The sequence below is a fragment of the Streptomyces sp. NPDC006655 genome (assembly GCF_040703965.1).
GTDB lineage: Bacteria > Actinomycetota > Actinomycetes > Streptomycetales > Streptomycetaceae > Streptomyces.
Window position 1 is genome coordinate 57,672 of the sequence record NZ_JBEYJU010000005.1, and the last position, 56,519, is coordinate 114,190.

At 70.7% G+C, this 56,519-nt stretch carries 56 protein-coding genes and 1 tRNA gene (2 of these 57 cut by a window edge); 35 read left to right on the forward strand and 22 right to left on the reverse strand.

Annotated elements, in window-relative coordinates; all coding sequences use genetic code 11:
• The 5 genes from acs to AB0958_RS04200 all read left to right on the forward strand — a co-directional run.
• A protein-coding gene (gene acs / locus AB0958_RS04180) for an acetate--CoA ligase (protein WP_366888749.1) crosses the window boundary here: on the forward strand, positions 1-760 show its final stretch. Its footprint begins 1,199 nt before the window's first position; only the last 760 of its 1,959 coding nucleotides appear in the window; its start codon lies beyond the left edge, outside the window; its stop codon occupies positions 758-760.
• 185 nt (positions 761-945) lie between these two features.
• Positions 946-2,337: a Na+/H+ antiporter NhaA gene (nhaA, locus tag AB0958_RS04185; protein ID WP_366888750.1), complete on the forward strand. Its 1,392-nt coding sequence runs from the start codon at positions 946-948 to the stop codon at positions 2,335-2,337.
• 145 nt (positions 2,338-2,482) lie between these two features.
• Positions 2,483-2,968, forward strand: a complete 486-nt coding sequence (locus AB0958_RS04190; protein WP_133023386.1) for a phage holin family protein — start codon at positions 2,483-2,485, stop codon at positions 2,966-2,968.
• The gene (locus tag AB0958_RS04195) at positions 2,965-3,885 is read left to right on the forward strand and encodes an alpha/beta hydrolase (RefSeq protein ID WP_366888751.1); all 921 of its coding nucleotides are present in this window, start codon (positions 2,965-2,967) and stop codon (positions 3,883-3,885) included. The genes AB0958_RS04190 and AB0958_RS04195 overlap by 4 nt, the downstream gene beginning before the upstream one ends.
• A 127-nt stretch (positions 3,886-4,012) precedes the next feature.
• Positions 4,013-4,192, forward strand: coding sequence for a hypothetical protein (locus AB0958_RS04200; RefSeq protein ID WP_132889485.1), 180 nt, complete (start codon positions 4,013-4,015; stop codon positions 4,190-4,192).
• Between the two features lie 46 nt (positions 4,193-4,238).
• Here AB0958_RS04200 and AB0958_RS04205 read toward each other — a convergent pair whose 3' ends face one another.
• The 3 genes from AB0958_RS04205 to nth form a co-directional block, all read right to left on the reverse strand.
• A complete protein-coding gene (locus tag AB0958_RS04205) occupies positions 4,239-5,438 on the reverse strand; it encodes a MarP family serine protease (protein WP_366888752.1) in 1,200 nt (399 codons plus the stop codon).
• 13 nt (positions 5,439-5,451) lie between these two features.
• The gene (locus tag AB0958_RS04210) at positions 5,452-6,159 is read right to left on the reverse strand and encodes a CoA pyrophosphatase (protein ID WP_366888753.1); all 708 of its coding nucleotides are present in this window, start codon (positions 6,157-6,159) and stop codon (positions 5,452-5,454) included.
• 154 nt (positions 6,160-6,313) lie between these two features.
• Complete coding sequence (gene nth, locus AB0958_RS04215) at positions 6,314-7,270, reverse strand: endonuclease III (protein ID WP_366888754.1); 957 nt, start codon at positions 7,268-7,270, stop codon at positions 6,314-6,316.
• A gap of 252 nt (positions 7,271-7,522) precedes the next feature.
• Between nth and AB0958_RS04220 the strand changes: the two genes are divergently transcribed.
• The gene (locus tag AB0958_RS04220) at positions 7,523-8,197 is read left to right on the forward strand and encodes a Crp/Fnr family transcriptional regulator (protein WP_018547939.1); all 675 of its coding nucleotides are present in this window, start codon (positions 7,523-7,525) and stop codon (positions 8,195-8,197) included.
• An 84-nt stretch (positions 8,198-8,281) separates the two neighbouring features.
• A complete protein-coding gene (locus AB0958_RS04225; RefSeq protein ID WP_366888755.1) occupies positions 8,282-9,115 on the forward strand; it encodes a nucleotidyltransferase domain-containing protein in 834 nt (277 codons plus the stop codon).
• 23 nt (positions 9,116-9,138) lie between these two features.
• Here AB0958_RS04225 and AB0958_RS04230 read toward each other — a convergent pair whose 3' ends face one another.
• The 4 genes from AB0958_RS04230 to AB0958_RS04245 all read right to left on the reverse strand — a co-directional run bounded on the left by AB0958_RS04230 (position 9,139) and on the right by AB0958_RS04245 (position 11,606).
• Positions 9,139-9,969, reverse strand: coding sequence for an MBL fold metallo-hydrolase (locus AB0958_RS04230; RefSeq protein ID WP_366888756.1), 831 nt, complete (start codon positions 9,967-9,969; stop codon positions 9,139-9,141).
• Positions 9,966-10,880: an NUDIX hydrolase gene (locus tag AB0958_RS04235; RefSeq protein ID WP_366888757.1), complete on the reverse strand. Its 915-nt coding sequence runs from the start codon at positions 10,878-10,880 to the stop codon at positions 9,966-9,968. The genes AB0958_RS04230 and AB0958_RS04235 overlap by 4 nt, the downstream gene beginning before the upstream one ends.
• Before the next feature lie 103 nt (positions 10,881-10,983).
• Positions 10,984-11,448, reverse strand: a complete 465-nt coding sequence (locus tag AB0958_RS04240) for a RidA family protein (RefSeq protein WP_366888758.1) — start codon at positions 11,446-11,448, stop codon at positions 10,984-10,986.
• The gene (locus AB0958_RS04245) at positions 11,448-11,606 is read right to left on the reverse strand and encodes a DUF4177 domain-containing protein (RefSeq protein ID WP_019992579.1); all 159 of its coding nucleotides are present in this window, start codon (positions 11,604-11,606) and stop codon (positions 11,448-11,450) included. Before AB0958_RS04245 ends, AB0958_RS04240 begins: the two co-directional genes overlap by 1 nt.
• A 107-nt stretch (positions 11,607-11,713) precedes the next feature.
• Between AB0958_RS04245 and AB0958_RS04250 the strand changes: the two genes are divergently transcribed.
• Both AB0958_RS04250 and AB0958_RS04255 read left to right on the forward strand, forming a co-directional pair.
• Positions 11,714-12,691, forward strand: coding sequence for an ArsA-related P-loop ATPase (locus AB0958_RS04250; protein ID WP_366888759.1), 978 nt, complete (start codon positions 11,714-11,716; stop codon positions 12,689-12,691).
• On the forward strand, positions 12,688-14,133 hold the full coding sequence (locus AB0958_RS04255; protein WP_366888760.1) for an ArsA family ATPase: 1,446 nt from the start codon (positions 12,688-12,690) through the stop codon (positions 14,131-14,133). The genes AB0958_RS04250 and AB0958_RS04255 overlap by 4 nt, the downstream gene beginning before the upstream one ends.
• On the opposite strand, the gene wblA is transcribed toward AB0958_RS04255, so the two are convergent.
• On the reverse strand, positions 14,130-14,468 hold the full coding sequence (gene wblA, locus AB0958_RS04260) for a transcriptional regulator WblA (RefSeq protein WP_207921750.1): 339 nt from the start codon (positions 14,466-14,468) through the stop codon (positions 14,130-14,132). The genes AB0958_RS04255 and wblA overlap by 4 nt on opposite strands.
• Before the next feature lie 548 nt (positions 14,469-15,016).
• On the opposite strand from wblA, the gene AB0958_RS04265 reads away from it, so the two are divergent.
• Positions 15,017-17,326 carry a transglycosylase domain-containing protein gene (locus tag AB0958_RS04265; RefSeq protein WP_366888761.1) on the forward strand — a complete coding sequence of 770 codons (2,310 nt, stop codon included), beginning with the start codon at positions 15,017-15,019 and terminating at the stop codon, positions 17,324-17,326.
• Between the two features lie 98 nt (positions 17,327-17,424).
• Here AB0958_RS04265 and AB0958_RS04270 read toward each other — a convergent pair whose 3' ends face one another.
• Positions 17,425-17,892 carry a GatB/YqeY domain-containing protein gene (locus tag AB0958_RS04270; protein WP_360563017.1) on the reverse strand — a complete coding sequence of 156 codons (468 nt, stop codon included), beginning with the start codon at positions 17,890-17,892 and terminating at the stop codon, positions 17,425-17,427.
• Between the two features lie 94 nt (positions 17,893-17,986).
• Here AB0958_RS04270 and AB0958_RS04275 point away from each other — a divergent pair, with 94 nt between their 5' ends.
• From AB0958_RS04275 to AB0958_RS04290, 4 genes are all read left to right on the forward strand, one after another.
• On the forward strand, positions 17,987-18,913 hold the full coding sequence (locus AB0958_RS04275) for a metallophosphoesterase (RefSeq protein ID WP_358978831.1): 927 nt from the start codon (positions 17,987-17,989) through the stop codon (positions 18,911-18,913).
• The gene (locus AB0958_RS04280) at positions 18,910-19,056 is read left to right on the forward strand and encodes a hypothetical protein (RefSeq protein WP_366888762.1); all 147 of its coding nucleotides are present in this window, start codon (positions 18,910-18,912) and stop codon (positions 19,054-19,056) included. Before AB0958_RS04275 ends, AB0958_RS04280 begins: the two co-directional genes overlap by 4 nt.
• Positions 19,057-19,080: 24 nt before the next feature.
• On the forward strand, positions 19,081-19,848 hold the full coding sequence (locus AB0958_RS04285) for a Pr6Pr family membrane protein (RefSeq protein ID WP_366888763.1): 768 nt from the start codon (positions 19,081-19,083) through the stop codon (positions 19,846-19,848).
• A gap of 74 nt (positions 19,849-19,922) precedes the next feature.
• Positions 19,923-19,996, forward strand: a tRNA-Pro gene (locus AB0958_RS04290).
• Positions 19,997-20,143: 147 nt separating this feature from the next.
• Here AB0958_RS04290 and AB0958_RS04295 read toward each other — a convergent pair.
• The 8 genes from AB0958_RS04295 to AB0958_RS04330 form a co-directional block, all read right to left on the reverse strand.
• Positions 20,144-20,884: a hypothetical protein gene (locus AB0958_RS04295; protein ID WP_366888764.1), complete on the reverse strand. Its 741-nt coding sequence runs from the start codon at positions 20,882-20,884 to the stop codon at positions 20,144-20,146.
• A 170-nt stretch (positions 20,885-21,054) separates the two neighbouring features.
• A complete protein-coding gene (locus AB0958_RS04300; RefSeq protein ID WP_366888765.1) occupies positions 21,055-21,459 on the reverse strand; it encodes a hypothetical protein in 405 nt (134 codons plus the stop codon).
• Positions 21,456-23,120: a hypothetical protein gene (locus tag AB0958_RS04305; protein WP_366888766.1), complete on the reverse strand. Its 1,665-nt coding sequence runs from the start codon at positions 23,118-23,120 to the stop codon at positions 21,456-21,458. The genes AB0958_RS04300 and AB0958_RS04305 overlap by 4 nt, the downstream gene beginning before the upstream one ends.
• Before the next feature lie 285 nt (positions 23,121-23,405).
• Entirely contained in the window at positions 23,406-23,858 is a 453-nt protein-coding gene (locus AB0958_RS04310) for a DUF5615 family PIN-like protein (RefSeq protein ID WP_366888767.1), read from the reverse strand.
• Positions 23,855-24,496: a DUF433 domain-containing protein gene (locus tag AB0958_RS04315; RefSeq protein ID WP_366888768.1), complete on the reverse strand. Its 642-nt coding sequence runs from the start codon at positions 24,494-24,496 to the stop codon at positions 23,855-23,857. The genes AB0958_RS04310 and AB0958_RS04315 overlap by 4 nt, the downstream gene beginning before the upstream one ends.
• A gap of 108 nt (positions 24,497-24,604) precedes the next feature.
• A complete protein-coding gene (locus tag AB0958_RS04320) occupies positions 24,605-26,125 on the reverse strand; it encodes a LacI family DNA-binding transcriptional regulator (RefSeq protein WP_366888769.1) in 1,521 nt (506 codons plus the stop codon).
• Between the two features lie 39 nt (positions 26,126-26,164).
• On the reverse strand, positions 26,165-26,491 hold the full coding sequence (locus tag AB0958_RS04325) for a helix-turn-helix domain-containing protein (RefSeq protein ID WP_366888871.1): 327 nt from the start codon (positions 26,489-26,491) through the stop codon (positions 26,165-26,167).
• A gap of 124 nt (positions 26,492-26,615) precedes the next feature.
• Entirely contained in the window at positions 26,616-26,873 is a 258-nt protein-coding gene (locus AB0958_RS04330) for a helix-turn-helix transcriptional regulator (RefSeq protein WP_366888770.1), read from the reverse strand.
• Positions 26,874-27,375: 502 nt separating this feature from the next.
• Between AB0958_RS04330 and AB0958_RS04335 the strand changes: the two genes are divergently transcribed.
• The 4 genes from AB0958_RS04335 to AB0958_RS04350 all read left to right on the forward strand — a co-directional run bounded on the left by AB0958_RS04335 (position 27,376) and on the right by AB0958_RS04350 (position 31,910).
• Positions 27,376-28,224 carry a helix-turn-helix domain-containing protein gene (locus AB0958_RS04335; RefSeq protein WP_366888771.1) on the forward strand — a complete coding sequence of 283 codons (849 nt, stop codon included), beginning with the start codon at positions 27,376-27,378 and terminating at the stop codon, positions 28,222-28,224.
• Between the two features lie 7 nt (positions 28,225-28,231).
• Positions 28,232-28,921: a hypothetical protein gene (locus AB0958_RS04340; RefSeq protein WP_366888772.1), complete on the forward strand. Its 690-nt coding sequence runs from the start codon at positions 28,232-28,234 to the stop codon at positions 28,919-28,921.
• 746 nt (positions 28,922-29,667) lie between these two features.
• Entirely contained in the window at positions 29,668-30,207 is a 540-nt protein-coding gene (locus tag AB0958_RS04345; protein WP_366888773.1) for a hypothetical protein, read from the forward strand.
• The gene (locus AB0958_RS04350) at positions 30,204-31,910 is read left to right on the forward strand and encodes a mobilization protein (RefSeq protein WP_366888774.1); all 1,707 of its coding nucleotides are present in this window, start codon (positions 30,204-30,206) and stop codon (positions 31,908-31,910) included. Before AB0958_RS04345 ends, AB0958_RS04350 begins: the two co-directional genes overlap by 4 nt.
• Before the next feature lie 30 nt (positions 31,911-31,940).
• On the opposite strand, the gene AB0958_RS04355 is transcribed toward AB0958_RS04350, so the two are convergent.
• Both AB0958_RS04355 and AB0958_RS04360 read right to left on the reverse strand, forming a co-directional pair.
• A complete protein-coding gene (locus AB0958_RS04355) occupies positions 31,941-32,432 on the reverse strand; it encodes a hypothetical protein (protein ID WP_366888775.1) in 492 nt (163 codons plus the stop codon).
• Positions 32,433-32,449: 17 nt separating this feature from the next.
• Complete coding sequence (locus tag AB0958_RS04360) at positions 32,450-33,901, reverse strand: helix-turn-helix domain-containing protein (RefSeq protein WP_366888776.1); 1,452 nt, start codon at positions 33,899-33,901, stop codon at positions 32,450-32,452.
• Between the two features lie 196 nt (positions 33,902-34,097).
• Here AB0958_RS04360 and AB0958_RS04365 point away from each other — a divergent pair, with 196 nt between their 5' ends.
• The 8 genes from AB0958_RS04365 to AB0958_RS04400 all read left to right on the forward strand — a co-directional run bounded on the left by AB0958_RS04365 (position 34,098) and on the right by AB0958_RS04400 (position 39,861).
• The gene (locus AB0958_RS04365) at positions 34,098-34,511 is read left to right on the forward strand and encodes a hypothetical protein (RefSeq protein WP_366888778.1); all 414 of its coding nucleotides are present in this window, start codon (positions 34,098-34,100) and stop codon (positions 34,509-34,511) included.
• A 4-nt stretch (positions 34,512-34,515) separates the two neighbouring features.
• Positions 34,516-34,665, forward strand: coding sequence for a hypothetical protein (locus AB0958_RS04370; RefSeq protein WP_366888780.1), 150 nt, complete (start codon positions 34,516-34,518; stop codon positions 34,663-34,665).
• Positions 34,666-34,797: 132 nt separating this feature from the next.
• Positions 34,798-35,685 (forward strand): glycosyltransferase, encoded by an 888-nt coding sequence (locus tag AB0958_RS04375; protein ID WP_366888781.1) that lies wholly within the window; start codon positions 34,798-34,800, stop codon positions 35,683-35,685.
• Positions 35,682-36,563, forward strand: coding sequence for a phosphotransferase (locus AB0958_RS04380; RefSeq protein WP_366888782.1), 882 nt, complete (start codon positions 35,682-35,684; stop codon positions 36,561-36,563). Before AB0958_RS04375 ends, AB0958_RS04380 begins: the two co-directional genes overlap by 4 nt.
• The gene (locus tag AB0958_RS04385) at positions 36,560-37,294 is read left to right on the forward strand and encodes a glycosyltransferase (protein ID WP_366888783.1); all 735 of its coding nucleotides are present in this window, start codon (positions 36,560-36,562) and stop codon (positions 37,292-37,294) included. Before AB0958_RS04380 ends, AB0958_RS04385 begins: the two co-directional genes overlap by 4 nt.
• A complete protein-coding gene (locus AB0958_RS04390) occupies positions 37,291-38,184 on the forward strand; it encodes a PIG-L family deacetylase (protein ID WP_366888784.1) in 894 nt (297 codons plus the stop codon). Before AB0958_RS04385 ends, AB0958_RS04390 begins: the two co-directional genes overlap by 4 nt.
• Positions 38,181-38,795, forward strand: coding sequence for a hypothetical protein (locus AB0958_RS04395; RefSeq protein ID WP_366888786.1), 615 nt, complete (start codon positions 38,181-38,183; stop codon positions 38,793-38,795). The genes AB0958_RS04390 and AB0958_RS04395 overlap by 4 nt, the downstream gene beginning before the upstream one ends.
• 7 nt (positions 38,796-38,802) lie before the next feature.
• Positions 38,803-39,861, forward strand: a complete 1,059-nt coding sequence (locus AB0958_RS04400) for a glycosyltransferase (protein WP_366888787.1) — start codon at positions 38,803-38,805, stop codon at positions 39,859-39,861.
• Here AB0958_RS04400 and AB0958_RS04405 read toward each other — a convergent pair.
• On the reverse strand, positions 39,831-40,868 hold the full coding sequence (locus AB0958_RS04405) for a phosphotransferase (protein WP_366888788.1): 1,038 nt from the start codon (positions 40,866-40,868) through the stop codon (positions 39,831-39,833). The two genes, AB0958_RS04400 and AB0958_RS04405, sit on opposite strands and share 31 nt — an antisense overlap.
• A 612-nt stretch (positions 40,869-41,480) precedes the next feature.
• On the opposite strand from AB0958_RS04405, the gene AB0958_RS04410 reads away from it, so the two are divergent.
• Together AB0958_RS04410 and AB0958_RS04415 are read left to right on the forward strand one after the other, a co-directional pair.
• Positions 41,481-42,551 (forward strand): sodium-dependent transporter, encoded by a 1,071-nt coding sequence (locus tag AB0958_RS04410; protein ID WP_366888789.1) that lies wholly within the window; start codon positions 41,481-41,483, stop codon positions 42,549-42,551.
• 152 nt (positions 42,552-42,703) lie between these two features.
• Positions 42,704-42,943: a DUF5133 domain-containing protein gene (locus AB0958_RS04415; protein ID WP_366888790.1), complete on the forward strand. Its 240-nt coding sequence runs from the start codon at positions 42,704-42,706 to the stop codon at positions 42,941-42,943.
• A gap of 166 nt (positions 42,944-43,109) precedes the next feature.
• Here the strand turns inward: AB0958_RS04415 and AB0958_RS04420 are convergent, their stop codons facing one another.
• The gene (locus AB0958_RS04420) at positions 43,110-44,414 is read right to left on the reverse strand and encodes a HAMP domain-containing sensor histidine kinase (protein WP_366888791.1); all 1,305 of its coding nucleotides are present in this window, start codon (positions 44,412-44,414) and stop codon (positions 43,110-43,112) included.
• Between the two features lie 142 nt (positions 44,415-44,556).
• Here AB0958_RS04420 and AB0958_RS04425 point away from each other — a divergent pair, with 142 nt between their 5' ends.
• Positions 44,557-48,588 carry a Pls/PosA family non-ribosomal peptide synthetase gene (locus tag AB0958_RS04425; protein WP_366888792.1) on the forward strand — a complete coding sequence of 1,344 codons (4,032 nt, stop codon included), beginning with the start codon at positions 44,557-44,559 and terminating at the stop codon, positions 48,586-48,588.
• 1,047 nt (positions 48,589-49,635) lie between these two features.
• Here the strand turns inward: AB0958_RS04425 and AB0958_RS04430 are convergent.
• Positions 49,636-49,764 carry a hypothetical protein gene (locus AB0958_RS04430; RefSeq protein WP_366888793.1) on the reverse strand — a complete coding sequence of 43 codons (129 nt, stop codon included), beginning with the start codon at positions 49,762-49,764 and terminating at the stop codon, positions 49,636-49,638.
• A 161-nt stretch (positions 49,765-49,925) separates the two neighbouring features.
• Between AB0958_RS04430 and AB0958_RS04435 the strand changes: the two genes are divergently transcribed.
• From AB0958_RS04435 to AB0958_RS04460, 6 genes are all read left to right on the forward strand, one after another.
• The gene (locus AB0958_RS04435; protein ID WP_366888794.1) at positions 49,926-50,603 is read left to right on the forward strand and encodes a response regulator transcription factor; all 678 of its coding nucleotides are present in this window, start codon (positions 49,926-49,928) and stop codon (positions 50,601-50,603) included.
• Positions 50,604-50,606: 3 nt separating this feature from the next.
• A complete protein-coding gene (locus tag AB0958_RS04440) occupies positions 50,607-51,983 on the forward strand; it encodes an ATP-binding protein (RefSeq protein ID WP_366888795.1) in 1,377 nt (458 codons plus the stop codon).
• A 139-nt stretch (positions 51,984-52,122) separates the two neighbouring features.
• Complete coding sequence (locus AB0958_RS04445) at positions 52,123-52,743, forward strand: hypothetical protein (RefSeq protein WP_366888796.1); 621 nt, start codon at positions 52,123-52,125, stop codon at positions 52,741-52,743.
• A gap of 5 nt (positions 52,744-52,748) precedes the next feature.
• Positions 52,749-53,462, forward strand: coding sequence for an ABC transporter ATP-binding protein (locus tag AB0958_RS04450; protein ID WP_366888797.1), 714 nt, complete (start codon positions 52,749-52,751; stop codon positions 53,460-53,462).
• Positions 53,449-54,111: an ABC transporter ATP-binding protein gene (locus AB0958_RS04455; protein WP_366888798.1), complete on the forward strand. Its 663-nt coding sequence runs from the start codon at positions 53,449-53,451 to the stop codon at positions 54,109-54,111. Before AB0958_RS04450 ends, AB0958_RS04455 begins: the two co-directional genes overlap by 14 nt.
• Positions 54,108-56,519, forward strand: the 5' portion of a protein-coding gene (locus tag AB0958_RS04460) for an FtsX-like permease family protein (protein WP_366888799.1). It continues 240 nt past the right edge of the window; the window shows 2,412 of its 2,652 coding nt (coding positions 1-2,412); it begins with the start codon at positions 54,108-54,110; its stop codon lies beyond the right edge, outside the window. The genes AB0958_RS04455 and AB0958_RS04460 overlap by 4 nt, the downstream gene beginning before the upstream one ends.

The following is a 56,519-nucleotide window of genomic DNA, read 5'->3' on the forward strand; positions in this document are numbered from 1 at the left end:
CAAGCACATCGGCGCCGACCGCACCCCCGTCGTGGACACCTGGTGGCAGACCGAGACCGGCGCCATGATGATCACGCCGCTGCCGGGTGTCACCGCGACCAAGCCCGGATCCGCGCAGACCCCGCTGCCCGGCATCTCGGCCACCGTCGTCGACGACGAGGCGAACGAGGTCCCGGACGGCGGTGGCGGCTACCTGGTCCTGACCGAGCCGTGGCCCTCGATGCTCCGCACCATCTGGGGCGACGACCAGCGCTTCCTGGACACCTACTGGTCCCGGTTCGAGGGCAGGTACTTCGCGGGCGACGGCGCGAAGAAGGACGACGACGGCGACATCTGGCTGCTCGGCCGCGTCGACGACGTCATGCTCGTCTCCGGTCACAACATCTCCACCACCGAGGTCGAGTCGGCCCTCGTCTCCCACCCGTCGGTGGCCGAGGCGGCCGTGGTCGGCGCGGCCGACGAGACCACCGGTCAGGCCATCGTCGCCTTCGTGATCCTGCGCGGCACCGCCGACGCCGAGGACGAGAACCTCATCGCCGACCTGCGCAACCACGTCGGCGCCACCCTCGGCCCGATCGCCAAGCCCAAGCGGGTCCTGCCGGTCGCCGAGCTGCCCAAGACCCGCTCCGGCAAGATCATGCGCAGGCTCCTGCGCGACGTCGCGGAGAACCGCCAGCTCGGCGACGTCACCACCCTGACGGACTCCACGGTCATGGACCTCATCCAGGCCAAGCTCCCCGCCGCACCCAGCGAGGACTGACCCGGACCGGGCCCACAGGGGCGCCCGGAGCGCGACGCGCCGGGCGCCTCATGTGCGCCTACCGTGGATCTCACCTGGCAATCACCGCCGCACCTTAGGTAAACTAAGCAAAGAGCGTGACCTCAGGTGTGCCGGGAAGTCTGGTCGGCAAGCTGCCCCACTCTGCCCACCGACCGGAGGTCCCCGTGTCCGCGCCCCGCACCACCCCCGTCCGCAGGTTCCTCGACCGGCTCTCCCTGCCCGAGCGGACCTTCGTGACGGACGCGCTGCGGACCGAGACCGTCGGCGGGGTGTTGCTCCTGCTCGCCGCCACGGCCGCGCTGCTCTGGTCGAACATCCCCGGCCTGCACCACAGCTACGAGACCGTCAGCCACTTCCACCTCGGTCCCACCGCCCTCGGCCTGCACCTGTCCGTCGCCCACTGGGCCGCCGACGGCCTGCTCGCGGTGTTCTTCTTCGTCGCCGGCATCGAACTCAAGCGGGAGCTGGTCGCCGGTGACCTGCGGGACCCCAGGGCGGCCGCACTGCCGGTGATCGCCGCCCTGTGCGGAATGGCCGTACCGGCGCTCGTCTACACCGTCACCAACCTGGTCGGCGGCGGCTCCACGCACGGCTGGGCGGTGCCGACGGCCACCGACATCGCCTTCGCGCTGGCCGTCCTCGCGGTCATCGGGACCTCCCTGCCGAGCGCGCTGCGCGCCTTCCTGCTCACCCTCGCCGTCGTCGACGACCTGTTCGCCATCCTGATCATCGCGGTCTTCTTCACCGGGCGGATCGACTTCGCCGCGCTCGGCGGCGCGGTGCTCGGCCTCGCCGTCTTCTGGCTGCTGCTGCGCAAGGGCGTGCGCGGCTGGTACGTGTACGTCCCGCTCGCGGTGGTGATCTGGACGCTGATGTACCACAGCGGTGTGCACGCGACCATCGCCGGTGTCGCCATGGGCCTGATGCAGCGCTGCACCACCCGCGAGGGTGAGGAGTGCTCCCCCGGCGAGCGCGTCGAGCACCTGGTGCGGCCGTGGTCGGCGGGGCTCGCGGTGCCGCTCTTCGCGCTCTTCAGCGCCGGCGTGACGGTGTCCAAGGGGGAGCTCGCGGACGTGTTCGGCAGGCCCGAGACGCTCGGGGTCGTCCTCGGTCTTGTCGTCGGCAAGACGGTCGGGATCTTCGGCGGAACGTGGCTGACGGCCCGCTTCACCCGGGCCTCGCTCGGCGGCGACCTCGCGTGGGGGGATGTCTTCGCGGTCGCCTCGCTCGCCGGGATCGGCTTCACGGTGTCGCTGCTCATCGGCGGACTCGCCTTCGAGGGCGACGCCGTGCTGACGGACGAGGTCAAGGCCGCCGTACTCACCGGATCGCTGATCGCGGCCCTGTGCGCCACCGTGCTGCTGAAGATACGCAACGCCCGCTACCGCAGCCTGGTCGAGGCCGAGGAGCGGGACGAGGACCACGACGGCATCCCGGACGTCTACGAGGAGGACGACCCGGCGTACCACCTGCGGATGGCGGAGATCTACGACCGCAAGGCGGCCGAACACCGCAGGATCGCCGCCGAGAAGGCGGCCGAGGAAGCCTCCCGCTAGCCACCGCGGCAGGCCCCGTCGGCCGCCCCGGAGGCACGACGCGCTTGCCGAAGTACCGGGCGGGGCAGGCGAGCAGGGCGGCCGTCCGGCATGATCTGACGAGACGGTACAAAAGACGATGACACGTACGCAGAGGGAGACCGCGATGAGCGCACCCGACGGCAGCCCGGTCGGTGCCGAACGCAGCATCGGCCAGTTGTTCGCCTCGGCCACGGCCGAGATGTCGGCGCTGGTGCACGACGAGATCGCGCTGGCCAAGGCCCAGCTGAAGCAGGACGTGAAGAAGGGCGCGACGAGCGGCGGTGCGTTCTCCGCGGCCGGTGTGCTGCTGCTGTTCTCCCTGCCGATGCTCAACTTCGCGCTGGCGTACGGCATCCGGACCTGGAGCCACTGGAACCTCGCGATCTGCTTCCTGCTCTCCTTCGCGGCGAACGTCCTGGTGGCCGCCGTCCTCGCGCTGATCGGCGTGGTCTTCGCGAAGAAGGCGAAGAAGAGCCAGGGCCCGCAGAAGGTGGCCGCCTCGATGAAGGAGACGGCGGGCGTGCTGCAGAACGCCAAGCCGCACCCCCGCCCGGAACTCCCCCGGGACGACGTGCCGGCCATCGAGGCTGTGGGACGCTCGACCTCATGACGGATCCCGCACCCTCGGCCGTACGGCCGGAGGGCCCCTGGACACACCGGGACGTCGCTGCCAACGGCGCCCGCTTCCACATCGCCGAACTCGGCGACGGCCCGCTGGTCATGCTGGTGCACGGCTTCCCCCAGTTCTGGTGGACCTGGCGGCACCAGATGGCCGCACTCGCCGACGCGGGTTTCCGGGCCGTCGCCATGGACCTCAGGGGCGTCGGCGGCAGCGACCGCACCCCCCGCGGCTACGACCCGGCCAACCTCGCCCTCGACATCACCGGCGTGATCCGCTCCCTGGGCGAACCCGACGCCGCGCTGGTCGGTCACGACCTGGGCGGCTACCTGGCGTGGACGGCGGCGGCGATGCGCCCCAAGCTGGTACGACGGCTCGCGGTCGTGTCCATGCCCCACCCGCGGCGCTGGCGCTCGGCGATGCTGCGGGACCGCCGGCAGTCCGCCGCCGCCTCCTACATCTGGGGTTTCCAGCGCCCCTGGATCCCCGAGCGGCAGCTCACCGCCGACGACGGCGCGCTGGTCGGCCGGCTGATCCGGGACTGGTCCGGGCCGCGGCTGCCCGAGGACGAGGCGGTGGAGACGTATCAGCGGGCGATGTGCATCCCGTCCACCGCGCACTGCTCGATCGAGCCCTACCGCTGGCTGGTGCGGTCGCTGGCCCGCCCCGACGGCGTCCAGTTCAACCGCCGGATGAAGCGTCCGGTGCGGGTGCCGACGCTGCATCTGCACGGTTCCCTGGACCCGGTGGCCCGCACCCGCAGCGCGGCCGGCTCCGGCGAGTACGTCGAAGCGCCGTACCGCTGGCGGCTGTTCGACGGTCTGGGGCACTTCCCGCACGAGGAGGACCCGGCGGCCTTCTCGACCGAGCTGATCAACTGGCTCAAAGACCCCGAACCCGATCGGTGACCGCGCCGATGCGCCCGGTATCCGGACCTGCACACCTGTTCTACGAACGGCCACATGCCTCGCGCATAGGCCGATTGGGGCGCGCCCGGGAGGTTATCGACCTTGGGGCGGGGGCAGACGTCGGGGTATGGGCTGGACGCACGACTACAGTGACGCACCCCGAAACCGCCGTACGGCAGGCGGTCCGAACCCCTACCGAGGAGCTGTCCCGCAGCTGCCGGGGACGGACCTGAGGGTAGGGATTCCGCATATTCTGCGCCGCCGGGCGCGCTGGGTCTCGGTACGTCTGCGCCACACCCGCGGCTGATCCCTCCGCGGGCCCCGAGGGGGTCCAGAGGGCGCAGCCATCGGCTCTAGAGGGCGCAGCTGTCGGTGTCCACCTGCTGGTTCGCGGTACGGCCCCGGGCGATGTCCGGCTGGATCTCGTCGGCCGTCAGCGCGTACCCGGTCTCGGCGTCGTCCAGGGACTTCGCGAAGACGACCCCGTACACCCGTCCCTCGGGCGTGAGCAGCGGGCCGCCGGAGTTGCCCTGACGGACGGTCGCGTACAGCGAGTAGACGTCGCGGCGTACGGTGCCGCGGTGATAGATGTCCGGGCCGTTGGCGGCGATGCGGCCGCGTACCCGGGCGGCACGCACGTCGTACGACCCGTTCTCCGGGAATCCGGCGACGATCGCGCTGTCACTGGTCCGCGCGTCCTTCGCGGAGAACTTCAGCGCCTTCGCGGGCAGGTTCGGCACGTCCAGCACCGCGATGTCGCGCTGCCAGTCGTACAGGACGACCCTGGCGTCGTACCTGCGGCCCTCGCCGCCGATCTGGACGGTGGGCTCGTCGACGCCGCCGACCACGTGCGCGTTGGTCATCACGCGGCGGTCGGCGAAGACGAAACCGGTGCCCTCCAGGATCTTGCCGCAGCTCTGCGCGGTGCCCGTCACCTTGACGATGGACCGCTGGGCGCTGACGGCCACCGCGCTGTTCGCGAGGGCGGGGTCGGGCGGCGGGACGTCGGTGATCGGCTCGTTGGCGAAGGGGCTGAAGACCTGCGGGAAGCCGTTCTGCGCGAGGACCTTGGAGAAGTCCGCGAACCAGGTGTCGGCCTGGTTGGGCAGCGCCCTGGACACTCCGAGGAGCACCTTGGAGCTGCGGACCTCCTTGCCGAGCGTCGGCAGGGTGGTGCCCGCGAGGGCGGAACCGATCAACCAGGCGACCAGCAGCATCGCCACCACGTTGACGAGCGCGCCACCGGTGGCGTCCAGGGCGCGGGCCGGGGACCAGGTGATGTACCGGCGCAGCTTGTTGCCCAGGTGGGTGGTCAGGGCCTGGCCGACCGAGGCGCAGACGATGACGACGACCACGGCGACCACCGCGGCGGTGGTGCTCACCTCGGCGTTGTCGGTCACCGCGTCCCAGATGACCGGCAGGGTGTAGACGGCGACGAGTCCGCCGCCCAGGAAGCCGATCACCGACAGGATGCCGACGACGAACCCCTGGCGGTAGCCGACGATCGCGAACCACACGGCGGCGACCAGCAACAGGATGTCCAGCACATTCACGGGGATCACCCTGTCATGACCGCCAGTCGAGCGGGACCAGCTTCTCGCGGTCCCAGGAGCGCTCCCATCCGGCGTAGTGCAGCAAGCGGTCGATCACTCCGGCCGTGAACCCCCACACGAGGGTGGATTCGACCAGAAATGCCGGACCTCGGTGTCCGCTGGGATGTACGGCGGTGGCCCGGTTGGCCGGATTCGTGAGATCCGCCACGGGGACCGTGAAGACCCGCGCCGTCTCGTTCGGATCGACCACGCCCACCGGGCTCGGCTCGCGCCACCAGCCCAGCACCGGCGTGACCACGAAGTGGCTCACCGGGATGTAGAGCCGCGGCAGCACCCCGAACAGCTGGACGCCGGCCGGATCCAGCCCGGTCTCCTCCTCGGCCTCGCGAAGAGCGGCCCGCAGCGGCCCGTCGGCCTTCGGGTCGCCGTCCTCGGGGTCGAGGGCGCCGCCGGGGAACGAGGGCTGCCCGGCGTGCGAGCGCAGCGAACCGGCCCGCTCCATCAGCAGCAGCTCGGGGCCGGCCGCGCCGTGTCCGAACAGGATCAGTACGGCCGACTGCCGTCCGGTGCCGTTCTCCGGGGGCAGGAAGCGGCTCAGCTGCAACGGCTGGACCGTCTCGGCGGCGCGCACCACCGGCTCCAGCCAGTCCGGCAGGCCCTCCTTGCGGAGCGCCGCGTCCGCACGCGACCCGTCGGCGTGTGCCCTGCTGCTGTGCGTCATGCCGTCCCCCGTCCTGCGCTGCTCCTCCGACCTGCGCTGCTCCCCCGGCCTGTCCGCCGCTCCCGGCCTGCCCGTTCCAACGCTCCGAGACTCCTCGATCGTTCCGTCCGCCGACCCGCGGAAGACCCCTGGGTCATGTCCCTGATCCGCCCGGTCATGCCTCCGGTACGGCGCCCAGCGGCGGGGCCGGCCTGCCGCCCGCGTCCAGATACGCCTGCGGAGGCTTCAGACGCTGACCGGGGAAGCCGCCCTTCTCGTACTTGAGCAGTTTCTTCGCCTTCTCCGGGTCGGTCTCCCCCTCGCCGTACGCCGGGCAGAGCGGGGCGATGGGGCAGGCGCCGCAGGCGGGCTTGCGGGCGTGGCAGATGCGGCGGCCGTGCCAGATGACGTGGTGCGAGAGGTCGGTCCAGTCGGTCTTCGGGAAGAGCGCGCCGACGGCCGCCTCGATCTTGTCGGGGTCGGTCTCCGCGGTCCACCGCCAGCGGCGGACCAGGCGCTGGAAGTGGGTGTCCACGGTGATGCCGGGGCGCCCGAACGCGTTGCCGAGCACGACGAAGGCGGTCTTGCGGCCGACGCCCGGCAGCTTGACCAGGTCTTCGAGCCGGCCCGGGACCTCACCGCCGAACTGCTCCACGAGGGCGCTGGAGAGCCCTATCACCGACTTCGTCTTGGCCCGGAAGAACCCGCACGGCCGCAGGATCTCCTCGACCTCCTCCGGGTTGGCGGCGGCCAGGTCCTCGGGGGTGGGGTACTTGGCGAAGAGCGTCGGGGTGGTCTGGTTGACCCTGAGGTCGGTGGTCTGGGCGGAGAGCACGGTGGCGACCAGGAGCTGGAAGGGGTTCTCGAAGTCCAGCTCGGGGTGGGCGTAGGGATACACCTCGGCGAGCTCGCGGTTGATCCGGCGGGCCCGGCGGACCAGCGCGGTGCGCGACTCGGCCTTCTTCGGCGCGGCCTTCTCCGGGGCGGCCTTCTCTGGCACGGCCTTCTTCGGCGCAACCTTCTTCGGCGCAACCTTCTTCACAGCTTTTGCTGCTTTTGTCGTTTCTTTCGATTCACCCGGGACAGCACCGGACCCTTGTTCGCCCACAGCGGAATCACGACGTACAACCACCCGCCCAGCCCCCTTGGCCTGTGCTCTCACCGGCGTTTTGGACACCCGGCCAGCCTAAAGCCCGGCACCGACATCCGCCCCGGACCCGGAAGATCAGCCCCCGATTGGACCCCTGCCGCTTACCTCGGGACACCTGTACGGCATCCTTGTGACAGATCACACTGTTTGGACCGTCCGGCAAAATGGGGAACACGGTCCCCTGGTACCAAGGGGGAGCAAGATCCCCTGAGCAGGTCGACAAGGAGAGAACTCGTGGACGACGTTCTGCGGCGCAACCCGCTCTTCGCGGCGCTCGATGACGAGCAGTCCGCGGAGCTGCGTGCCTCCATGAGTGAGGTGACCCTCGCGCGTGGCGACTCCCTGTTCCACGAGGGCGACCCGGGTGACCGGCTCTACGTAGTCACGGAGGGCAAGGTCAAGCTCCACCGCACCTCCCCCGACGGCCGCGAGAACATGCTCGCCGTCGTCGGCCCCGGCGAGCTGATCGGCGAGCTGTCGCTGTTCGACCCGGGCCCGCGGACGGCGACCGCCACCGCGCTGACCGAGGTCAAGCTGCTCGGCCTCGGCCACGGCGACCTCCAGCCCTGGCTGAACGCGCGCCCCGAGGTGGCCACCGCCCTGCTGCGCGCGGTCGCCCGCCGTCTGCGCAAGACCAACGACGCCATGTCCGACCTGGTCTTCTCCGATGTGCCCGGCCGGGTCGCGCGCGCCCTGCTCGACCTCTCCCGCCGCTTCGGCGTGCAGTCCGAGGAGGGCATCCACGTCGTCCACGACCTCACGCAGGAGGAGCTGGCCCAGCTGGTCGGCGCGTCCCGCGAGACCGTGAACAAGGCGCTGGCCGACTTCGCCCAGCGCGGCTGGCTGCGCCTGGAGGCGCGGGCCGTGATCCTGCTGGACGTCGAGCGGCTGGCCAAGCGCTCGCGCTGACGGCCGCACACGACCGTATGACGCATGGTTCCGCCTGCCCTGGGGCGGAACCATGCGTCATGACAGGACCTGGCACGTTGCCCGATGACTGAACCGGCTGTCCCCGCCCGTGGACTCGACTCCCTGGGCTTCATCGCTCGCGAGGGCTCGCACGCGCGCGTGCCGCACGTCTTCCGTCCCGTCGTCGCCGCGGCCCGTGACCGCTTGCTGAACGTCTTCGGGGCGCACCTGCACAGCGCGTACCTCTACGGCTCGGTCCCGCGCGGCACCGCGCGCGTGGGCCGCAGCGACCTGGATCTGGTGGCCGTCCTGCACGCGGAGCCGACCGACGCCGACCGGGCTGCGGCCCGCGCCCTGGGCGAGGCCCTGGACGTGGAGTTCCCCGAGATCGACGGGGCCGGCACCCTGCTCTATTCACGCGCGCGGGTGCTCAGCGAACTGGAGCGGTACGACATCGGCTGGTTCGTGGCCTGCCAGTGCACCCCGCTGCTCGGGGAGGACCTGGCCGAGTTCCTGCCCCGGTACCTCCCCGACTCCCTGCTCGCCCGCGAGACCAACGGCGACCTGGCCCGGTTCCTGCCGCGCTGGCGGGAGCGGATCGCGGCCGCCGAGGGCACCGAGCAGGCCCTGCGGCCCCTGGTGCGCTTCATGTCACGGCATCTGGTCCGCACGGGCTTCACCCTCGTCATGCCCCGCTGGAACGGCTGGACCAGCGATCTGCACGAGATGGCCGAGGCGTTCGCCGGCTACTACCCGGAACGCGCCGAACAGCTCCGCCGGGCGGCGCGGTCGGGGTACGAGCCGGTCGGCGACCCGGCCGTCCTGCGGTCGTACGTCGACGACCTCGGCCCCTGGCTCGCCGACGAGTACGCGCGCGTGCACGGCGTGAAGACGCCGCGGCCGCCCGGCTGGGCCTGACCGCCGGACCGCCGGTCACCGCACTAGATCAGCCCGTGCTCGCTCAGATAGTCCATCTGGGCCCGTACGGACAGTTCCGCCGCCGGCCACAGGGAGCGGTCCACGTCGGCGTAGACGTGGGCGACGACCGCGGCCGGCTGCCGGTGGCCGTTCTCGACGGCCGTCTCCACCTGGGCGAGCCGGTGGGCGCGGTGCGCCAGGTAGAACTCGACGGCTCCCTGGGCGTCCTCCAGGACCGGGCCGTGGCCCGGCAGGACCGTGTGCACGCCGTCGTCGACCGTCAGCGAGCGCAGCCGTCGCAGCGAGTCCAGGTAGTCGCCGAGGCGGCCGTCGGGGTGCGCCACGACCGTCGTACCGCGGCCGAGAATCGTGTCGCCGGTCAGGACGGCGCGGTCGGCCGGGAGGTGGAAGCTCAGGGAGTCGGCGGTATGACCGGGGGTGGGTACGACCCGGAGTTCCAGTCCGCCGGTCGTGATCACGTCACCCGCGGCGAGGCCCTCGTCACCGAGGCGCAGCGCCGGGTCGAGGGCACGCACGCGCGTGCCGGTCAGTTCCGCGAAGCGTCCGGCGCCCTCGGCGTGGTCCGGGTGGCCGTGGGTGAGCAGGGTGAGCGCGACGCGCTTGCCGGCCTTCTCCGCCGTGTCGACGACCGCGCGCAGGTGGTCGTCGTCCAGGGGGCCCGGGTCGATCACCACGGCCAGGTCGGAGTCGGGCTCGGCGACGATCCAGGTGTTGGTGCCGTCCAGGGTCATCGCGGAGGCGTTGGGTGCCAGCACGTTGACGGACCGCGCGGTGGCCGGCCCCGAACGGACCGTGTCGCGGGGCTGGCCGGGCAGGGCCGCTGCGTTCGTCATGCGGGGCCTCCGGCCATGGGTCCGGCGACGGAACCCGCGCCGGGTCCCGTCGCGGGGGCGGTCGCTATGTGCTTGGTGAACTCGTCGTGGCCCGGCCAGGTCAGGACGATCACGCCGTCCTCCAGGCGGGCGCGCGCCAGCACCGGGGTCATGTCCCGCGCGGGCGCCGCCGCGAGCGCCTGCGCGGCGGTGGCGTACGGCGTGAGCTGGCGCAGCGTCGCGATGGTGGGCGGCATCATCAGCAGGTCACCCCGGTCGTAGCCGGCGGCGGCCCGGGCGGGGCTGATCCAGACGGTGCGGTCGGCCTCCGTGGAGGCGTTGCGGGTGCGCTGGCCCGAGGGGAGCGCGGCGACGAAGAACCAGGTGTCGTAGCGGCGGGTCTCGAACTCCGGGGTGATCCAGCGGGTCCAGGCGCCCAGCAGGTCGGACCGCAGGACCAGGCCCCGCCGGTCCAGGAACTCGGCGAAGGACAGCTCACGGGCGACCAGGGCGGCGCGGTCGGCCTCCCAGTCGTCCCCCGTGGTGTCCCCGACCACCTGGTCGCCGGTCGGGCCCGCGAGCAGGACGCCCGCCTCCTCGTAGGTCTCCCGCACGGCCGCGCAGACGATCGCCTGGGCGCCCGCCTCGTCGGTCCCGAGCCGCTCGGCCCACCACGCGCGCGTGGGCCCCGCCCAGCGGACCTGGTGGTCGTCGTCGCGCGGGTCGACACCGCCGCCCGGATACGCGTACGCGCCTCCGGCGAAAGCCATGGAGGCGCGTCTGCGCAGCATGTGGACGACCATGCCGTCCGGGGTGTCCTTCAGGAGCAGCACGGTCGCCGCGCGCTTCGGCGGGACCGGCACGAGGGTGCCCTCCGTGTGGGCGCGGATGCGTTCCGGCCACTCCGGGGGATACCACTGTCCATCGGCCATTACCGGAGGCTATCCCGTGGTGCGCGAATGTTCGAGAGGTGGCCTGTGGCGTCCTCGTCACGACTCACCGCGCGCTCATGGCGCACCGCTCACGGCGCACCGCTCACGGCACCAGCTCGACCTGCACCTCGACCTCGACCGGCGCGTCCAGCGGCAGCACCGCGACGCCCACCGCGCTGCGCGCGTGCACGCCCTTGTCACCGAGGACCTCGCCGAGCAGTTCGCTGGCGCCGTTGATCACGCCCGGCTGCCCGGTGAAGTCGGCGGCGGAGGCGACGAAGCCGACGACCTTCACGACGCGCGCGATCCGGTCCAGGTCACCGACGACGGACTGCACGGCGGCCAGGGCGTTCAGCGCGCAGGTGCGGGCCAGCTCCTTGGCCTCGTCCGCGGTGACCTCGGCGCCGACCTTGCCGGTGACCGGGAGCTTGCCGTCGACCATCGGCAGCTGGCCGGAGGTGTAGACGTACACGCCCGACTGCACGGCCGGCTGGTAGGCGGCGAGCGGCGGGACGACCGCCGGCAGCGAGAGACCGAGTTCGGCCAGCCTGGCCTCGACGGCGCTCATCACGGCTTCTCCCGCTTCAGGTAGGCCACGAGCTGTTCGGGGTTGTTGGGCCCGGGCACGACCTGGACGAGCTCCCAGCCGTCCTCGCCCCAGGTGTCCAGGATCTGCTTCGTGGCGTGGACGAGCAGCGGCACGGTTGCGTATTCCCACTTGGTCATGCGGCCGACTTTATCCGCTGGCGGGCACGGGGCAGACGTAGGACCGTGAGCAGCGTTATCCACAGCCTCCCGCGTGAGTGTCCGGCCGACTGGTTAGGCTCGAAGACGTGAGCAGGCTCCAGGTCGTCAGCGGCAAGGGCGGGACCGGAAAGACGACGGTCGCCGCCGCACTCGCGCTGGCCCTCGCGACCGAGGGGAAGCGGACGCTTCTCGTGGAGGTCGAGGGCCGGCAGGGCATCGCCCAGCTCTTCGAGACGGAGGCGTTGCCTTATGAGGAGCGGAAGATCGCCGTCGCGCCGGGAGGCGGTGAGGTCTACGCGCTGGCCATCGATCCCGAACTGGCCCTTCTGGACTACCTCCAGATGTTCTACAAGCTCGGCGGGGCGGGGCGCGCCCTGAAGAAGCTGGGCGCGATCGACTTCGCCACCACCGTCGCGCCCGGTCTGCGGGACGTCCTGCTCACCGGCAAGGCGTGCGAGGCGGTCCGCCGCAAGGACAAGGCGGGACGGTTCGTCTACGACTACGTGGTGATGGACGCGCCCCCGACCGGCCGCATCACCCGCTTCCTGAACGTGAACGACGAGGTGGCCGGGCTCGCCAAGATCGGCCCGATACACAACCAGGCGCAGGCCGTGATGCGGGTGCTGAAGTCCAAGGAGACGGCTGTGCACCTGGTCACACTCCTTGAGGAGATGCCGGTCCAGGAGACCGCCGACGGCATCGCCGAACTGCGCTCCGCGCGGCTGCCGGTGGGCCGGGTCATCGTGAACATGGTCCGGCCCGAGGTGTTGGACGGCACCGACCTGGAACTCGTGGGGAGCGTGCCGCGCACCGCGGTGGCGCAGGCGCTGTCGGCCGCCGGGCTCGGCGGGGCGCGGCGCGGCGGCAAGGCCGAGCAGCTGGTGGACCCGCTGCTGGCGCAGGCCGCCGAGTACGCCGAGCGGTACGCGCTGGAGCACGAGCAGCGCGCGGTGCTGGCCGAGCTGGAGCTGCCCCGGCACGAACTGCCACTGCTCGCCGAGGGGATGGACCTGGCGGGCCTGTACGAACTCGCCACCGAGCTGCGGGAACAGGGGATGTCATGACTCCGGATCCGGACCCGGCCCAGGAGCCGGCACAGGGTGCGGCGCGGGAGCCGGCCCAGGATGCGGCCCAGGACGGCACGCGCCGGCTGGCTCACGCGCCCGTGCTGGACGTCGACGCGCTGCTCGACGACCCGAAGACCCGGATCGTGGTGTGCTGCGGCTCGGGCGGGGTCGGCAAGACGACCACCGCGGCGGCGCTCGGGCTGCGGGCGGCCGAGCGGGGTCGCAAGGTGGTCGTGCTGACCATCGACCCGGCCAGGCGGCTGGCGCAGTCCATGGGCATCGACTCGCTGGACAACGTGCCGCGGCGGGTGAAGGGCACCGAGGACCGCGGCGCCGGGACGGGCGGCGAACTGCACGCCATGATGCTGGACATGAAGCGCACCTTCGACGAGGTCGTGGAGGCGCACGCGGACGCCGAGCGGGCGGCCGCCATCCTGGCCAACCCCTTCTACCAGTCCCTGTCGGCGGGCTTCGCGGGCACGCAGGAGTACATGGCGATGGAGAAGCTGGGCCAGCTGCGGGCCCGGGACGAGTGGGACCTGATCGTCGTGGACACCCCGCCGTCCCGCTCGGCGCTGGACTTCCTCGACGCGCCGAAACGCCTCGGTTCCTTCCTGGACGGACGGCTGATCCGGTTGCTGACGGCCCCGGCCAAGCTGGGCGGCCGCGCGGGCATGGCCTTCCTGAACGTCGGCATGTCGATGATGACCGGCACGCTCGGCAAGCTGCTGGGCGGTCAGTTGCTGAAGGACGTGCAGACGTTCGTCGCCGCGATGGACACGACGTTCGGCGGGTTCCGTACGCGCGCGGACGCGACGTACAAGCTGCTCCAGGCGCCCGGTACGGCGTTCCTGGTGGTGGCGGCCCCGGAGCGGGACGCGCTGCGCGAGGCCGCGTACTTCGTGGAGCGGCTGGCCGCGGAGGACATGCCGTTGGTCGGTCTGGTCCTCAACCGCGTGCACGGCAGCGGCGCCGACCGGCTGTCCGCCGAGCGTGCGCTCGCCGCCGCGGAAAATCTTGAAGACCCCCGCATTGTGGATCAGGGGGGCGGGAAAGCTGGACTTCGTAACTCTCCCGACACGTACGGCAGTTCTGAATCACCCGCGCCCGCGCCGTCCGAGTCCCGGCCCGACGAATCCCCCTCGTCAGGGCCCGAGGACATGGCTGTGGACCTGACTGACGAATCCCCCTCGTCAGAAAGCCCGGACCGCACCGTCGACCAGCTCACGGCAGGCCTGTTGAGGCTGCACGCCGAGCGCATGCAGCTGCTCTCCCGCGAGCAGCGCACGCGTGACCGCTTCACCGCGCGCCACCCCGAGGTGGCCATGGTGGAAGTGGCCGCGCTGCCCGGCGACGTGCACGACCTCGCGGGACTGCGGGACATCGGCGACCGGCTCGCGGCCGGCCGGGCGGAGCTGCCGGGGACCCGTCCGGCCTAGCTCACGGCCATGTAGTTCTCGTACACCTCGTCGCTGTCGAGGGGGACGATCCCGGTCCCCCGCTCGTACTCCGAACGCGCCGTCTCCAGGAGCCTGCGCCAGGAGGTCACGGTGGGTCGCCTGCGCAGCAGTGCGCGGCGCTCCCGTTCCGTCATGCCTCCCCACACGCCGAACTCGACGCGGTTGTCCAACGCGTCGGCCAGGCATTCGGTGCGTACCGGACATCCGGTGCACACCGCCTTGGCCCTGTTCTGCGCTGCTCCCTGAACGAACAGTTCATCCGGATCGGTAGTGCGGCAGGCGGCCTGCGCACTCCAGTCGGTTACCCAGCCCATACCGGCGCCGTCCTCTCCCGAATCGAGGCTCCCCCACGGCGGCAGCGGCATATTCACCGCCGCCAGTTGAGGACGTTACGGAAGGCGGGCACAGCGCAACACCCCCTTCGGGCCCAATCTTGAATGGCCCGAACGGACTATGGGTAAGCGGCAGATCACCCGCGGGAGTGAGCTGACGACATGCGTGATCATCCCGGCATAGCGGGACAGCCCTGGTGCGCCACAACGGACGCCGGGTGACACACGAGGCGGATTCGGACACGCCATCAACACATCACCCGAAAAAAGTGGGCTGCTTCCGGAACGATTCGGGGTCGCCGGACGTATTGATAGGTGGCCGCGCAGCTGTGACAGTTGAGAGCAGCTTAGGCCAAGGCCTGTCCGCGTGTCCGGCGAATGGCAAGGTCGACCGCCCATGTCGTCGTGCCGTGCGCCGAGCCACGCCCCGTGCGGGGGACCTGGTCCCGTATGTCACGATCCGGCACTCGAACATCCCGAGAGCCGCCCGCTCACCCGGAACGCACATCGCTACGGATTAGGCTGCCCCCATGCCAAAGAAGCGCTCGGGCGGTGGTCTGTCGACCACGCAGCAGGCCGCCAAGTTCCTCGGTGTCAGTGTGCTCGCGGGAGCCGTGATGGCGGGCATCGCACTGCCCGCGGCCGGGGCCCTGGGCCTGGCGGCCAAGGGCTCGGTCCAGGGCTTCGACGACATCCCGGCCAACCTGAAGAGCCCTCAGCTGAGCCAGCGGACCAGGATCCTGGACAGCAAGGGCAACCAGATCGCCCAGGTCTACTCCCGTGACCGCACGGTGGTGGACCTCAAGGACATCTCGCCCTACCTGCAGAAGGCGATCGTCGCGATCGAGGACTCGCGCTACTACCAGCACGGCGCCATCGACCTGAAGGGCGTGCTGCGCGCGCTGAACAAGAACGCGCAGAGCGGCGGGGTCGCCCAGGGCGCGTCCACGCTCACCCAGCAGCTGGTGAAGAACTACTTCATCGAGGAGGCCGGCGACGACCCGACCAAGGTCGCCGAGGCCACCCAGCAGACCCTCGGCCGCAAGGTCAAGGAACTGAAGTACGCGATCCAGCTGGAGGAGAAGCTGGGCAAGAAGAAGATCCTCGAGAACTACCTGAACATCACCTTCTTCGGCGAGCAGGCCTACGGCGTGGAGGCCGCCTCCCAGCGCTACTTCTCCAAGCACGCCAAGGACCTGTCCCTGGAGCAGTCGGCCCTGCTGGCGGGCATCGTCCAGTCGCCGAGCCGCTACGACCCGGTCAACGACGAGGCCGAGGCCACCAAGCGCCGCAACGTCGTCCTGGAGCGCATGGCCCAGCTCGGCGACATCTCCCAGGCGGAGGCCGACAAGGCCAAGGAGGCGCCGCTCGGCCTGCACGTCACCCAGCCCAAGAACGGCTGCATCACCGCTTCCAAGGGCGCGGGGTTCTTCTGCAAGTACGTCGAGAACGTCTTCCTCACCGACCCGACCTTCGGCAAGACCCGTGAGGCGCGCGCCAAGCTCTGGAACCAGGGCGGTCTGACCATCCGCACCACCCTGGACCCGCAGGCCCAGGACTCGGTGCAGGCCTCGATCAAGGACCACGTCTACAAGTCCGACTCGGTCGCGGCCGCCGCCACCCTCGTGGAGCCCGGCAGCGGCAAGATCCTGGCGATGGGCCAGTCGAAGCCGTACGGCTACAACAAGAACGAGACCGAGTACAACTTCTCGGTCGACCGGGACTACGGCGGCTCCAACTACGGCTTCCCGACGGGTTCGACGTTCAAGCCGTTCGTGGCGGCGGCCGCCATCGAGGGCGGCAAGCCGGCGACGCAGGAGTACTCGTCGCCGTACAAGATGAACTACCCGAGCCCCGTGCAGCAGTGCGACGGCAAGCAGTGGGTCAACACGGACGGCGAGCAGGTCGAGAACGAGAACGAGTCCGAGGTCGGGCCGTACCAGATGAAGAAGGCGATGGCGAAGTCCATCAACACCTACTTCGTCCAGCTGATCTCCGACATCGGCCTGTGCCCGGTGGTCAAGATGACCGACGCGCTCCACGTCCACCAGGGCGACGGCTCGAAGCTCCCGCAGACCCCGTCCATCGCCCTCGGCGCGATCGGCCTGTCGCCGCTGACCATGGCGAGCGCGTACGCCACCTTCGCGGACCGCGGCATGTACTGCACGCCGGTCGCCATCCAGTCGATCACCCAGAAGATCGGCAACGAGCAGAAGTCGCTGGCCGTGCCCAAGTCGACCTGCTCACGCGCGATGAGCGAGAAGACCGCCGACACCATCAACACCCTGCTGCGCGGCGTGGTCGACTCGGGTACCGGTCAGCAGGCCGGCCTCGACGACCGCGAGAGCGCGGGCAAGACGGGTACGACGGACTCCCGCAAGAACGCCTGGTTCGTCGGCTACACGCCGAACCTCGCGGGCGCGGTGTGGGTCGGCAGCGCCAAGCAGAACGTCGAGATGACCAACATCACCATCGGCGGCGTCTACCACCCCGAGGTCTTCGGCGCCGACACACCGGGGCCGATCTGGAAGGACGCCATGACGGGCGCCCTGGAGGGCAAGGCGGACGAGTCCTTCAACCTCGTGGACATCCCGGACGAGGGTGATAAGGGAAAAGGCGACAACACCGGCACCGGGGACGGCACCAACGGTGACACCGGTGGTCTGATCGGCGGCCTCTTCGGCGGCCAGACGGACGGCGGCACGACCGACGGCGGCGGCACCAACGGCAGCCCCAACGGCGGCACCACCCCGAACCCGACCTTCTCCTTCCCCGACGGCTTCTTCCAGGGCAACGGGAACGGCGGCAACGGGAACGGGAACGGCGGCCGCCGAGGCTGACCGGCTTCCCGCGGTACGACGGTCTCTTCCACGACGCCGTACCGCGGGGAACTCCCGGGTCCCGGGGGGCGCGGGTGCCGGGGCCCGGGGGCCCGGGGTCAGCCCTGGAGGTGCTTCTTCACCGAGGCGGCGACGCGGCCGCCCTCGGCCAGACCGGCCACCTTCGGGTTCACGATCTTCATCACGGCGCCCATGGCCCGCGGCCCCTCGGCACCCGCCGCCTTCGCCTCCTCGACGGCCTCGGCGACGATCCCGTCCAGCTCCTCGTCGCTGAGCTGCTTCGGCAGGTACTCGGCGAGGACCGCGCCCTCCGCCTTCTCCCGCTCGGCGCTCTCGGCACGACCACCCTGAGCGAAGGCCTCGGCCGCCTCCCGGCGCTTCTTCGCCTCCTTGGCGATCACCTTGAGCACCTCGTCGTCGGAGAGCTCGCGCTTCTGCTTGCCGGCGACCTCCTCGTTGGTGATCGCGGAGAGCGTCATCCGGAGGGTGGCCGAGCGGAGCTCGTCGCGCCCCTTGATCGCGGCGTTGAGGTCGTCGTGCAGCTTCGACTTGAGCGTGGTGGTCATGGATGTGATTGTCGCAGGTGCCGCACGCGCAGCGCCCGCCCATTTCGGTACCCGCCGGTCTCGGGGCCCTGGTTCCGTCTGACACGATGGCCATATGCGCGCTCGATACGGAGTACCCCTGGGAATCGCGGCGTTCGGCGCCGCAGGTGTGTTGTACGCGGCCGGCTTCGAGGTCCGTTCGTTCCGGCTGCGCCGGGTCACGGTCCCGGTCCTCCCGCCGGGGGTGCGTCCGCTGCGGGTGCTCCAGGTCTCCGACATCCACATGGTGAGCGGCCAGCGCAAGAAGCAGCGCTGGCTGCAGTCGCTGGCGGGCCTGCGCCCGGACTTCGTGATCAACACGGGCGACAACCTGTCCGACCCGGAGGGCGTCCCGGAGGTGCTGGACGCGCTCGGCCCCCTGATGGAGTTCCCGGGCGCGTACGTCTTCGGCTCCAACGACTACTACGGCCCGCGCCCCCGCAACCCCGCCCGCTACCTGCTGGAGAAGGCGAGCGGCAGGCACGGCCTGAACGGCAACCCGCCGGCCGTCGGCGTGATCCACAACCCGTGGGAGGACCTGCGGGACGCCTTCGACGGCGCGGGCTGGCTGAACCTGACGAACACCCGGGGCGTCCTGAAGGTCGAGGGGGTCTCGGTCGAGCTGACCGGCCTGGACGACCCGCACATCAAGCGCGACCGCTACGTCCAGGTGGCGGGCGGCCCGTCCGGTACGGCGGACTTCTCGATGGGCGTCGTACACGCCCCGTACCTCCGCGTCCTCGACGCGTTCACGGCGGACAACTATCCCCTGGTGCTGGCCGGCCACACCCACGGCGGCCAGCTCTGCGTGCCCTTCTACGGCGCGCTGGTCACCAACTGCGACCTGGACACGGACCGGGTGAAGGGCCTGTCCCGGCACACCGCGGAGGGCCGCACCTCCTACCTGCACGTCTCGGCGGGCTGCGGCACGAACCGCTACACGCCGGTGCGCTTCGCGTGCCCTCCGGAGGCGACGCTGCTGACGCTGGTGGGGCGGGAGTGACCGGGGTCTTCGTGACCGGGGTCTTCGTGACCGGAGCCGTGGTGACCGGAGCCGTGGTGACCGGAGCCGTGGTGACCGGAGCCGTCGTGACCGGAGCCGTCGACCGGCTAACCCACCCGGAGTACACCAAAATGCCCGGGTGAGCCCTCTCCTCCACCGTTGAGGGCATGACGGCTCCGATACCCCCGATCCCCAGGGACATCCCGGACCTCCCCGCGGTCCCGAGCACGCCCGTACTGATGCCCGCGCACGTTCCGGCGACGGCGGTGGTGGCGCCCCTCCCCCGCCCCGTGACCGCGGTGTTCCGCCTGCTGACCGCCGTGCTGGCGTTGGCGAGCGTGGCCCTGGAGCTGCTGCTGGGCAGCCCGGACCGGATCCTGAGCTACTTCGGCGTCCAGGCGGCGCTGCTCCTGACCCTGGTCAGCCTCTCCTCGGCCCGCCGCGCCTGGCAGGCGGCCCGTCCACTGCCCTCGTCCCTGACGGGGGCGGCTCTCCTCTACGTGCTGATCTCGTCCCTGGTCTACCACCTGCTCCTGGGCCACACGACGCCCCCGTTCTCGATGACGGGCGCGACCCACCCTCCGGTGGCCTGGCACGGCCAGTGGCTGGCCCTGCAGCTCCTCTACACGGCGGCCCCGGTGGCGGCCCTCGTGGACTGGCTAGTCCTCACACCGCCCGGCCGCCTCCACCTCCGCCAGACGGCGGGGTGGATGCTCTACCCCCTGGCCTACCTGACGTACACCCTCGTCCGGGCCGGCCTGCTGCTCCCCGGCACCCCGGGCCGCTACCTCTACCCGTTCCTGGACGCCGAGCAGCACGGCTACCGCAGCACCCTCGCCAACGCCCTCCTCCTGGGCCTCTCCTGCTACGCCCTGGCAATCCTCCTGGTCGCCCTGGACCACACCCGCCCGAACCCCGTCGGCCGCCGCCCCTGAATCGGATTTCGTCTCCGGCCAGCAGTGGGCTAAAGTAAACGACGTCGCCGCGACAAGCACCACAGCAGCGACATCGGGGTGTAGCGCAGCTTGGCAGCGCGCTTCGTTCGGGACGAAGAGGTCGTGGGTTCAAATCCCGCCACCCCGACGCCGTAATACCAGGTCAGGGGCCTGATCCACTTAGTGGGTCAGGCCCCTGACTGGTTCCCGGAGATCGTTTGGGAGAAATCTGGGAGAAGATCTTGGTCGGCTTCTCCCAGGGGGTGCCCACTGGTGCGGTGGGCACCGCGGCAACTCAGGTCGCTCCAGCCTGCGCTTTCGCGAACCCGAGGCCGCACCCCGCCACTGCGCCCGGCGTGGTCCAGGAAGGCGCCGTTCCCTTCAACGCCACTTCGGCCTTCTCGACTTCCGTTGCCGCCTGTTCCCGCGCTTCCTGAGCGCGGTCCGCCGCTCTTCCGCCGACCGCCAGGAATCCGATGAGCGCGGCCACACAGCCCGCGAGCACAGCACTCTTGTCTGCTGTCCGGGCCAGCAGCCGGGCGTGGTGCAGATTGAGCCGAGCCGCGGCGGCCCGGCCTACCTCTCCTCGTCCGACTGTCGAACGGGCCGCGTTGGCGGCTCCGGCAGCACACACTTCGGCAAGCGCGGCAAACACGAACGCCAGGGAAATCAGCCCGACGAGGGCCGAGCCGACCGCCACGGGGATCGACAGGACGCGTTCCGCCGTCGGAGTGCGCGCGGCGAACGTGTTCACTACACCACCGAACACCATCCCGAAGAGCGTGAGTACGGCGAAGGCGTACCCCATCAGCGACCCGAGCGGGCCGGGTTCGCCATCTTCGTCCGCGGTGGGCTCCCGAACACCGGTCACATGCGTATCCGTGCCCGCTTCGGCTCCCGCGAACGAAGTATCAGGCGGATGTACCTCGACCGGAGACGGCGAGCAATTCACCTGCCCGATGGACTGAGCCGAAATAAAGATGCCGGAGCCGTGATCATGCTGCCCCGACCCCAGGAGCTCAGGCGTCACTTCCATGCATCACACCGTGATGATCTCAAAGGGCAGTGAGCGCCGTTCTCCCGGTGAATGCCGCTCGTACACGATCGCCGTCTCCCCGCCGGTCTCCGCACTGTATCGGCGCACGCGCCGGGCGGCAGCCGCAACGGCTCACCCCGCATCGCTGGGACGTGCGGGGTCGCTGGGCTTCAACTCAGCCAGCCAGCGATGGCGTGGACGAGTGCTTCGCCACCTTGCTCGACCATGGTTCCCGCGACCAGCGCGGGCAGGGCCTGTGCGACTCCTCGGAGCGCGCCGGCCCGGGCTTGGGGATTGGGCGTGGCTAGAGAGGCATCGACCGTGTCGGCCATCGCACGCAACGCCACAGCATGGTCCAGGTTTCCTTCGTTGCGGTCGACTTCCGCGCGGAAGGACGCGAGGAGCCCGCGTACGGTCTCAATGTCGACGGCTCCCTGGACGGAAGCGGACTGGTACACGTGGGAAATGTTCTGCCCCACGACGTTCTGGTTCGGGGCGTTGTTGTTGCCTCCGATGTGGATGCCCGAGTCGTGTGCCGGGCGCTCGTCTTCGCGGCGGCCGCGTCCCGTGATCATCGTTTGCCTCCCTGGGATCCGTTGTTCTGACCGACATCGCGGATATCGCTGCCCGCGACGTTCTGGATGGGGGCGTTGTTGTCGCCGTACACCTGGATGTTGGTGATGACCGCCGCGACCTGACGCTCGTACGGCGCCGTGTCGACACCCAGTTCCTCCAGGTACTCGGAGACGGTCCGGAAAATGCACGTCTGCATCAGCACGACGTGCCGTTTGGCGTCGTCGCTCTGGTGCATGTCGGTGACTTCCTCGGTGGAGTACCGGTCGCGCAGGCTGACCGGATCCTTCTCCTCTTCGCGGTCGCTCTCACCCTGCTCTCCCCGCCCGAGCCGGGTCACGGTTCGCCAGACCGCCAGCGGCCCTGACGCAGCGTCCAGGAGCGCCTGTGTGGCAATCCAGCCGAGCAGGCGGAGTCCCCGTTTGGCGACCGGAGTGGCAGTCACCCGTAGTTCGTTGTACAGGGGTGTCATCACGTGCGGTCGGACGGTGAGGCGCAGTTCTCCCGCCTCCAGCGCGGCGTGCACGAAGACGCTCACCACGACCTGACCGTCCCAACTGACACACTGGGCACGCAGATACAGCCGGTCCGGCACGCTCGACGGCGACCGGCGCCCCCTGCCACGCAGATTCGGCAGCTCCAGCTTCGCCACGCGGGTGCGCTGCAGCCACAACGGAGCAGGCAGCCCCTGCACCTCCGCCACGGTCAGACCTGGCAACGGGTCGGTGATCTCACGCGCTCCTCGTCCCAGTTCCCTCAGGGCCGCGCCCATCCTCCGTAGGAGCTCCCATTCCCCGAACCGTCTGACCGACTCCTCCGGATCCTTGGGCACGAGTGGAATGCCGATGTCGGCGGCGCCCCAGACATCGCGCCCGGCGCCGACGAAGCGCTCCGGATAGTCGTACGGCAGTTCCAGCCACGTCTGCTCGCTGCCCAGCCGGGTCATCCGACGCGCGGCTTTCGGAGCCGCCCACGGCAACCGATCGGACGACACTCCCGCACGTGTGATTGTCGCGAGGGCCGCCCGGGCCGCCAACCGGTCTCCCGCATGCACCAGCGCCGTGGCCGTCAGGAACGCGAAGGGCAGCAGGAGCAGTCCGAGCCGCAGGCCCACCACTTCACTTCCGGTCGGCTTATAAGGGACAACCGCAAGCACCCACGGCACGCACAGCGCGAAGTACGCGGACCGGGGAGAGGGAGCCAACCGTGACTTCTTCACCTTCCGCGCCGCCCTCAGCGCGGCCCACCGCATCAACAGAGCGACCACGACGGCACCACCCCACACCACGGCGGCCCGTGGTGTCAGGTACGCCAGAGCCGCGGCCACGAGCAGCACGCCCAGCCACCGTAACCTCCACCGCCTTCGCGCGCGGAGACTGTGCGCCACCACCGGCACGAGGTCGAACCCGTACGACGGGACAGACAACGGCGGCCCGTGCAGGACGTGATCCATCACCCACCGTGCCATCGGCTCCCCCAACGGAGGACAGTCATCACTACCCTCCAGGTAGATACGCCGCCGTGTACTGCGCCGTGGCTTGTCCGCCTTGCCGCCCTTGCCCCGGACCTTGCGCCACCACGACTTGACCGCCCTCACGCGATCAGGGCGCGCGTACACGGCCTGGCACAGCAGCTGGGTCACTTCCGACGAGGTCGGATCCACCTGACCGTGATGGGACTCCTCAGCGACCGAAGGGCCGGCCTGAACGGGCACCTCGGGTCCGTCGACCAGCTGCTCAGCGTCCCGCTCCCGGACACGCGCCCCCCACCCGAACCCCATTGACCGCCCCCCGGTTCCTCGGTACGGCGGGCAATCCTCATGGCGCAGCTGGGACAGCACCAGATCACAAACGCGACAATGTGCTCAAGCAGCTGGTCGCTGGCGAGCTTTGGCCGAATTCCGCTCCCTTGAAGAACGCGGAAAGGCGTCGACTGGCTGGTGGATAGATCAGAGGGTGGGCCAGTGCTTCGGCGGGGACGCTTTCGGGTCGGTGATCTGGAGACGGTTGTGGCGCGAGGGGTCCACGGCCGTCAGAGAGACCAGATGCTGTCCGTCTGCCGCTTCAAGCTCGGCGATGGCGTGCGGAAGAGCTGCGCACACGGTGGCGATGGCGGTGCCGAGGCCGACCAGGCCGCCGTGCTTGTTGTTCGTGCGGTACTGGATGCGGTGGAGTCCCGACCGCGCGATCGCCTCGACCTCCAAAGGACGATTCAGTTGCTTGGCGTCATTGGTGATGATCGCCTGGAAACCCTCCGCCTTGGCCTTCGCATACAGCTCGATGTCCTTCGTGCCGGCCCAGCCGTCCAGTTCGTGGACGTGCATCACGTCGTGCGCGGCCAGCAGGATGCGCACGATCTCCGCCATGGGTCTGGGGACGTTCTCGTCGAGCAGCAGCTTCAAGCGGCAACCTGCGGGGAGCCGTCGACGTAGCTGTCCACGTAGTCGCTGAAGTCGACCGCATCGCGTGCGGCCGCAGCGCTGACCCCCGGGTAGAAGTCGCCGACCCGGTCCGGGGGAACACCGTCCCTCACCAGGGCCGCCACCTCTGCCGCCGGGATCCGTGTCCCTTCGATGACCGGCTCACCGCCACGCACGGCGGAGTCGACGGCGACGTGGTCGCGCGGCTTGAGCAGGTCGGGGATGTGGCGGCCGTCCTTGTAGAAGGGCGCGAGTACATCCACCAACTGGTGGATGACCACGTTGCCGCCCCGGATCAGGTCGACTGCCTGCTCGGGCTCCGCGAGGTAAATCGTGTCGGGTCCCGCGACAAGCACATAGGAAGACAGGTGTTCGCGTTCTCCCAGGTCTTCTCGAAGCGCGTCCACAGCCCTGCGGATCTTCTGCAATGACGTCTCCTTGCGGAGCTTCACGCAAGCCCGCAGGGCTACGACGTCACGGAAGGAGTAGAGGATCGGACGGGCGTCGGAGACCTCAGGCACGAGGAGCGCACCCTTCGTGCCGGAAGCGCGGCGCCAGTGGGAGAGCTGCCGCAGCGTGGCACCGGAAAGGGCCGCGGCGAGCTTGGGCTCATATGACACCGCGTTCCTCCTTTCCGCCCCATACGGACACGAGCCGACCGTACTTCATTCTCCGGTGCACCGCTCGAATAGGGAAAGGGCGCCCCTCGCCGGTGTGGATCACGCCCCTCATGCCACCGTTCCGAAGTCACGCGCCCCCAGGAGCCGCTCCAGGACGACGACCGACGACCGTGGATGCAGCCTCCGGCGAGCATCCAGCGACGCCTCCCACTGCTCGGTCAGGCCGGCCATCAGGCGCCGGCGCATGCCCGGGGTCACGTGGGCGTAGCGTGCCGAGACCGAGCCGTCGATGTGGCCCATGCGCTCGTCCATCAGGACCTTCTCCGTGCCGAGGTCCTCCATGTGGGTGCGGTGGGAGTGCCGTAGGCCGTGGGGGGTGAGGCCCGTGGCGATGGGGAGCCAGCAGGAGTCGGCGCGGTCCGCCGCGTTGCGGCCGCGGACGGGGATGCCGGGCCACGGGTCGCCGAGCAGCGGCACAGGGCGGGTCTCCTGGGGTGCCTTCTTCGGGTACCAGCCGGACGTGGCCGGCGTGAACAGCCACGTGGCGAAGCCGTTGCGGCGCCAGTGGGCGGCATTCGCGGTCGGGATGCCGCCGCGTACGAAGTTCAGCTCGGCGATGGCGAGTTCTACTCGGATGCGGGTCTCCTCCCGGACGCGGTCAGGGTGGTTGAGCACGTTGGATACCGTGCCGGTGGACACGCCTGCTCGGCGGGCGACGTCCACCAGCTTGGCTCCCTGGTGCCCACCCGTACGGGCCGTGCCCTGGCCACGGAAGACATACCGCTTGCCGTGGCAGGGGCACAGGGTCGGCTTGGTACGGGCGATGTGGTCGGAGACCAGGGCGGACAGCCAGTCCATCGCGTCGATGGTGCGGTAGCTGTCGTCCTTGGGCGGGCAGCGGATCAGTTCGCCCGAGTCCAGCTCGTACAGCTGGTGCTCCACGCGGATGGCGCCGGGCCGGGCGAACTCTGTCTCCAGGCCGACTATTTCGCCCCACCGCATGCCTGTGTAGCCCTTGAGGATCACGGCGACGAACTCGTCGTCGCGGCCGGACAGCAGGGCCGCGCGCTCGGCGATGAGCAGCAGGCCGAGCGGGTCGGTGATGACCTTTTCGGGTCCGCGGTCGCGGGAGCGGCCGGCGCGTTTGCCGCGCCCTCGGCGTTTCGCGGCTGGGTTGGACGCGATGAGGCCCTCGTCCACGGCGTCTTCCAGGATGAGGTGGAGTGTCGAGCGCCACGTCTTGACGCTGGAGGACGCGTAGACGGCCTTCTCCCGCTTCTCCCAGGTGTCCACGTCCGAGCGGAGGATGCCGGCGAGGGCCTTGTCCTCGAACTCGGGGAGCAGGTGCTCCTCGATGTGGCGCCGGTAGTTCTGCATGGTGGATGCGGCCAGATCCTGGGCGGCGTACCAGCGACTGGCGTACTCGCCGAAGGTCTCCAGTCCGGCCGCCGGGTCGCGCCAAGTGCCCCGCCGGACCTTGGCCTCTTCCTCGTCCGCGGCCTGCTTCGCCTCGCGCTTGGTGGCGAACTTGACCACCGCACCCGTCGGATCGACGACGGTGCCGTATTTCCCCTCGCTGACCTTGTACCTGCCGCGCCAGTAACTGCCGCGCTTCTCACCGAAACCCACGCCTCGTATGCCCTCCTACCTGCTGCGTTGTGGGTGTTGCTAGGCGACGGTGCCGTAATGGGACCTGCGGGGCGGTCGGGCCCGCAGACGTGGGGCGGAGGAGGTGGCGGGCTGCGGCCGGCGACTCTGTTGCGTCGGCGCCATGGGCGCTTCGAACGGCTTGTCCGGTGACCAGACGCGGTTGGCGTTCTGGGCTGCCGGCTCCTCGTTGATGCGGATGATCTCGGCGAGGTGCTCTGCGGTGAAGCGGTACGCGCGGCCGACTCGGGTGTGTGGTACCAGGCGGCGGCGCGCGCGGTCCTTGACCCACCAGGTCGAGCAGCCGAGCGTCTCGGCGATCTCCTCTGGGCGGTAGAGACGAAGCAGAGCGCCTTCGCCGTCCGTTCGGCGGGGAAGGCGTGCGAGGGCAGGGGTTATCGCGGGGTGGGACAAGAGGGATGAGTCCTTACTCGGTGGGAGGCGCTCGGTCGCCGGTGCTGCGTGGCGTTTCTCAGGGGAGGCTCGGTCCTCGAAGCAGCAGGAGGGGCGAGACGCGGAGGGCCTGGGCGAGGGCGACGAGGTCGTCGATGTCGCAGCGCCGGTGGGCGCGTTCGATGCGGGAAAGCATCGTGTTGGACATCGGGCGGCCGAGGGCGGTGACGCGGGCGGCGAGCTCGCGCTGGGCGAGACCTCGTTCGGTGCGGAGGATTTCGATGGTGCGGGCGGTCCGTATTCCGGCCGGACCGATTTCCAGGGATCGTGCTGCCATAGCTCCAATTGGTAACTCTCATTCGCCGGTTTGGGTAACCGGCGATCGTCGGCTATGTTGCGCCCGGCCGTGCGACGGGGAGTGGCCGTTGGGCTGGGTTCCAGGCGATCCGGCAGGTGGTGGCTGAGGCTGCCGGACAGGTGCTCTGACGTGGGGTGTTGTGTTGTAGCTTGACCTCCGGAAGAGGTCAACAGCTTCCCGATGTGATCCTTCTGGCTCGACCCTGCGGGCAACCAATTTCGGCAACAGCGAATCCGGGTCTACCCTTTTGGTAATGCCTCGGAGTGCGTGTTCGCCGTCAGCTGTCTGATTTCCCGGCGGAATGCTGGACTTCTGTGGCGTTGATGTGGCTGTCTTGGCTAGGCGAAGCCACCAGCTCCCTGCCCGCGCAGGCCCTCAGCCCCTCCGGGCGAGGCTGCGTCGCCACTCTCCCTCTGCGCACCGCCCGACCAGGGCCCGCGCCCCCTGCCCAACCTCAACCTCACCTAGGAGCCGCCGACCCATGAGCTACGACGCCCGCGAATGGGTGTGGGCCCACAGCCGCAGCAAGGGCACCGCCCGCATGGTGCTCGCGCTGATCGCCGACCGCTGCCTCGACGGACGCTGCGTCGCCTACGCCTCCGTGCCCACCCTCATGAAGCGAGCGAACGCCTCCCGTACCGCCGTGCGTGACGCCCTCGCCAAGCTGGTCGCCATCGGCGAACTGGTGCCGCTCGCCGACCGCAAAGGGCCGCGTGGGGAGACGTACTACCACCTCCTAGACGCCGCCCGGTTCCTCGCCGAACAGGCCGCGGAGGGGGACCGGAATCCGGCACTCCAGGGGGATCGAATTCCAACCCCCGAGGGGTCGGAATCTGACCCTGCCGGGTGCTTGGATGGGGGACCGGAATCCGAACCCGGGGAACGAAATCCGACCCCCAGGGGGAACGGATTCCAACCCGCCGGGGGTGCAGATTCCGACCCCCAGAACAGAAGAGAACCGAAGGTGAACGGTAAGAGCAGCAGCCGATCTGCCCCACTCATCTCCGCCACCGAGTGGCAGATCGACGACGACGCCCATACCTGGCTGCAGCTCCACGGCCACCTCGACCGACTCAGCGAGCAGGCGCTGCACGCCGCCGACGAGAAGTGGCGCACCTACCGGGCCACATGGGCGCCCCGCCCCGCCGCCGCATGGGCCGCCGACTGGCGCGCGTGGATCACCCGGGAACACACCCCAGCCCCCGACCGCCCGAACCTCTACGCCCTGCCCGGCGGCACGCCCTCCCCACCCACACCCGGCATGACCCGCTCCGAAGCGCACATGGCCGCCCTGCTCGCCGCCCTCGACAACCGAACTGGAACGGAGTGACGCGCCCTTGGACCGACGCGAAGTCGCCGCTGTCCTCGCCTACACCGGCCGCCTCGACCCCCGCACCATCCGCACCGGCACCGGCGAGGCCCGTGACCAGATCGCCCAGTGGCAGGAGCTGCTCGACGACGTCCCCTTCGCCACCGACCACGGCTGGGACGTCCGCGAGGCGATACGGACCCACATCCTCGACTCGCCGTACCCGATCCTCCCCGTGGACGTCGCCCGCAGATGGCAGGCCCACCGACGCGACCGCCTCGACCGGCACACCGACCCCACGCCGGAGGCCGACCCGGACGATCCGGCCGCCTGGCGAACCGAGCTGCTCCGCACCCGGAACGCCGTCGCCGTCGGCGTTGCCGCTCCTTCGACGCACCGACAGCTCACCAGCGAAGGCCGGCCTCGCGACATCGAGGAGCGCCTGCGCGAGATCGGGTCGTGCATCCCGCCGGAAGCCCGCGCCCAGCTAGCCCGCTACCGACCGGCCCGCGCCGCACGCGAGACCGCCGTCGCCAGCGGCGTCCCCGACGCGCTCAGCGTCCGATGCCAGTGGTGCCACGCACCCGCGGGCTCCCCGTGCCGTCAGCGACGGACGAGTCCTGACGGGTCCGTCAGGGGCAACGCCGTACGTGCGACTCCGCACCCGTCACGCATCCATCTCGCCACCGCCCGGCTCGACCGGCAACAGGGCGTGTGACGGAGCCCGACCGCGCTCCTCACCACAGCTGCGCAGTCCTACGACCGGTCGGTCCCGGGGACCGTCCCGTGCGGGACCGTCGTGCACGGGGACCGTGCTCGCGGCCGTCGGGGACCGAACCTCGGTGCCCGACGGCCCCCGCGATCACGATCACTTTCTCGCGGGGACCGTCGCGCGCGGGGACCGCGTCCCCGGGGACCGTGGCGACGGCGCGCCGGGGACCGAGATGGGACCGGTCCCCTCGGAAGCCGCAGATCAGGGGGCTAGTAGGCCGGTCCCCGGCACAATCCCGGCCACGGGGACCGACCCGCGCCAGCCCGTCCCGTCGGGACCGGGACCGTACAGCGGAACGGGACGGTCCCCCTGACGACATGTCACGGGGACCGTCCCCGATGAACATCGCCGCCACGGTCCCCAACCGTCCGGGGACCCTGCAACGCAGCAATTCGGGGACCGGTCCCCGCCGCTCGCCGTCCGACCAGGGCTCTCGCCCGACAGCCCACCCCGGATCACATCCCGCAACAGCCGAGTTGCCAAAGCCGCTGCCCCCATCGGTCATCAGGTGGCGCTTGCGGCTCAACCGCCCCGCCCGAACACACCCCGGAGAACCACACGTGCACGACCGACACCAAGAACACCCCGCCACTCACCAGGAGGCAGCAACAACACCGGCCTCAGCCGGAGCAAGTTGGAGGTTGGGACACTCCCCCACAGGGGGCGCGTCCCAACCGGCCACCGCCCCGGGGGTGGCAGAGGCAGACGACCGGCGCCAGGGGGCACCGGTCGACGAGGCTGCGACCGAGGGCGGATCGCAGCAGTCCAAGCGTGAGGGCGCCACCCCGCCCTCACCAGCCAGACCACGACCCCGCCCGCGCAAGCCGAAGCAGCGCCCCGCCGTCAGTGTCCGGCTCAGCGACAGCGAACGGGCCCTCGCTGAAGCCGGCGCACGCGCCGCGAATCTCACCCTGGCCGGATTCCTGGCCCAGGCCGGCCTCGCCGCCGCCCGCGACCTGACCGGCGTCACCGCCGCCATCGCCGACAACCGCCACGTCCTCCAGGAACTCTTCGCCGCCCGCCGCGCCCTCACCCAGTACGGCAACCTCCTCAACCAGACCGTGGCCGTTCTCAACTCCGGCGCGGACGTGCCGTACCTCGACGACGCCATCGACCGGGCGCTCACCACACGCGACCGTGTCGACGAAGCCGTCCAACGGTTCATCGCGCTCATCGACCCGAGCAGCCCCCAGCCCCGGCCGGCCCGAGGCCAGTACGGCGAGGCCGCGTGATCCCGAAGATCCACAAACAGGGCGACAACACCTACGGCCTGCTCAACTACCTCTACGGCAAAGGCACGAAGGAAGAACATGTCGATCCTCACCTCGTGGCCTCCTACGACGGCTCCGCCCCCGATCCGGGCCGCGACGAGCATGCGCCCCTGACCGCGCTCCAGCAGATTCTCGACCAGCCCCTTCAGCTCCTGGACCCCGAACAGCGCCCGCCCAATCACGTCTGGCACTGCTCGGTACGGGCTGCCCCCGGCGACCGCACGCTGTCCGACGTCGAGTGGGCCGACATCGCCCGCCGCATGGTCGCCGCCACCGGCATCGATCCGGGCGACGGCGCCGCCTGCCGCTGGGCCGCCGTCCGCCACGCCGACGACCACATCCACATCGTCGCCACCCTCGTCCGCGAGGACGGACGGCGTCCCGAGCATCACCGCTCCGGCCAGCGGGCACAGGCAGAAGCCCGCCGCATCGAGGCCGACTACGACTTGCACCGAGTAACCCCCGGCGACGGCACCGCGCCCAAGCGCCCCACCAGCGCCGAGCACCACAAGGCCGACCGGCAGGGACGCGAGCGCGCCGCGCGAGAGGAACTGCGAACAGTGGTCCGCCAGGCCGTGGCCGGCGCGAGCACCGAGGACGAGTTCTTCGCCCGGCTCCATGGGGCCGGACTGCTCGTCCGACAGCGCGTGGCCCCGTCAGGAGATGTGCTTGGCTACAACGTCGCCCTGCCCGACGACCGCAACAAGGACCACGAGCCGATCTACTACGCCGGCTCCACGCTGTCAGCTGACCTGTCCCTGCCCCGCATCAGGGAGCGCTTCACCGGCATTGTCCCGGACACGGAACACGAGCACCCCGCGAGCAGGACTCGACAGAAGCCTTCCGCTCCCGCCACAGCTCGCCGCTCCGCCACGCATTCCACCTGGACCGCACTGCTCACACTTGACCACGACGGCGAGGGTGCCGCAGCTGCGCGCATCACCGCCACCGGCGAGATCCTCGACACCCTCGCTCTGACCAGCTCGAACGACACCCGTCACCATCTTCGTGAAGCGGCCTGGGCGTTCGAACGCGCCCGCCTCTCCCACACCCGAGCCGAGCACCGGCATGCCCAGGCTCTACGTCAGGCCGCCCGCGAGCTGGTCTACAGCGGTCCCGCCCGAGGCCGAGGAGAGGACGGTGCCGCCACCGCCATGCTGATCGACACCCTCTTCTTCATGGCCCTTGCCGCCGCCCACTGGCATGCCAAGCGGCAGCACGCCCAGCAGGCAGAGGCTGCCCGCCAAGCCGCCGACCACCTGCGCGCCGCGTACGCTGCTGCCGCTGAAGCGCCCATCGCCCTGCTACGCGAACAAGGCAGGCAGGTCATCCGGCGAGTCAGCAACTGGTATGCCGTCCAGCTCCGCGTGGTTCTGCCCGACCTGGCTGACACTGTCCTCGCCGAAGCCAGCTGGCCCGCGCTCGTCGCCACCATGGCCCAGGTCCAGCAGACCGGCCACGATCCCCGAACCCTGCTCGCGGAAGCCGCCGAACAGCGGGAGCTGGACAGTGCATCCTCCGTCAGTGACGTCCTCGTCTGGCGCCTGCGCCGCATGGCAGACCTGCCCGCCGACCCGGGAACACCGCATCAGCGCTCGGGCACCAGTCCGGCACCCGTCCCCCAACCGTCCTCGCCCCGCAGCAAGCCGGGCGTCCGCCGGTAACCGGCAAGGACCGGGGGACACGCGCGCGACTCAGCTCTTGCGAGCCGCTCCCCCGGGCCAGACCACGTCCACGGGGATGCCCGCTGCCTGCGCTTCGAGGACCGTGTCCGCGGTGCCGCCGCCCTTACCCGTCGGGGGCTCGCCGTTCCATACCGCGACGAGCCGGTCGGCGCGTTCGATGAGGACAGTGTTCGCGGCCTCGTACGCCTGCCGGTTGGCCGTCTCGTGGGGGAGGACGAGGACTTCCCCGGCGGCTTCGACGAGGTGGTCGAAGAGGGTGGCGTGGTCGGGCTTGACCTTGTTCTGGCGGTAGTCCTGGGAGGGGATGACTACGGTCAGGCGTCCTCCCGCAGCGAGGACGGCTTCGGCGAAGAGGGAGTCGGCGCCCTTGGCGATGCAGGAGACACCGACGAGGTCGCCGTCCTCGGCGTACTGCTTGAGCAGGTCGTCCAGGGCGGTGCGGACCAGAGGGATGCTGTCCTCGGTGAGGTCCATGTGCCCGGTCACCGCGATGGTCGTCACGGTCCTCGTTCTCCTTCTCAGGTCGACAGCAAGTCGCGGATCCTATCGCGGGCCTCGCGCACGGGCCGGGCTGCGCTGTTGCCCACCGTGTACGGGTACAGCTCACCCAGCTGGGTACGGACCCTGTTCGAGCGGGTCCCGCTGGCAGCGTCCACCGCTCGGTGAGTCTCCGCCACGGCGCCGGTCAGGTCGCCGAGCAGGAAGTGGCACTGGGCCAGGCCAATGCGGTCGAGGGCGTGGCTGCGGCCGGCTTCGGGACCGCGCCGGGCGAGGGCGTGGCGGATCTCTCCGGCTGCGGCTTCGGCGTGTTTCTTCGGGTTCTGGCGGGCGAGTTCGAGGAGTCTGCCGCCGGTGGTGCCGGCGAGTTCCGCCTCGTCGAAGTAGGCGATCCAGTACGGCTCTTCGGCCGACTTGGCATCTGTCAGCGCTTCGGTGGCCTGGGTGGTGGCGCGGTGGAAGGCGGCGGTGCGGCCCATCGCCGCGTACGCCCACGCCTCGCGGGTGTGGAGCATGGCGCGCACTCTGGGGCCGGCGACCGATCGGGCTCCGTCCTGGGCCAGGCGGACCAGTTCGAGGGCATCCTGGGGCTGCTCCCGGTAGAGCATCTGGCGGGCCATGCCAGCAAGGACGTTGGCGCCGAAGACCATGTCGCCGCCAGCGTGGGAGGCGCGAAGGGCCAGGAGGTAGTAGCTCTGGACTCGGCGCTGGAGGCCGGTGTCCCAGGCCATGGTGGCTACTGTGCCTGCCAGTTGGGCCATGACCTGGTACAGGCGCCGTTCGACCTTGGGTACCTGGTATTCGTCGAGATGAGCGGCGACCTCACTGAGCTGGCCCAGGACCGCCTTGCGGCGCAGGCCACCGCCGTACTTGTGGTCCCAGGCACGGAAGGCACGAGCGGTGGACTCCAGTTCCTCGACCTCCCGTACACCGAGTCGGCCTCGGCGACGCGGCCGTGTGATGGAGGCCGTCGGCTGGAGCCAGCCCTCCAGCGGGTCGAGCAGGGCGGCGCCGGTGATGGCGGCCCCGGCCAGGGCGCGGGTCGCCGCGCGTCGGTCCATCACGAGATCGCTCCTCGTCAGATGTGCGGCCAGGTCCACAGTGGCCTCCGGCCGCCAGGGGACCTCATCAGTATCTGGCCGCTCGCCCTCCGGCTCTGCTGCCAGAGTCTCCTGGACCGTCCGGGTCTCCCAGGAACGCGGGGCGAGTCTGAGGAGGTGGCCGGGAATCCGGAGCCCGTCGGCGATTCGGCAGATGACCTCGAAGCTGGTGACCTGCTGCTGGCCGCTGATGATCGTGGAGACCTTGCCCGGGGTGAGGTGGCAGGCGGAGGCAATACGGTTCTGGGACAGGCCGCCGTATTTCTTGATCAGGGCAAAAGCGGCTGCGAAGTCGTGCTCTGCCAGGGCTCGGCGGACATCCTCGCGTTCGAGGAGGTCGGGAGCGAGCGGGCCGGGGGTGGTGGCGTCCATGGGGCCAACTTCCGGTGTGATCGTAGGCGCGATCAAGCTTCTTACGAAGCCGGGAACGAGTGTATTCCCGCCTCGGTAACACCCGCTGGTCATACCGCAGTTGCCCGCTGCTGGCGACGCTTGGTGAGTGCCTGGACCTCGTCGGTGACCGACCCCGAGGGTCCGGGCGACCGGAGTTCAGCGGCGGAGGAGAGCCATGCGCCTGCACTCACATCAGTCCCGCCTGCCCCGGGCGACCTGGGCGAGACGTCTGAGCCAGCCGACGCTGTTCGCGGCCGGCCAGGACTGGGACGCCATCCGCGTCAGGGCCGACATCGGCCTGCGGGCGGTGCGCTTCCTCGTAGCGTCCGGCACTCCCGTGGGGCCAGTGCTGCACGACCAGGGCAGCGGCCAGGCGTACTTCCTCACTCCGCCCGGCACCGCAAAGAGGTGGCAGCAGGACCAGACCCACGCGCTCGGCGAGGGGTCGTGGGTCGTGCTGGCTCCGCCGGGCTGGGAGGACGGGCTGCTGCGTTGGGTGAGCGATCCGGCTGACGGCCCTGCCTACACGGCAGCCTGCGACCTCACCGTCGCGTTGACCGTCGCCGCGGGTGGGGAGATCAGCCGATGATCCCGTGGACCCGGCATACCGAGAGGCGGGCGTGATGGGGCGCGCCGTGGACTGGCTGGCCCGTTTCACAGGACCGCTCCTGATCGTGATCATCTCCGCGTCCTGCGGCTTCGTGATCGGCATCGCGGTCTCCGCCATCCCGTCATCCCCCTGAACTCCCGCTCTCTGCCGGTGACCGCACTCCCCTTGAACGGCTCTTCCAGCCGCAAGGTCCTGGCAGAGAGCGGGCCGTCAGCCCGGCTGTTTCCGACACGCATCCACTCCACGAGCGGAAAGCGGACCTGCCATGTACGCGTTCGGCCTCTGCATCGACCGGCACTACCTCACCCCCGGCCTCGCCATGATCACTGGCTTGGCGGACAGCCTCACCACAAGCGCCCGCAGGGACGCGGCGCTGCGCGTCCTCACCATCGACCTCACTCCGGCCCACGCACTGCTCCTCTCCGATCTCGCCAAGCGGGCCGGCTTCGGCTCCTTCGACCTCGCACACCGCTCCCCGCTGCGCGTCTCGCGGATGGCCGACGCCTCGTACATCACGGTCACCACCTATCTGCGGTTCGAGTTCACGGCAGCGTTCGTGCGCCGCCCCTACCTGATCTACGTGGATGCGGACACCCTCGTCCGCGGTGACCTGACCGCCCCGCTCAACACCCTCGAATCTGGTGAACTCGGTGCGGTGGCCGACGAGTTCAACCCCGCCGTCGGCGAATGCCCGGCCCTGCCCGGCGCCGCGGAACGGTGGCCGCATTTCAAGGGCCGCCCCTACTACAACGCCGGTCTGTTGTGGGCCCACACCGCGGACCTGCCCAGCATCCGCGGCGGCGTCGAGCGTGCGCTGGTCCGGCAGCGTCGGCACATCCTCCACAACGACCAGGACGCCCTGAACCTGTGGATCCTGCACGCCGGCCGCGTCCGCCCGGTCGACGCCGGATACAACCGTTTCGAAGTCGGCCGCTTCCTCGAACGCGGCAACTGGGTGCGCCGCGTCATCACCCGCTCCCTACGTCCCGACCCGGCCGCACCCCTCATCCACTTCGTGGGCCCGGAGAAACCGTGGCAGGTGACGTGCCCTCGCACGGAAGACGTCCGCGAGTACCGCACCCTCTTACAACGCGCCCTGCGGCACACACGTGCGTTGGGCGCCGCCCACCCCGAGCCCGTGGGGCTTCGATGACCACGCCCCCGTCGATGGTCTCCCGCGCCTGCGCCACCCTTCTGGGCACGCCCGCCCGGACCGCGGAACGGTTGAAGGCGGGTTCACGCACCGCCGTATACCGGGCGGCACTGGCAGACGGCCGCAGCGTGATCGTGAAGTTGTACGCGCCCACCGCCGGACGCAACGCGATCACCGAAGGCACGGCGATGCGAGCCGCCGAGGCCGCCGTACCCGTCCCGAAGGTGCTCGGCTGTGGCACCACCTCCACCGACGGAGCCACCGCGCTCATCACGTCCGACCTCGGCACCTGCACCCTTGGCACCGCCGTACGCACCAGCCGCGTCCCGCACACCCAGGCACTCAAGGATCTCGGCGACCTTCTCGGCCGCCTGCACCGGGCGCCGCTCTCGCCGTCGGTCAAGCGACGCCCGTTCGTCGACTTCGTCTCATCGCTAACCCGGCGCTGCCCCGCGGACCTGATGGACCAGATCGCTCCGGCGCTCGCCCTGATCGCCGACACCCCCGAGACGGCACCGGTGGTGTGGTGCCACGGGGACCTTCACTTCGACAACGTCGTCCTCTCCGGTCCCCGGGACACACGCCATCTGGTCGACTTCACCGACGCCGCCCCAGGCTCGCGGGAGTCGGATGTCGCCCACGCCCTCGTCATGACCGCCGCCCACACGCCGTGGGACCGTGACGCGCTCACCAGCAGCTATCCCCTCGCCCTGAACAGTGCCCGTCTGTCGGCATGGGTGGTCCTGATCACCGTCCGCTGCTGGGCGTATTCCGCTCGCGGCGAGGACCAAGCCCTATGGCGGGGCCGGCTCACAGACCTCCCCCACCGAACACCCCACCTCTTCCGCACACCACGCACGGAAAGGACTCCCCGATGACCAGAGCCGCCGGCCTGACCGTCGTCATCCCCGCCCACAACGAAGCCGCGTACCTGCCCCGCTACCTCCCCACCGTCCTTGCCTCCCTCACGAGGTGGGAGGAGAGCAGCGGCGAGTTGGGGGAGGTGATCGTGGTCGACAACGCCTCCACCGACACGACCGCCGAGGTGGCTGCCTCCTTCGGCGTGCGCGTGATCAGCGAGAGTGTGCGCAGTATCGGGCGGGTCCGCAACAGCGGCGCGGCCGTGGCCGGAGGGCGGCGGTTGTTCTTTACGGACGCCGACGTTGCACTGCCCCTGGAAGCGATCACCGCCGCTGCGGCTGCGATGGACGCCGGGGCTGTCGGTGGCGCCATCCCGCCCCTGTACACCCCCAAACGGCTCGGGGCATGGCTGCTGTGCGCGTACTGGGACCACTACCGAACCGCCCACGGTGGCGCGCAGGGCGTCGCCCAGTTCGCAACCGCCTCAGCTTTCAACACGGTTGGCGGATATCGAGACGACCTGTTCATGAGCGAGGACGTCGACTTCTTCCATCGTCTGACCGCACATGGCCGGGCCACCGCCGCCCCGGTCGCGATCTTGGACGAGCTGCGCGTGCGCCCCTCCACCCGCCGCTACGACCAGTGGTCCAGCCTCCGGATGCTGTGGTGGCAGAACCCTGTGACCGCCCGTATGCGACTGAGTTCCCCGCGCATGTGGCGTCACTGGTACGGGACCACGGTCCGATGAACCAGAGCCGGACGCCCGTGACGCTGCCGGTGCCGGACGCGGAAGGGATCTACACGTTCCCCGACGACCTCGTCCGCGCTCACGAGGAGTGGACCGACCACCTCGTCGAACGCCACCGCGCACACGACGACCACGTCATCGAGCTGATGACCCCCTACAACGGCCACCCCTACTTCATCGAGCTCCGCCACCCGGCCGGCCGCCCCGTCCTCGTGATCGAGCCGCACCACGACGACTTCGCCCTTTCTGCTTCCGGAACCTTCCTCGCCCACCCCCGCCCCCTCACCGTGGCCACCGTGTTCACCCGGTCCACCAGCGTCCACCCGGCTCTGGAGGACACCTTCACCACCGAGACCGCCGTATCCCACCTACGCGAACGGGAAGGCGCCGCCGCACTCGCCCCGCTCCCCGCCGAGCGCGTCCTGCTCGGCCACAAGGACGCCGAACCGCCGTACCGGCCCTACAGCCAGGATCGCCTCAGCCGGATCACCGACGAACTCCACGAAGTCATCGCCGCCCATCCCGACGCCGAACTCCTCGCCCCGGCCGCCGTCACCCGGCACCCCGACCACCTCCTCGTGCATCGCGCCGCCGTACGCCTGGGATGCCGATGGTTCTGGGAAGACCTCGCGTTCTGGCCCACCTACGCGCTCGCCGGATGCGACCAGCACCTCTTCCGCGCCCGCACCACCCCGACCCTGACCACCGAACTGGTCGACATCACCGACGTGATCCTCGACAAGACCACCGTCCTGCGGATGCACGGCTCGCAGATGCACCCAGCACGGAAGATGTACCGGCCCATCCGGCACGCCTGGACCGCCGCCACCGGTCTCCCGGCCGGCACCGGAATCTACGCGGAACGCTTCTACCGGATGGAATCACCGTGAAGATCATCGCTGTCGAAGGACCCTCGTACGCGGGAAAGTCCACCGCGATCGAGCATCTGCGCAGCCGTGGCATCGAGATGCGAGCATTCGTATCGGATTGCTACGTCCGCCAGATCGCCCACCGCGACGACATCCCCCCGGCCCGCACCGAATCCGCGGCCGCGCAGCTCGCCGCCTTCGAGAAGTTCATGGCCATCGAGAACACCCGCGTCCGAGCAGCCCTCGCCAGCGCCAAACCCGTGGCCGTCCTCGACCGTTCCGTCGACACCCTGCTGGCCCACGCCCACGCCCTCGACGCCCTGTACGGCTACGACGTCCACGACCAACTCCGCGACCGCCTCCAGGAACTCCCATTCCTACGTCCGGACCACACCCTCTACCTCGACGTACCCACCGAAGCGTTGAGCCTGCGCCGCAAACTGGCCGGGCACACGGCAGCGGAATCCGACTACTTCCTTCACGATCCGGCGTTCCTCACCCATGCCCGGGACTACTTCGTCTCCAGAGCACGACCGGCAGTGTCACGGGAGGTAGTCATCGTCCGGGCCGACACCGACCCCGCCGACGTCGCACATGCGGTGGAATCTCTCGTCATGTTCTGGGCGAGGTGACCGGCCGATGCCCACCGCCCTCTTCGCCTGGCGGCGTACCCCGCCCCCGCTCCTCATCGGCGGGGCCGAGGTCACCCAACAACTGCTCGCCGAAGAATTCGCCGCAGCCGGCTGGCGGACCGTCTACCTCGGCTCCCACCAAGCACCCTGGGACCAGACAACACAACTCCCCCAGATACGAGCCTTCCTCGACTCGCACCACACCCCCTACGAGGAGACACGGGGCGACCTGCGCTACCAGTGGAAGAAGGTGGACTGCATCGCCGTACCGCAGCACCGGACGGCATCGGCCCTCCACAGCCTGCTGTCCGGGCTGCGGCCGGACGTCGTGTTCACATCGCAGGAAGGGGCGGCCGACCTCGCCGCCCAAGCCCGGACCACCGCACTCGTCGCGGGCATCTTGCACTCCGTGTCGAAGACCGGACTCGGGGTTCTCGCCGGCCGCCCGCACCACGGCCTTGCCGTCTCCGAATTCGTCCGCCGACGAACGCCGCAGACCGAGGGAACCCAACTCGCCGTCCTCTACCCGCCGTTCGCACCACCGCTGCCTGGTTCCCCCGTGACACGAACCGGGTCGGTACTCATGGTCAACCCGATCCCCGCCAAGGGCTCCGGCCTCCTGCACCAGCTCATCCGTACCATGCCGGAACAGGACTTCACCCTGATCGAAGGATGGTGGAACACCGCCGACCAGTTCACCGCCTATCCCAACGTGACCTACGTCCCCCGGGTCTACGACATGAGCCCCCTCTACCGCGGTCACCGACTCCTGCTGGTGCCATCCACGGTGGAGGACGCGTTCCCCCGGGTGATCGTCGAAGCCGCACTGCACGGGACACCCAGCATCGGATCGGACCGCGGCGGCATCCCCGAAGCGATCGGCTCGGCCGGAATCGTCCTGCCGCACGCGGCGGGACCGCAGGTATGGGCGGACACCATCCGCGCCTCCGACCACCAGACGCTGGGAGAGCAAGCCCGCCGGCGCGCGGCGTATCTTGCCCGACCACGTCTGCCGGACCTTGAAGCCCTCGGGATCTACCCGGCGGCGAACGCGTCCTCGACCTGATCCAGCCGCTCCGTCCACCAGTGCAACAGCGCCTCGTCCGCGGTGAACAGCTCATCGCAGGAGAAGTCACCGCGGTCGTAGTGGAACTCCAGCTGCCAGAAGTCCGTCATCCGCTTCCACCACAGCCTGCGGACACCATCCGCGAGCGCGGAGCCGTCCAGCGGCATCACCGACCGGTACCCGCCGACGAACGCCGAGACGCGAGCGAGATCGAACACTCCGTCCACCCCGAACTGCACCTGCGCCGTCCGCACGACCTCTTCCGCATACGGGCGCACGCCGACCCGGTCCCAGTCCAGGACGGCGACAAGCTCCTCGCCCTCCCACAACAGGTTCCGGTACTGGACGTCACCGTGCGTCCACCCGTGTCCACCTTCGGGCGTCGCGTGCAGGGGCCGAAGGTCAGCGTGCTCCGCGATCAGCCTTCGGCGGTGATCGAGAGCCGCTGCCGCCGCCCCATCGAAGGCGCCGGCGCCCCCTTCGGCCGCTCTCGACAGCCGGTGCGACTTCTCGACCGCTCGCTGCGGCGATGTGACGTCCGCGGTAACCGTGTCGGGCACAGCAGGCAGCAGGCCCTGACCGCAAACCCGGCCCAGGCTCAGGTGCAGGCGCCCCAGGTGGGCGCCCAACGAGGCCGCCTGAGGCAGGCTGAGGTCGACTCCCCGGACATGAGCGCCTGCCGCCCACGGGAACAGGCACCAGATGCCGCCATCAACCTCAGCGACCAGTGAGTCGGCCGTGGTGGTGACGGGGGCACTGACCGGGATGCCGTCCTCGGCCAGCGCGGCAAGAACACCGAGGTTGCGGATCAGCCGGTCAAGGGGAACGTCGGTGACCCGCTTGAGCGCAAATGCCCCGGCCGGCGTGTCCACCCTCCAGTTCACGTTCATCAGCCCGTCGGCGAGGTACCGGCGCTCTCGCACCTCTCCGAGGCCAAAGGCACCGACCAACTCGGCGAGAGTGCTGCTGGGGATGGCAGTCCGGTCGGCCACCGTGGCATCAGTCACGCGGAAGACGATACGTGAGCGCCGCCCACCGAGACGTGAAGATCACCAATCCCACATCCGCGTGCGGGCCGGTCGCCCGTGCACACAGACGTCCTCTCAGAAGGACGCCACTGTTCGACATCTCCGGGGTTGTCATCGGGGCAGGGGAAGGAGGGACTAGCACCTGGGGTATCTTCACAGGTGCGGAGCCGACTACGTGATGGGCCTGCTCACCTTATCGAGGATGAGCGCTGCACCTCCGCGGATTCGGAGCCGGCTCCAGGACGCAGATCCGTCCCCAGCAACCGTCGCTGAGACGAGGTCTCAACCAGGTTCCATGCCCATGCGCTGGGCAGCGCGTTGACTCGGTGACTTCGGGCATCTTGTTCCAGTGCGGCCGATGCCGGCAAGAGGCCGCCCGGCCGGCCTCAGATACCACCGGACTCTCAGATGTCTCGTATGTCACGCTGCCCGACCGTGCCACCCAGCCACCTGAACACATCCTGACCACCACCGTGGATCACCCGTCGCGCCCCGGTCCGTACACGCACCATGGCTGCATGCACACGTACACGCGTCGTCTCCGCATACAGGTCCTCCGTCCCGCCCCTGCCCACGCGACGGAAGACCGCTATGCACACTCCGACAACCGACCCATCGATCACTGACCGCGCGACCGCTTGGCTGCGTCGCCGCCTGGGCCGGGCCGTCGTCCTGTCCTACGCCGCCGCCCTGATCTTCCCGGGCCCCGGCCTATGGCTGCGCCACACCCACAATCTGCCGCTCGGGCCGCCGATCCGACTGCCGGTGTCCACCGCACCGTGCCTGCTGTGGCTGGTGCTGCTCTCTGCCGGACTCCAGGTCCCCGTCCGTGAGCTGGGCCGAGTGCTCCGGCGCCCAGGCGCACTGCTGGCGGGGCTCGCACTGCACCTGACGATCCCCCTGCTGGTCATCCCTCTCATCGCGTTCCTGCTGCACGCCTCGCCCGACTCCGACGGCGGCAGCGGCCTCGTCACCGCGATGATCATGATCGTCGCGATGCCGGTTGCGGCCGGGGCCACGGTGTGGACCGGCAAGGGCGACGGCGACCAGCCCACCATGGTCGGCCTGGTCCTCGCCTCCACCCTCCTCAGCCCCCTCACCACACCGCTGGTCATCCAGCTCCTCTCCCCGCTCCTGAGCGGCACGTACGCCGACTCACTCGCCGCGAGCATCCACACTGCGGGCGGTGGCTTCACCCTCGTCGGCGTGGTGCTGCCCTGCGCGGCGGGCATCCTGACCCGGCTCACCCTGCCCCCGTCCCTGGTCGGCCGGGTGCTGGGCGTCGTCGTACCTGTGGCCCTGGCCGGCTCACTTGTCCTGACCTACGTCAACGCCAGCGGCGCCCTCGGCTCCTTCGTCGCCCAGCCGCGCCCCCTGCTGCTGGGGGCCGCGCTGGTCGTCGCGGCACTGGTCTGCCAGCTGTCGTTCGCGCTGGGCCGGGGCGCTGCGCGGCTGCTGCGGCTGGACCCGCCCGCCGCCTCCTCGCTCACCCTCGCCTGCGGCATGAACAACAGCAGCGACAGTGCCGTACTGATCACCGCCGCGCTTCCGGACAAACCCCACCTGCTGCTCCCGGTCCTCGCCTACGGTCTGCTCCAGAAGACAGCCGCCAACCGAGTCGTACGTGTCCGACCTCTCAGGGCCTTGCGTTCTGTCGCCTAGAACATCGCGACCCCCGGCCCGATGCCGGGGACCGCAGGACACCGGTGCGCGCAAGCCTTCGCCGCCTGTTCTCAGGATGCGGCAGGCCCCGACGGCTGCAACCGTATGGGTGAAGAGTGATCGATGCGGGCCAGTCCGCACGGGAGGCAGTCATGATCATGGCGTCCCCTCCGCACTTGCGAGAGCTGGTCGAACGATGCGACACGCTCAGGCGCCGCCTGGCCGTCGACCACAGCGCCGAGACCGCCCGGCGGCTCGAAGACGCGGCCCGCACACTGTGTCTGCTCACCGGCGCCCGCCAACTGGACACGGCGCTGTACGTGGCCCGTCAGCAGATGGCCGAGGCGATGAGACGCGAGCAGCCCAACCACCACCGAAATGCTCAGCCCTAAGCGTCCTGGTCGGACAGGTCCGAAGACGATCAACACGGTCCCAGATCCTCACCACCACGGATCTGGGACCGGCATCATGCGCGCTAGGGACAAAGTACTACGAACTGCCTGTTCCAACGCCGATGAGTGACCGATCAACGGAACCGGGTTCGCGGCCCGTCAGTCCTCACGCCGTCCTACCCCCGCGTATCGGCACGAGCAGCGTGAAAGCAGTTGGGGCGCTGCCGGTCAGCGAGAGCCGACCGCCCAGGGACACCGCGAGATCGCGGGCGAGGGCGAGGCCGATACCCGTTCCCTGACCCCCGCCGGTGTGGCCGCGGTCGAAGAGCCGCGCCGCCGGGCCGTGAACCTCGCCCTCGTCGGTGACATCGAAGGCGAGGGCGTCGTCGAGATCGCGTACGACCAGACGTACCGTGCCGCTTCCGTGGACGCGGGCGTTGTCCAGCAGGATGTCGAGGATCTCCGTGACGGGCCCGCTGGGAACGGGGACGTCGCCCGGGACATCCCGCGCGTGGCACTCCAGGCGCCGGCCGGCCTGGGCGAACGGGCCGTGCCAGCGTTCCTCCGTCGCCCTCAGCATCTGGCCCAGGGGCCGGTCGGCCGCAGTTGCCCGGGGCAGACCACGGGATGAGGTCATGCGCAGTACCTCCTCCACTGTGTGGTGCAGCCGTCGCGTGGTAGCGAGCGCCTCGGTGAGGACGGGCCGCAGCCGGGCGTCGTCGTACTGTTCCAGGCCCGACTCCAGGGTGAGCTGGAGGCCGGTCAGGGGTGTGCGCAGCTGGTGGGAGGCGTTGGCGGTGAAGTCACGTTCATGGCGCAGGAGTTCGGACAGGCTGTGGAGCATCTCGTTGTGGGTGCGGGCGACCTGGTCGATCTCGGTGATGCTGCTGGGGTCCGCCCGGGCGTTCAGGTCCCCTTCGGTGACGGCCCGGCAGTGGCGGGAGAGGTCCTCCAGCGGCGCGGCGAGTGCTCGAGCCTGGCGGCGGGCGACGAGCACGGCGACGGCCAGCGCGACCACGGCCACGCCCAGCAGCGCCCCCCACGCCAGAAAGACCCGGTCGCGTACGGCGGTGGCCGGAGAGGACGCCCGTACGACACCGATCACCTGCTCGGCGTGCGAGACGGGCACCGCGACGACCAGATCGCCGCCCGAGCGGCCCCGGACGGCCTCGCCGGAGAGGGCCCCGTGGACCGGGGCGTCGCCGGCCTGGGGGCCGCTGCCCGCGTGCAGCCGGGCCCGGGCTTCATACAGACCGAGGTGCCCGCCGGCCGGGGGCGCGGGCAGTTCGACCGGGTCGCCGGTCGTGTAGTCCGGGCTCACGCGTACGGCGCCGGCCAGGGCGGCCCGTTCCAGGATGTCGCGCTGGTCGGCGTACAGGGTGGAGCGGATGGCCAGGGCCAGGGGGACGGCGAGGAGGACGACGGCGACCAGGGCGGCGACGACGGCGACTCGCACCACGCGCTGTCTCATGCCCTCATGATGCGCCCTCACCCGGCAAGGGCGCTCTCAGCGTCCTCTCAGCACACGTCGCCCAGGCTGGGAGAGCACCTGGCAGGCCGCGCCATGCCGCACCACTCCACCGCTTCGGGGACCGCACCCCAGGGTGAACGCCATGACTTCCCACACCACCGCTCCGCCCGTCACCGCCGCCCCGGACCGCACGGCCGCGGCAGTCGGGGGCGTCACCGGTCTGAACCGGTTCTTCGAGGACGCCTGTGACCGCACCCCGGCCTCCATGGCACTCGAATGCGGAGCCCTCAGGCTGACGTACGCCGACCTGGACGCCCGGGCCAACCAGGTCGCCCACCGGCTGCGCCGTCTCGGCATCGGCCCCGACAGCCGTGTGGGGCTACTCCTGCCGAGGTCGGTTGCGATGTATGCGGGCCTGCTCGGCGTGTGCAAGGCCGGGGCGGCGTTCGTGCCGGTCGATCCCGCGGCGCCCGCCGACCGCGTGGCCTTCATCCTCCGGGACGCCGGTGCCAATGCCGTGCTCACCACCTCCGCCCGCACAGCCGACACGGTCCGCGCGATCCCGGGCGGGGACCGTGCGGTCATCGAGATGGACCGGGAGACCGAGGTCCTGACGGCGCTGCCCACCACACGGCCGCGGGTGGCGACGACGGGCGACGCGGACCTGCTGGCTTACGTGATGTACACCTCGGGATCGAGCGGCAGACCGAAGGGGGTGGAGATCGCCCGGTCGAGCATCGTCAACTTCGTGCGCGTCGTGTCCCCGGTATACGGCATCCGGCCCTCTGACCGCGTGTACCAGGGCATGACCATCTCCTTCGACTTCTCGATCGAGGAGATCTGGCCGACCTGGGCGGCCGGCGCGACCCTCGTCGCGGGTCCCGGGGGTCCTGCGCGGCTCGGGTCCGAGCTCGCCGACTTCCTGGACGGGAATGAGGTGACCGCCCTGTACTGCGTGCCCACCCTGCTGGCGACGATCCCACGGGACCTTCCTCGCCTGCGCCGTGTCTTCGTCGGTGGCGAGGCGTGCCCCGCGGCGCTGGTCGAGCGCTGGAGCAGACCGGGGCGGCGGATTCTGAACACCTACGGTCCGACGGAGGCGACCGTCACGGCCACCGTCCAGGAACTGCGCCCGGGCCGCCCGGTGACCATCGGCCGACCGCTGCCGACCTACACGGCCGTCCTCCTCGACGAGCGGCGCGAGCCGGTACCACTCGGGACGGTCGGGGAGATCTGCCTGGGCGGGCCGGGCGTTGCCCGGGGATATGTCGGCCGCCCGGACCTGACCGCCGACCGCTTCGTCCACCACGCCCTGGCGCCCGGGGGAGGCCGTCTGTACCGCACGGGTGACCTCGGCAGGATGACCCCGGAAGGAGAGATCGAGTACCTCGGCCGAGCCGACGCGGAGGTGAAGATCCGGGGTTACCGGGTGTCGCTGGAGGAGATCGAGAGCGTGCTGATGGCGAACCCGGGCGTCTCGCAGGCGGCCGTGTCGCTCGTCCCGCTCGGCGACGCGGGCGAGCAGGTCCTGGCCGGATACGTGGTACGTGCGGCGGACAACGGGAACGACGACGCTCTCACCGCCCGGCTGCGCGACCGCCTGCGACGGTCCCTGCCCTCCTACATGGTCCCGGCGACGCTGGACTTCCTCGACCGGCTGCCGGTCGCACCGAGCGGCAAGACGGACCGGTCGCGGCTGCCACGGCCGTCCGGGCGCCCCCTGACGGCATCCGGTCCCGTGACGCCGGTCCGCGACGCGAGGGAGGCCCGCGTGCGGGACGCGTGGGCCCGCGCACTCGGTGTCCCTCCCGAGGAGGTGTCGGCCGAGGCAGACTTCTTCACCGAGCTCGCCGGGCACTCCCTGCTTGCGGCCCACGCCGTCTCCCTGCTGCGCGAGCAGGACGGCAGCACCAGCCCCACCCTGCGCGACCTGTACGAGAACCCCACCATCCGGACCTTCACGACCCGCGTGTACGCGCAGGCGGGTGACCGGCGCGAGGCCGGACAGCTCCGTTCCGAGCCGCCCCTGCGGCACAGCCGCGCACGGATCGCACGGGCAGGGCTGGTCCAGGCGGGCGCACTCCACGCCCTCCTGCTGCTGCTCACGGGCCCGCTGGCGCTCGTGTACGCGGCACACCACGGACGGCCGACCGCCTCGAGCGCCCTCGAGACGACTCTGGCAGTGCTGGCCGGCTACATGGCCGTACGCTGGCTCGTCCCCGTCCTGCTCGCCCGGCCCCTGACCGCCGGCATCAGGGCCGGCCAGTACCCGCTGTGGGGGGCCACCTATCTGCGCCTGTGGACGCTCGACGTGCTGGTGCTCGGCCTCAGCCCGCTCCGGGTCCTCAGCGGATCGCCGCTCATGGGTTCCTACCTGCGCCTCCTGGGAGCAAAGGTCGGCCCGCGCACCGCCATCGCGACAAGTGTGATCGGCCTGCCCGCGCTGCTGCGCGTCGACGCCGACGCCGCGATCGGCTACGGGGCCACCCTGCGCCCCTGGCAGGTCGCAGACGGATGGGTCACGATCGCCCCGATCACCATCGGCGCGCGGGCGTACGTCGGCGCGGGCGCGGTCTGCGCACCGGGCGCCGCGCTGGGCCCCGGCGCCGCGCTCGGCGAGCAGTCCCTGGCCGGCCCGGGCGAGGCTATCCCCGCGGGAGCGCGCCGGGCCGGCTCGCCCGCCCGGCCGGTCACGGCCCTCTCGCCACTCGTCGAGTCGATGCTGACCGCCCAGCACCGCCCAGACCGCTGGCGACCCCTGCACCTGGCCGCAGCCCTGCTCGGTCTGCTCCTGCTGGAAGCGGTGCCCGTCGCCGCGGTAGCACCGGGCACCGCCCTGTGCTGGTGGGCGTGGCGGCACGGTGACCCGGCCGTGGCCCTGCTGCTCGGTCCCGTCTTCGTGGCCGCCGTGTGCCTGATCGTCGCCGTGGGCAGACGGGCGGTGCTGCCCAGGACGCCGGTCGGCGTGCACCGGGCACGGTCGGCGCTCGGGGTGCGCAAGTGGGTCGCCGACAAGCTCCTCGAGCACAGCCTGACCCTGACCAACTCGTTGTACGCCACCCTCTACACCGTCCCCTGGCTGCGGCTGCTCGGGGCGCGGGTCGGCCGGGGCGCCGAGGTGTCCACGGTGGCACACATCGACCCGGACCTGCTGACCCTGGGTGACGGCAGCTTCGTCGCCGACATGGCCGGCGCCGGCGTTGCTGTCTTCGCCGCCGACCGCATGGCTCTCGCGCCCACCGAGGCGGGCCGACGTGCCTTCGTCGGCAACGCGGCTCTAGTGCCTGCCGGTACCCGGCTCGGCCCGGGCTGTCTGGTCGGCGTCTGCAGCGTCCCGCCCGCTGGTGAGGTGCCTGCGGGCAGCATCTGGCTGGGCTCGCCCGCACTGCGGCTGCCGGTGCGCCAGGACAGCGGGCACTTTCCCGAGAGGCTGACGTTCCGGCCGGGGCGCGGGGCCGTACTCGGTCGCCTGGTCATCGAGTTCTTCCGCGCCACCTTGCCCGCGACGCTGCTCGCCGCCGGCGGCTTCGGGTACCTGCCGGCCCTCGCCTTGCTCGCGCGCCGTGCAGGGCCTGTGGTCACGCCGCTTGTGTCCCCGTCGCTCGCCCTGGGCGCCATGGCGGCCATCGTCGGCTGCTGCGCACTGGCCAAGTGGGCGGTCGCCGGACGATACCGGCCGCGCGTCGAACCTCTCTGGAGCCTGTTCGTCCGCCGGACGGAGTTCGTCACCGGTCTGTTCGAGGCCGCGGCGGTGCCCGCGGGCGTCGGCGCCTTGGTGGGGACCCCGTTCCTGCCGCCGGTGCTGCGCCTGTTCGGCGCCCGTATCGGCCGGCGCACCTGGCTCGGTACCACGTACCTGACGGAGTTCGACTTGGTGGAGGTGGGTGACGATGCCGCGATCGGCATGCATGTCTCCCTGCAGACGCACCTCTTCGAGGACCGGGTGATGAAGATGTCCGCGGTGACCGTGGGCGCCGGCGCCGGCGTCGGGACACGTTCGGTGGTGCTGTACGACGCCGTGGTCGGCGCCGGAGTCCGGCTCGGCGCGCTGTCCTTGGTCATGAAGGGCGAACAACTGACACCCGGCACCGACTGGCAGGGCCTGCCCGCCGAAGGATGTGCCGTCCCGCCGAAGCCCGAAGCGGTGGGACGGACCGGAACGAAGCAACCATGACCGGTACGCCCGATGGGCGCCGCCCGCTGGCCCTCGTCTACCGCGGACCAACCGCCCTGCCCGGCTGCCCCGAGGCGGTCGCGGACCTGCTGGCTTCGGGTCCGTGGCGCCTGGACGTCCGTGTCACCGGACCGCGTGAGGCGCTCCCAATGTCCGCCGAGTCGCTGTCCGGGGCCTTGCTGTACGCCCAGCCGGGCGGCGGCGAACTCGACTCCGCCTACCACGTTCTGCGCCCGCAGCACCGGGCGATCCGCGCCTTCGTCCAAGGCGGCGGGCACTACCTGGGTTCTGCCTGGGCGGCTGCCTCGCCGGAGCCACACCGGGTTTCGGCCTCCTGCCCGGCGACACCGACCAGTACATCGCCACACCCGGGGCAACGGTCCACGGCGAGGACTCCAGGGTGGTGCGGGTGATCTGGCGGGGATCCCCGCGCACCGTGTACTTCCAGGACGGCCCCGTCTTCCTCCTCGACGACGAGACAGCCGTGAGGATCCTGGCCCGCTACGACAACGGCGCCCCCGCCGCCGTCGTAGCCCCCTTTGGCGCGGGCGGGGTGGCCGTCACCGGACCGCATCCGGAGGCCACCGACGACTGGTACAGCGGCCGGGGTCTGCCGGTGCAGCACACCCTGGATCTGGCCCGTGACCTGGTGGAAGCCATGTGGCGGGAGCGAGCCCGTGGCAGCCTTCGACCCACGTGCGTGGCCCGTCCGCCCGGCGCTCATGACCGGCCCCGAGCTGCTCCTGTGGCTCGTCCGCTGCCCACCGGGCGGCCGGGAGCCGGTCGCCTCCCTGCTCCGACCGCTTGTCCGAGGACGAGCGGGTCGTGGCCTTCACCACGGTCTGGGTGCGCAAGGAAGCCTGACTCGACTACGTCGGTACAGGGGTCCGCCGCGGCCGCACCCTCGGTCTGGGCGGTCATCGACGTCCCCGTCGACGGGGCCCGAGCGGCGGTGGTCGCCGTGGAGCACAGCTGACGGCACCGTTGCCCGGCGCCGTCAGCCGCGAAGGATCTCTGATCCTGCCAGTCGCCCTTTCCGTGTCGCCGTCACCCGAAAGGCCGTTCGGCGACCCGCGAGGTGCGCACCAGACGCTTGCGGCGCTCATCACGCCGGCGCTCGTCGCGTCGCCCTCCGGTCTCGTCCTGGCGGCGGCGCTGCTGCCTGAGGTCGCTCATCGTCGCACTCCTCGTTCTCCCGTCCGTTTGATGACCCCAGCCTGCGATTTGATGACCCCAGCCTGCGATCCGGGCACTGAGGCACGCTGAGAGGCTCCCTGCCTCTCAGCGTGCTCTCAGCCGCTGTCACCGGTGACGGCTATGGTGGACCAGAGGCAGCCATGCGTACGCTGATCATCGAGGACGAGCACGGACTCGCCGCGGCGATCGCCGACGGACTCGCGGCGGAGGGCTTCGTCGCGGACGTCGCCCACGACGGGCCGGACGGCCTATGGCGTGCACTGCAAGAGCCGTACGACGTCATCGTGCTCGACATCATGCTTCCCGGCCTGTCCGGCTACGAGGTTCTCAAGCGTCTGCGCCACGCCCGGGTCTGGACACCGGTGCTGATGCTGACCGCGAAGGACGGCGAGTACGACGAGGCGGACGCCCTCGACCTCGGCGCCGACGACTACCTGAGCAAGCCGTTCTCGTTTGTCGTCCTCGTCGCCCGGCTCAGGGCGCTACTGCGCCGCGGGGCGCCCGCCCGGCCCGCGGTGCTCCAGGCGGGCGACCTCAGCGTGGACCCCGCTCGCCGCCGCTGCCACCGCGGAGAGCACGACATCGAGCTGACCGCCCGGGAGTTCGCCCTCCTGGAGTACCTGGTCCGGCACGCCGACGACGTGGTCGGCAAGACGGACATCCTCACGCATGTGTGGGACGAGCATTTCGACGGCGACCTCAACATCGTCGAGGTGTACATCGGCTACCTGCGACGCAAGATCGACGCGCCGTTCGACCGGCACACCATCGAGACCGTCCGCGGTGCCGGTTACCGGCTGAGTAGCGGCGCGGGGTGAGCGGTGGCGGTCGGCGTCCGGTCCTGGTGGGCCCGCAGGTCTCTGCGGCTGCGGCTGACGGCCGCAGCCGCCCTGGTCATCGCCGTCGGCCTGTGCGGAGCCGCGGTTCTTCTTGTCGTTTGGCTGCACGCCAGCCTCATCCACGACCTGGACACGGCGGCCCTCCAGCGCGCCGAGGTCGTGGCGGCGGACGCCGACAGCCCCCAAGTCGGTTCGGAGATAGCAGCCGCCGATCATGGCGAGGTCGCCGTCCAGATCGTCGACCGCCACGGTCACGTCATCGCCAGCTCGGGAAACCTGCGTGGCCGCCCTCCCGTGTTCTCCTTCCCGGCGAGCCGGTCGGGTAGCCCTCCGGCGCACACTGTCCACGACATCCCCGTGGGCGAGAGCGGTACCTGGCGTGCCGTCGGCATCCCCGCCGGTTCGGCCGGCAACCCGCTTAACGTGTACGTGGCGGTCCCCACGGAGAGCGTTGACCAAGGACTGGCCCGGCTCACCGCCGGCCTGGCTGCCGGAACGCCGGCGGTCGTCGCGCTGCTCACGGCCGTGGTGTGGCAGCTCACCGGACGCGCACTGCGTCCCGTGGAGGCTCTGCGCGCCCAGAGTGCCGAGATCTCCGTCTCGGATCTCGGCCGACGGCTCGACGTGCCGCCCACCGCGGACGCCCTCGCCAGGCTCGCCCGGACCTTGAACGATCTGCTGGAACGCCTGGACTCGGCGTCGCGCCGCCAGCGCCGGTTCATCGCGGACGCCGCCCACGAACTGCGCAGCCCCCTCAGCGCCCTGCACACCCGGCTCGACGTGGCCGCCCGGCACGCCCCCTCACCGCAGACACAGGCCCTCGCCGGATCCCTCCTGCGGGACTCCGAACGGCTCACCCGGCTCACCGACGACCTCCTCCAGCTGGCCCGGCTGGACGACCGACCCCGGATCCGGACACGCCCTGTCGATCTGGACGAGACCGTCTTCACCGAGGTGCGCGAGGCCCGCCGCCGCACTCGGCTCCCGATCGACCAGCACGCAGTCGGCGCGGCACGCGTACCCGGAGACGCTGACGCCCTCGCCCGCGTCGTGCGCAACCTCCTCGACAACGCCGTGCGCCACGCCCGCAGCCAGGTCACGGTCGGTCTGTGCACCGATGGCGGCACCGCCCATCTGGTCGTCGCCGACGACGGCCCCGGCATCCCGGAGGCCGACCGGGAACGGGTCTTCGAGCGCTTCACCCGGCTGGACGACGCCCGCTCCCGGGACACCGGCGGTAGCGGCCTCGGCCTGGCCATCGTCCACGATGTCGTCACCGCCCACGGCGGCCGCACCCTGATCGAGGACAACCGGCCTGGCGCCCGGCTGGTCGTGCTGCTGCCAACGGAAAGGCCCTGACTCCGTCATACGCCGGTGGAAGTGGGCCGTTTGGGCTTTTGCCGTCGTCTAACCGTGGGCGAGCGTCGGGTTAACCGGCTGCCTCCTAGCGTGAGTGCATGACCGCCTGTTCCGGCCGACTCCTTGGAGGGCAGTGGCCATGGCAGTACACACACGGATGTCCGTGGCCGTGGGGTTTGCGCTCGTCGCGGCGGTGACCGCCGGCTGCTCCGGATCCGGAACGCACGCAGCCAAGGGATCCGCGTCCTCCGGCTCCTCGTCGACCGTGGCGCAGAACCCGGCTCCCACCGAGTCCAATCCGCCCGGTGACATCCCGGACAACCAGGCGTACGTCCCGTTCAACGGCCCCGGTTTCACCGTGAAGGTGCCCGAGGGCTGGGCCCGCACCCAGCGGGACGGCGGCACGACCGCGTTCACGGACAAGCTGAACACCGTACGGATCACCCCGGTCTCTGCGTCCGGTGCGCCCACGGTCGGCTCGGTCACGAACACCGTCGTCCCACAACTGCGTTCCCAGGTGCAGAAGTTCGCCTCGCCCAAGGTGTCCGAGGTGAAGCGGCACGCGGGCAGCATGGTGCTGCTGACCTACCAGGGTGACTCGGCGAAGGACCCGGTGACCGGCAAGGTGGTGCGGGACGCCTTCGAGCGGTACGCCTTCTACCGCTCCGGTCACGAGGTGGACCTGACGCTGTCCGGCCCCGTCAACGCCGACAACGTGGACCCCTGGCGTATGATCAGCGACTCCTTCGCCTGGCGGTGACCACCATGGCGGACGACACGGTCCTCACCGCCCGCGAGCTGTACCGCTTCTACCGGGCCGGTGAGGAGGAGACGCTCGCGCTTCGAGGGGTGTCCCTGCGGGTGGGGCGGGGTGAGACGCTCGCGGTGGTCGGGCCGTCCGGGTCGGGCAAGTCGACCCTGCTGGCCTGTCTGGCGGGGCTCGACGAACCCTCCGGCGGCGAGGTACGCGTGAACGGCGTACGGATCAGCCACCGGCCCGAGACCGAGCGGGCCAGGTTGCGGGCCCGGCACATCGGGGTGCTGTTGCAGACCCGCAACCTGCTGCCCCATATGAGCGTCCGCGACAACATCCGCCTGGCCCAGCGGGCCGCCGCAGGAAAGCCCGCCGTCTCCGCCCAGGAGCTGCTCGGCCAGGTGGATCTCGCCGAACGGGCCCACGCCCTGCCCCGGCAGCTGTCCGGCGGTGAACTGGCCCGCGCCGGGCTGGCCGTCGCGCTGGCCAACTCGCCCGAAGTCCTGCTCGCCGACGAGCCGACCGGCGAACTGGACGGAGAGACCGAGCAGGTCATTCTCACGCTGCTGCGCGACCGGGCCGCCCAGGGCTGCGCGGTGCTGATCGTCACCCACAGCGCTGAGGCCGTACGCGTCGCCGACCGGGTCATCCGCCTGGCGGACGGAAGGACAGACAGTGCCCCGACGACATCGGACAGGCAGGAGGCCCGGGATGCCACCGGATGAGACGCTCGTCGCCTGCCAGAACGCCGCCCTCACCTTCGGCAGCGGCCCACAGGCCGTCGTGGCCGTGCACGGAGCGAACCTGCAGATCGCGGCCTGCGACCGGCTCGCGGTCGTCGGCCCCTCTGGATCGGGGAAGAGTTCACTGCTGAACCTGCTGGCGGGACTGGAGCAGCCCACCAGTGGCACAGTGAGCCGCGCCGCGTCACTGGGGCCGTACGACATCGGCCTGGTCTTCCAGGGCGACAGCCTGATCCCCGCCCTGAATGTGGCCGAGAACACCGCCCTGCCCCTGGTCCTCGCCGACCGGCCCGAACCGGAGGCACGGGAGGCCGCCCTCGCCGCGCTCGCCCTGGTGGACGCCGCCGATCTGGCCGACCGGCTGCCCGAGGAGATCTCCGGCGGCCAGGCCCAGCGCGTGGCCGCCGCCCGCGTTCTGGCCCAAAGGCCGCGCCTGATCCTCGCCGACGAGCCGACCGGACGCCTCGACCACACCACCGGCGCCCGCGTACTGGACGCCCTGCTGACGGCCGCCGACCACACGGGCGCGGCCCTCGTCGTCACCACCCACGACCCCGCAATCGCCGCCCGCCTCGCCGTCCGGCGCGCCATGCGCGACGGTCGGCTGCTCGCACCCGAGGAGGTTCCGTGATCACCGCCTGGGCCCGCGGCCTGACCCGTCACCGCACCGGACGCCTGCTGGCCGCCCTGGCCGGGATCGCGCTCGCGGTCGCCCTCGTCGCCGCGCTCGGCTCCTTCCTCACCGCGTCCAAGGCGACCATGACCCAGCGCGCCCTACGCTCGGTCGCCGTCGACTGGCAGGTCCAGGTACAGCCCGGAGCCGACCCGAACGCCGTGCTGTCCCTCGTGCACAAGTCGCCCGGTACCCGTGCCGCCCTGCCCGTCGGCTACGCCCGCACCGCCGGATTCACCGCCCGCGTGCAGGGCAGCACCCAGACCACCGGCCCCGGCATGGCACTCGGTCTGCCCGCCGAATACCGCACCCTGTTCCCCGACGCGATCCGCACCCTCTCCGGAGCCTCCACCGGTGTCCTGCTGGCCCAGCAGACCGCCTCCAACCTCCACGCGGCCCCCGGCGACACCGTCGGCGTCCAGCTCCCGGGCGTGGGAATCCGCCAGGTCAAGGTGGACGGCGTGGTCGACCTGCCCCAGGCCGACTCCCTCTTCCAGACGGTCGGCGCCCCCAGCCAGTCCCAGCCGACCGCACCCCCGGACAACGTCGTCCTGCTGCCCGCCACACAATTCGCCGCACTCACACAGGGCTCAACCGGCACGACCACCCAGATCCACGCCGCCCGCGACACCACGCGCCTGCCCGCCGACCCGGCCGCCGCCTTCACCTCCGTCACCCGCGCCGCCCACAACCTGGAGGCCCGCTCCGCCGGTACCGCACTGGTCGGCAACAACGTCGGAGCGGCACTCGATTCCGCCCGTCAGGACGCCCTGTACGCCCAGATCCTCTTCCTCTTCCTCGGAGTCCCCGGCGCGGTCCTGGCCGCCGCGCTGACCGTCGCGGTCGCCTCCGCCGGGAGTGAGCGGCGCCGTCAGGAACAGGGGCTGCTACGGCTGCGCGGCCTGCGCCCCGGCCAGATCACCGCCCTCGCCGGCCTGGAGGCGGCGCTGACCGGCCTGCTGGGCGGTGTGGCCGGGCTGGGCATCGCCGCGCTGACCGGGCGCCTCGCCTTCGGCACCGCGTCCTTCGGGACGAGCGCCGGTACGGTGGCGGTCTGGTACGGCATCGCGTTCATCCTCGGTGCCGCCGTGGCCGCCGGCGCCGTGCTCGTCCCCGCCCTGCGCGATCTGCACACGGTGACCGTCGCCGAGACCCGCAAGGAGCCGGGGGCACGCGGCACCCGCAGCCCCTGGTGGGCGCGGTACGGCCTGGACTTCGCGCTGCTCATCGGGTCCTGGCTGGTCTTCCGGGCCTCCTCCGGCAACCAGTACGCCCTGGTTCTCGCCCCGGAGGGCGTGCCCAGCATCTCGGTGTCGTACTGGGCCTTCCTCGGCCCCGCGCTGCTGTGGATCGGCGCGGCCCTGCTCCTGTGGCGCCTCACGCTGCTGGCCCTCGCCCACGGCCGCCCCGCCCTCGCCCGCCTGGCCCGCCCGCTGACCGCCAACCTCGCCGGGACCACCGCCGCCATCCTCTCCCGGCGCCGCCGCCCGCTCGCCCGCTCGGTGGTCCTGCTCGCCCTCGCCGTGTCCTTCGCGACATCCACGGCCGTCTTCAACTCCACCTACAAACAGCAGGCCGAGGTCGACGCCCGGCTCACCAACGGCGCCGACGTCACCGTCACCGAACCGCCCGGCGCCCACATCCCACCCAGCGCGGCCGGCTCGCTGAAGATCTCCGGCGTCCACCACGTCGAACCCGTCCAGCACCGCTTCGCCTACGTCGGTTCCGACCTCCAGGACCTCTACGGCGTCCGCCCCGGCACCATCGCCCAGGCCACTTCCCTCCAGGACGCCTACTTCTCCGGCGGCACCACCGCGCAGCTCATGCGGAAGCTGGCTCAGCGCCCCGACAACCTGCTGGTCAGCGCCGAGACCGTCAACGACTTCCAGCTCTCCCCCGGCGACACCGTCAACCTTCGTATCCAGGACGCCCGCACCAAGTCCCTGCGCACGGTCCCCTTCCACTACGCCGGCATCGTCAAGGAGTTCCCCACCGCCCCCAAGGACAGCTTCTTCGTGGCCAACGCCTCCTACATCGCCAAGACCACCGGCAGCGACGCGGTGGGCGCCTTCCTCCTCGACACCGGCGGCACCCAGCAACAGCAGATCGCCGCACAGCTCCGGGCGAAGCTCGGCACCGGCGCCACCGTCACCGACCTCACCCAGACCCGGGGCACCGTCGGCACCAGCCTCACCTCCGTCGACCTGGCCGGCCTGACCCGCATCGAGCTGGCCTTCGCCGTCCTGCTCGCCGCCGGAGCCGGCGGCCTCGTCCTCGCCCTCGGACTCGCCGAACGCCGCCGCACCTTCGCCATCGCCACCGTCCTCGGCGCCCGCACCCGCCAACTGCGCGGCATGGTCCTCACC

Coding starts and splice junctions, on each gene's coding strand:
- AB0958_RS04190 (WP_133023386.1), top strand. CDS start 2,483: ATGAGCGCACCCGACGGCAGCCCGGTCGGTGCCGAACGCAGCATCGGC.
- AB0958_RS04195 (WP_366888751.1), top strand. CDS start 2,965: ATGACGGATCCCGCACCCTCGGCCGTACGGCCGGAGGGCCCCTGGACA.
- AB0958_RS04200 (WP_132889485.1), top strand. CDS start 4,013: ATGGGCTGGACGCACGACTACAGTGACGCACCCCGAAACCGCCGTACG.
- AB0958_RS04210 (WP_366888753.1), bottom strand. CDS start 6,159: ATGACGCACAGCAGCAGGGCACACGCCGACGGGTCGCGTGCGGACGCG.
- AB0958_RS04225 (WP_366888755.1), top strand. CDS start 8,282: ATGACTGAACCGGCTGTCCCCGCCCGTGGACTCGACTCCCTGGGCTTC.
- AB0958_RS04230 (WP_366888756.1), bottom strand. CDS start 9,969: ATGACGAACGCAGCGGCCCTGCCCGGCCAGCCCCGCGACACGGTCCGT.
- AB0958_RS04235 (WP_366888757.1), bottom strand. CDS start 10,880: ATGGCCGATGGACAGTGGTATCCCCCGGAGTGGCCGGAACGCATCCGC.
- AB0958_RS04240 (WP_366888758.1), bottom strand. CDS start 11,448: ATGAGCGCCGTCGAGGCCAGGCTGGCCGAACTCGGTCTCTCGCTGCCG.
- AB0958_RS04245 (WP_019992579.1), bottom strand. CDS start 11,606: ATGACCAAGTGGGAATACGCAACCGTGCCGCTGCTCGTCCACGCCACG.
- AB0958_RS04255 (WP_366888760.1), top strand. CDS start 12,688: ATGACTCCGGATCCGGACCCGGCCCAGGAGCCGGCACAGGGTGCGGCG.
- wblA (WP_207921750.1), bottom strand. CDS start 14,468: ATGGGCTGGGTAACCGACTGGAGTGCGCAGGCCGCCTGCCGCACTACC.
- AB0958_RS04265 (WP_366888761.1), top strand. CDS start 15,017: ATGCCAAAGAAGCGCTCGGGCGGTGGTCTGTCGACCACGCAGCAGGCC.
- AB0958_RS04270 (WP_360563017.1), bottom strand. CDS start 17,892: ATGACCACCACGCTCAAGTCGAAGCTGCACGACGACCTCAACGCCGCG.
- AB0958_RS04275 (WP_358978831.1), top strand. CDS start 17,987: ATGCGCGCTCGATACGGAGTACCCCTGGGAATCGCGGCGTTCGGCGCC.
- AB0958_RS04285 (WP_366888763.1), top strand. CDS start 19,081: ATGACGGCTCCGATACCCCCGATCCCCAGGGACATCCCGGACCTCCCC.
- AB0958_RS04295 (WP_366888764.1), bottom strand. CDS start 20,884: ATGGAAGTGACGCCTGAGCTCCTGGGGTCGGGGCAGCATGATCACGGC.
- AB0958_RS04300 (WP_366888765.1), bottom strand. CDS start 21,459: ATGATCACGGGACGCGGCCGCCGCGAAGACGAGCGCCCGGCACACGAC.
- AB0958_RS04330 (WP_366888770.1), bottom strand. CDS start 26,873: ATGGCAGCACGATCCCTGGAAATCGGTCCGGCCGGAATACGGACCGCC.
- AB0958_RS04335 (WP_366888771.1), top strand. CDS start 27,376: ATGAGCTACGACGCCCGCGAATGGGTGTGGGCCCACAGCCGCAGCAAG.
- AB0958_RS04360 (WP_366888776.1), bottom strand. CDS start 33,901: ATGGACGCCACCACCCCCGGCCCGCTCGCTCCCGACCTCCTCGAACGC.
- AB0958_RS04365 (WP_366888778.1), top strand. CDS start 34,098: ATGCGCCTGCACTCACATCAGTCCCGCCTGCCCCGGGCGACCTGGGCG.
- AB0958_RS04375 (WP_366888781.1), top strand. CDS start 34,798: ATGTACGCGTTCGGCCTCTGCATCGACCGGCACTACCTCACCCCCGGC.
- AB0958_RS04380 (WP_366888782.1), top strand. CDS start 35,682: ATGACCACGCCCCCGTCGATGGTCTCCCGCGCCTGCGCCACCCTTCTG.
- AB0958_RS04385 (WP_366888783.1), top strand. CDS start 36,560: ATGACCAGAGCCGCCGGCCTGACCGTCGTCATCCCCGCCCACAACGAA.
- AB0958_RS04390 (WP_366888784.1), top strand. CDS start 37,291: ATGAACCAGAGCCGGACGCCCGTGACGCTGCCGGTGCCGGACGCGGAA.
- AB0958_RS04400 (WP_366888787.1), top strand. CDS start 38,803: ATGCCCACCGCCCTCTTCGCCTGGCGGCGTACCCCGCCCCCGCTCCTC.
- AB0958_RS04410 (WP_366888789.1), top strand. CDS start 41,481: ATGCACACTCCGACAACCGACCCATCGATCACTGACCGCGCGACCGCT.
- AB0958_RS04415 (WP_366888790.1), top strand. CDS start 42,704: ATGATCATGGCGTCCCCTCCGCACTTGCGAGAGCTGGTCGAACGATGC.
- AB0958_RS04420 (WP_366888791.1), bottom strand. CDS start 44,414: ATGAGACAGCGCGTGGTGCGAGTCGCCGTCGTCGCCGCCCTGGTCGCC.
- AB0958_RS04425 (WP_366888792.1), top strand. CDS start 44,557: ATGACTTCCCACACCACCGCTCCGCCCGTCACCGCCGCCCCGGACCGC.
- AB0958_RS04430 (WP_366888793.1), bottom strand. CDS start 49,764: ATGAGCGACCTCAGGCAGCAGCGCCGCCGCCAGGACGAGACCGGAGGG.
- AB0958_RS04435 (WP_366888794.1), top strand. CDS start 49,926: ATGCGTACGCTGATCATCGAGGACGAGCACGGACTCGCCGCGGCGATC.
- AB0958_RS04445 (WP_366888796.1), top strand. CDS start 52,123: ATGGCAGTACACACACGGATGTCCGTGGCCGTGGGGTTTGCGCTCGTC.
- AB0958_RS04450 (WP_366888797.1), top strand. CDS start 52,749: ATGGCGGACGACACGGTCCTCACCGCCCGCGAGCTGTACCGCTTCTAC.
- AB0958_RS04455 (WP_366888798.1), top strand. CDS start 53,449: ATGCCACCGGATGAGACGCTCGTCGCCTGCCAGAACGCCGCCCTCACC.